This window comes from Methylobacterium sp. 285MFTsu5.1 (assembly GCF_000383455.1).
Classification (GTDB): Bacteria; Pseudomonadota; Alphaproteobacteria; order Rhizobiales; family Beijerinckiaceae; genus Methylobacterium.
The window spans coordinates 1-56378 of sequence record NZ_KB911271.1 but is presented as its reverse complement, the minus strand read 5'-3'; the positions used below and the strand labels follow the sequence as shown (position 1 = coordinate 56378).

Sequence of the window (56378 nt, the reverse complement as noted above, 5' to 3'; positions counted from 1 at the left end):
CGCGAGAAGGCCCGGCCCTGGATCGACAGCGGGCTGGAGCGGGCGGCCGACGATCCCTACACGATCCAGGCGGTCGGCGACCTGACCATCCGGCAGCACGCCGCCGAGGCGCTGCTCGACCGGGCCGGTCTCGCCCTCGACGCGGCGGTCGCGCGGCCGGACGCCGAGACGGTCGCGGCGGCCCAGATCGCGGTCGCCGAGGCGAAGGTGCTGACCACCGAGGTCGCCCTGGCGGCGTCGAACAAGCTGTTCGAGCTGTCGGGGACCCGCTCGACTCTGGCCGCCGAGAATCTCGACCGTCACTGGCGGAACGCGCGCACGCACACGCTGCACGATCCCGTCCGCTGGAAATACGCGATCGTCGGCAACCACGCCCTCAACGGCGTGAACCCGCCGCTCCACGCCTGGAGCTGATCGGCGGCCTACAGCACCGGCAATCCCCGCGCCTTGGCCTCCTCGCCGGGCTCGACGTGGATGGTCACCACCGCCCCGGGGATCGTCGTCTCCAGGGCGGATTCCAGCCGGTCGCAGATCGCGTGCGAATCCTCGACGGTCATCGCGCCGGGGACGACGAGGTGGAAGTCGATGAAGGTTGCCTGACCAGCGGAGCGCGTGCGCACGTCGTGCGCCTCCAGCGCGCCCTCGCCGTGCTGGGAGATGAGCGACCGGATCTGGCTCACCATCTCGGCCGGGGCGGCCCTGTCCATGAGGCCGTCCACCGATTCCCGGACCATGCGGAAGCCGGACCACAGGATGTTCATGGCGACCAGCCCGGCCACCACGGGGTCGAGGACCGGGTAGCCCGTCACCACCACGGCGCCGACGCCGGCCAGGACGCCGCAGGACGTGACCACGTCGGCGAAGACGTGGCGCGCGTCGGCGATCAGGGCCGGCGACCGCCACCGCCTTCCCCAGCGCATCAGTGCCGCCGCCCAGACCGCGTTGACGATCCCGGCCGCGAAGTTGATCGCGAGGCCGACCGCGGGCGCGTCGAGGGCCTTCGGGGCGAGCAGCCCGAAATAGGATTCGCGCAGGATCAGCAGCGCCGCCACCACGATCAGCGCGCCCTCGATCACCGCCGAGAAGAACTCGGCCTTGTGGTGACCGTAGGGATGGTCCTCGTCCGCCGGGCGCGCGGCGACCCGCAGGGCCACGAAGGCGCCGATTGCGGCGACCACGTTGATGATGCTCTCCAGCGCGTCGGAGTACAGGGCGAGGCTGCCGGTGAGCCACGCCGCGTAGAACTTCATCGCCGTGACGGCGAGGCCGATGCCCGCGCTGAAGAGGGCGGCTTTCTGGGTGCGGTCCATGGTTCGCGCCGTTGGGGTGACGCCGCGCCCATACGGCACCGGCCGCGGCCAAGGCCACGGCAAAGGTTCGACGCCGCCGAAAACGTGTTAGCCGCGGCTAAGTCTCCGACGCGCCGCCGTTGTCGCGGGCGGCCTCGCGCCGCCGGCTCGGCTCCGCCTTGGCACGCGCTGCCTCCGCCTTGCGCAGGAAGCGACGGCGCTGCCAGGCGAAGCGCGCTCCGGCGGCGAGGGTCTCCAGCCGGGCGGCCTCGCGCTCCCAGTACCCGAGGAGCTGCCCGTCGAGGGTGACCCGCCGGGGGCGACCGCGGGGCGTCACGCGTCGCTCCCCCGCGGCGCCGGCGGCTCGCCCGTCTCGGCCACGACCAGGGCGTCCGGATCGCCGCGGAAGCTGCCGGCGCCGGTATTCGGCACCGGGATTCCGGGGCTGCCGAAGGGCTGGCTCGGGTAGGCCGATTCGAACTTCGCGCGGGCGGTGTCGGGATCCTCGGCCTTCAGCACGATCTCGGACGTGCCGGGGAGCGGCCAGCGGGGATCGGCGGCGTCACGGGGGCGAACGGCGTACCAGGGCATGGATCGGGAGCCTCGCGTCTCGGTGACGCTGGAAACGGACGCGCTCCCCGGCGGTTCCGCGGTTGAAACCGCGTGCCGTTCGGTGCAGGCAGCCGGCGATGCGCGTGGACCTCTTCGATTTCGATCTGCCGGAGACCAGCATCGCCCTGCGCCCGGCCGAGCCGCGCGACGCCGGGCGGATGCTCGTGGTCCGACCTGGCGCGCCGCTGGCCGACCGGACCGTGCGCGACCTGCCCCAGGCCCTCCGGGCCGGCGACGCCCTGGTCTTCAACGACACGCGGGTGATCCCGGCCCGGCTGAACGGCGTGCGCACACGGCCCGGCGCCCCCGGCCAGCGCACCGAGGTGATGCTCCACCTGCGGGAAGCCCCCGACCGCTGGCGCGCCTTCGCGCGTCCGGCCAAGCGGCTCGCGGCGGGCGACGCGCTGCGCTTCGGCGATCTGGCGGCGACCGTTCTCGAGAAGGCCGAGGCCGGGGAGATCGTCCTCGCCTTCGACCGGGCCGGGCCAGACCTCGACGCGGCCATCGCCGCGGAGGGTGCCCTGCCGCTGCCCCCCTACATCGCGGGCAAGCGCGCCACGGATGACCGCGACGCCACCGATTACCAGACGGTCTACGCCCGCAATCCGGGGGCGGTCGCGGCTCCCACGGCCGGCTTGCACTTCTCCGACGCGCTGCTGGCCGATCTCGACGCCGCCGGTCTGCGGCGCCACCACGTCACGCTGCATGTCGGCGCCGGGACCTTCCTGCCGGTCAAGGCCGAAGATACCGAGGCCCACCGCATGCACGCGGAGATCGGCATCCTCGACGCCGCCACGGCCGAGGCCCTGAACGCCGCGCGGGCCGCGGGCGGCCGGATCGTCGCGGTCGGGACCACGGCGCTGCGGCTGCTGGAGAGCGCGGCCCGACCGGACGGCACGCTCGCGCCCTTCTCGGGACCCACCGAGATCTTCATCACGCCGGGCTACCGGTTCCGCGCGGTCGACGCCCTCGTGACCAATTTCCACCTGCCGCGCTCGACGCTGTTCATGCTGGTCTCGGCGTTCTCAGGTCTCGCGACGATGCGCGCGGCCTACGCGCACGCGATCGCCGCCGGGTACCGGTTCTACTCCTACGGCGACGCCAGCCTGCTCTTCCCGGGCCCGGGCGCGGACACCCCATGACCGACAGCGCACACTTCCGCTTCGACCTGCTGGCCCGGGACGGCACCGCCCGCACCGGCGTGATCGGGACGCCGCGCGGCGAGATCCGGACCCCGGCCTTCATGCCGGTGGGCACGGCCGCGACCGTCAAGGCCATGTATCCTGGCCAAGTCCGCGATCTCGGCGCCGACGTGGTCCTGGGCAACACCTACCACCTGATGCTGCGGCCCGGCCCCGAGCGTATGGCCCGGCTCGGCGGCCTTCACCGCTTCATGAACTGGGACCGGCCGATCCTGACCGATTCCGGCGGCTTCCAGGTGATGTCGCTCTCCGCATTGCGGAAGATCGACGAGCAGGGCGTGACCTTCCGCTCGCACATCGACGGCACCGCGCATCACATGAGCCCGGAGCGCTCCATCGAGATCCAGGGTCTGCTCGGCTCCGACATCCAGATGCAGCTCGACGAGTGCGTCCGCCTGCCGGCGGACCACGGGGCCATCGAGAAGGCCATGCACCTGTCGCTGCGCTGGGCCGAGCGCTGCCGCGTCGCGTTCGGCGAGCAGGCGGGACGGGCCCTGTTCGGCATCGTCCAGGGCGGCGACGTGCCGGCCCTGCGCGTCGAGAGCGCCCGCGCGCTGACGGATCTCGATCTCAAGGGCTACGCGGTGGGCGGCCTCGCCGTCGGCGAGCCGCAGGCGGTCATGTTCGCCATGATCGAGACGGTCGAGCCGCACCTGCCCGCCGGCAAGCCCCGCTACCTGATGGGCGTCGGCACGCCGGACGACATCCTCGGCGCGGTCGCCCGCGGCATCGACATGTTCGACTGCGTGATGCCGACCCGCGCCGGCCGGCACGGCCTCGCCTACACGCGCCACGGACGGGTCAACCTGCGCAACGCCCGCCACGCCGAGGACACCGCGCCGCTCGACGAGACCTCGACCTGTCCGGCCGCGCGGGACTATTCCCGTGCCTACCTGCATCACCTCGTGCGCTCGAACGAGATCCTCGGGATGATGCTGCTGACCTGGAACAACCTCGCCTACTACCAGGACCTGATGGCCGGCGCGCGCGCGGCGATCCGGGACGGCCGCTACGCGGAGTACTGCGCAGAGACCCGCGCCGGCTGGGCGAGCGCCGAGCGCGCCGCCGCCTGACCGGGCGTCACGGGTGCGCGAGCACCCGGTAGATTCCATCCGGATCGTCGCGGCCGGTGGCGACGGCGCGCGCGAGATCGGAGACGACGCGCCCCGCCACGGGCAGGCGGTAATGCAGCGCGTCCCAATAATTCGCGTCCCGGGTCGTCAGCGGCGAGATCCGGCGAAAATCCACCACGACCGCGCCCCGGCGCTTCCCGATCGCCGCGGCGCGCGCCTTGCAGGCTTCCTCGCGACGGCCCGCCGCCGATCCCGGTGAACCCTGCGCCCCCGCATGCACCGGCATGAAGGCCACGATCTTCAGGGCCTCGGCGGGCACGCGACCGAGGAGATCGTCCAGGCGGTCGAGGGCCGGCATCGGCAGCTCGGGGGCGTCCGCCGCCGCCGAGTCCACGCGGCCTGCGCGGATATGGGCCTGGGCGCGTGCGAGGTCGTAGCGCGCCTCGGGCGGCGTGAAGACCGCGTAGCCGTCTCCGCGAATCCGCGCCCGCGTCAGCCCGAGATCGGCGAGTCCGGCCCGGACGGCCGTCGTGACCGAGCGCAGGCTGACCTGACGCAGGACATCGCCGGGCACGCGGTCCGCGTAGAGCCAGTCGGGAAAGGCATGGGCGGTCCGGGCCGGCGGATCGGCGGCGCACCATGGGGCATCGAGGCCGAACAGGACCGCGCGGATCGGCCGGCGGGCCAGGAACAGCGCGGCGAGTCGACCCTGCTCGTCGGGCGTCGCGGCATTCACCGCCAGATTGGCGAACCGGACACCGAAGGCCGCGTCGAGAGCCTGCGGGTCGAGCAGTCGCGCCGTCGAGGTGCCGAAGACCGCCGCGTCGAACGGCCCCCCGCGGGCGATCTGCGGATAGGAGAGCCGCTGATTGGCATCCATGATCGGTCCCGGCGGATGCCCGGGCGCGGCCCGCAGTCCGTAGGGATCGACCGCGGCCACGAAGCCGATCAGCGCCAAGCCCATGAGGGTGGCGCAGACGAGGAAGCTGCGCGCGAAGCCGACCCATCCAGCGGGTCGCCGGCCGGCTCGATGGTGAGAGGACGGATCCATCGGGCGGCTACATACGCCGTTCGACGGGCCCCGTCGCGGGCATCGCGTGCCCGGCCGCACCGTGGAGGCGGCGGTCGCGCCGACCTGACCCATCCCGCCGGTCGACCGTTCGATACGGGCGGATCGACAAAGCGCGTGAACCGATCGGCCGCCGCCCGTATAGACGGACGAAGGCGTTGCCCGGCACGAGTGGGCGGCGTGGGGAGGCGGCATGACGTTCACGGCACACAACATCCGCCTCGCGGACGGGTCCGAGACCTTGCCCGAGGCGGGCTGGCTGATCGGCGACAGCCCCTGGACCCAGGCGGCCCTGCGCTCGCTCCGGCTGTTCTACGGGCACAGGCTGGCCGGCCGGTCGATCGTCGATCTGGGCTGCCTCGAGGGCGGCTACACGCTCGAATTCGCCCGCGCCGGGATGCGCGCCACCGGTGTCGAGGTGCGCCGCTCCAACTTCGAGAACTGCCTGCGGGTCAAGGAGGGGACGGGCGTCCCCGACCTCGCCTTCGTCAACGACGACGTGTGGAATCTGGCGGCCCACGGCCCCTTCGATGCCGCCTTCTGCTGCGGACTGCTCTACCACCTCGACAGGCCGGCCGCCTTCATCCGCCTCATGGCCGAATGCGTCCGCGACGTGGTCATCCTGCACACGCATTTCGCGACCGAGACCAACGAGGCCCTGTTCCAGCTCTCTCCGCCCGCCGAGAACGAAGGTCTGCCGGGTCGCTGGATGCACGAGCACGATCTCGACGACACGAGCCAGCTCGAGGCGCACAAATGGACCTCGTGGAGCAACAAGCGCTCCTTCTGGCCCACCAAGCCGGCCCTGATCCAGCTTCTCAAGGAGTGCGGCTTCGACATGGTCTACGAGCAGTACGACATGCTGGGACACGACATCCGCGGCTCGATGGAGAGCGGCTACTACCACCAGCAGGGCCGGAGCATGTTCGTGGCCATGCGGACCTGAGCGGCTGCGGGGCGGACATAAATTTAGAATTCACCATCTCCAAAGACTTGCACTGGTCGGCTCAGTACGCATGTGACCGGCAATGTCCGCTTAATTCCTGCGGCGGATAAATGGCGACATAGGCCTTATTTCGCAAAGTCCCGCCGCCATGTTCGCGACGAGCCTCGCCCTGTGGGTGATAGCCATCCTGCTTCTGCTCTCTTGGTTGCATCTGCAGGAGCGGCTCACCGAGCGGTGTCGCCGCGCGATCCGACCGCAGATCGAGCGCCTGATCATCGAGAACCGGTGGATGGAGCACCACGCGCGCGGAGCGGCAGCGTTCGAGGCGCTCTGGGACCGGGAACTCGTCAGGCTGCACCGCGCCCATCTCTCGCGCCCGCTCCGCGCCGTCGTCCGGTTCCGCGGCTTCAGGCGCCTGGTCAGCGCGGAATTCGCGTCGATCCTGCCGGCCGAGGTCGCGTCCTGGACCTTCCTCGACCGCGTGAGCGCCTCGCAGGCGCATTACGAGGCGCTGATGCTGCGGTGCCTGAAGGCGGCCGGCTGGCGCCTGGATTACCAGGATCAGGACCACTTCGTGCTCCTCCGGGCCCGAACGCGCGTCGTCGTTTGCCTGCATTGGGCGGACCGCGACGTCGCGTGTCTCCCGATCTCCGACGTCGCGGCGGCGGCGGAGCGCGCCGGGTCGACCACGGCGTGCGTGATGACGAATGGTCGGTTCAGCGGCGCGGCGCGCGCCATGGCGGAGGAGCAGAACGTCCTGGCGCTGCACTGCTCGCAGATCGACCTGCTGCTGCCCCGGGACAAGTCGACGGTCGCGCCCCGCACGGCCCGCGGAATCGGTTTCCGGCTCGCCGCCTGACCGCGCCCGGACCCCGCGTCGTGCGATGAGGGCCCATGAGAACGACGACATCCCGCACGGCCGCGCGCCGGGTCCATTCCTCGACGCACCTCCCTCTGTCCCGCCGATGAACTGACCGGCGCGCACGCTTTCGTCAGGGACAGGCGCGATGCTCCTCTACGCATCGAGCGCCCCGGGCCTCGCCCGCCGGTCCGCCGATGCGGGCATCGTCTTCCGCGATCGGACTAACGCTCGCTTCACCATCACGGGCGGAGGCTGAGGCCGAATCGTGGTTCGAGCCGTTGAGGCGCATGGATCAGTCCGCAGCCCTCAGAACGGACCACCCCGCGACCGAACAGGACGCTCTCGCCGAGTTGCCGGCGGGCGATTTCGTCAGGCGATGGCGGCAGATCACCGGCGAGCCGCCGGCCATTCTCCTGAGCTCACGGTCCGAGATGATCGCGCTGCTCGTGGAGAGCGTGCCCATGGCGCCCCTGATCCCGCAGGGCGAGAGCCCCGGCACGGCGGGGTCCGGGGAGACTCCGTCCCAGGATCACGGCTCGGACGGGCCAGACGGGGCGGCCTCAGGATCCTCCGCGCGCAGTGATCAGCGGGGTGCGAGACAGGGACCGGCCTGATGCGGAGCCGGGATGGCGCGACGGCTTCGGTCCGGTCGAGGTGGCCGCATTCGCGAGAGTCTGGGAATACGCGGACGCTGACCAGCGAAGTCACGCGTCATGCGTCAACGAGGTCCCTTGCGAAGGGTGACCGTCCGTTCTCGCTGAACTTAAGATCGCGGGAATTTTGGTCGGAGTGGCAGGATTTGAACCTGCGACCCCCACGTCCCGAACGTGGTGCGCTACCAGACTGCGCTACACTCCGAAGGCCGTCCCGCGTGTCCGCCAGGGCCGGCGAGCGGGTGTATAGCCGCGCCTTTCCCGCACCGCAAGCGCGCTGTTGCGCCTTTTCAGCCCAGATGATCGGGCCAGTCGTCCGGGAGACGGTGGCAGGTGATCTCCGCCTCCGCGGATCGGGACGCCACCGTGGCGACGTGATCGCGCCCGCAATCGACCTCGGCGAAGCTCCAAGGACCGTCCAGGTTCCAGGACGCGTCGCCGTCGGCCCGGAGAAGGCGCGGCGCTTCGGGCGGAACGCTGACGCTGAACCGGTCGAGGGGCAGCGACAGGCCGCTGCCCAAAGCCTTCACCACCGCCTCCTTGCGGGTCCACAGTCCGAAGAAGCGCCGCTCGACCGCGCTTCGCGGGGCTCCGGCCAGGGCCGTCACCTCGTCGGCGGCGAAATGGGCCGCCGCGATCCGCAGCGCGTCCGCGATCGGCCGCACGGCCTCGACATCGACGCCGATCGCCGCGCCGCGGGTGAGCCCGATCAGCGCGCGCGCCCCGGAATGGGAGAGGTTTAATTCGGCGGCGCCCCGTGCCGGGCCCGCGAGCTCCGGCTTGCCGCCGGCTCCGGCGGCGAACTCGACGTCGGCCGGCGCGAGACCGAGCGCGTCGCCGAGGACCAGCCGCAGCGCGGCGTGGCTGGCGCGGAACCGCGCCCGATCCGCCGGGCGCAGGAAACGGTCAGCCCGCGCGCGCTCCGCGGCGTCGAGGACGGCATCGCACCGGTCGACCTGGCTCGAAGTCAGGGCGAGGTCGACGATCCAGACCTGCACCGCGCTCACGCGACACCTCGCGAGGCGGGAGCTGGGGCGCTAGCGTCGGGAGAGCGAAACGGCACGGGCGACGATCCGATGGGGCAGGAATGAGCAGCATCGGATCGCGGCCCGTCTCCTGCAAGAAGCGCCGCGCGCGGTGACGCGGTCCAGCGCGGATCTCCGCGTCGGCCTCCTGGGTAGACCGAGCCTCGGCCAGCGGTCCGTCCGCTACGGCGTCTTCTTCGCCACCTACCTCTACCAGGGCCTCGTCGCGGGTTTCTCGCTGACGGCGCTCGCCAACCACCTCGCGGCTAGGGGCGTCCCGGCAACCGAGGTCGGGCTGCACTTCGCCCTGGCCGGCCTGCCCTGGACGCTGCAGCCGCTGCTGTGGGGGCCCTGGGTGGACCGGGCCGGGGACACGCGGATGGGACGGCGCCGGCCCTTCGCGGTCGCCGCGCTGGTCGGATGCCACGCGACGCTGGCGCTGCTCCTCGTCGCCGGGGGCGACGCCGTCGGCGCGCTCGGTCCGGTCTTCCTCGTCCACAGCCTGTTCGCCTCGCTCCTCGATACCGCCTGCGACCGGATGATCATGGACCACGTCCCCACCCGGGAACTCGGCCGGGTCAGCGCCTGCACCCGCGCGGGCTTCGTGGCCGGAACGAGCCTCAGCGCCGCCGTCTTCGGATGGACGCTCGCGAATTGGGGTTTCGCCGCGAGCGCCCTCTGGCTGCTCGTCGCCGCGATCGTCGCGAGCCTGCCGATGCTGCTGGTCCGCGAGGCGCCCGCCGATCCGCTCTGGTCGCTCGAGCGCCGGGGACCGGCGCCGCGGCGCCTGCCGTTCCGCCGCTTCCTGCGCCGCACCGTGATCGCCCTGCGCCGCCCGCGCGCCCTGCGGCTGCTCGCTCTGTGCTTCGGCCTCGACGCGGCGCTCGGCCTGTTCGAGCTGCCCTTCTCGATCGACCTCCTCCAGCGTCAGGGCTGGGAGGCCGCGAGCCTGTCGCGTCTCCAGGCTTTCCTGACCCTGGTGAGCGGCACGGCCGGTGCGGTCGCGGTGGGACTCTGGTCGGACCGCGCGGGCGCGGCGTCGCCGCTTCGCGCCCTGCTGCTGGGCAGTGCCCTCACCTTCGTGCTGGCCGGGATCCTGATCGGCGCCGGCCTCGTCGGGGCCGCGGCGCCGGCGATCCTGGCGCTCACCAGCGTGCTGCCCGGCCTGCTGATCGTCGCCCTGATGCCGGCCCTGCTCGCGGCGAGCCGGGGCCGCCCGGGCGCGGCCACGCAGTTCGAGGTCTACATGGCGGCCATGAACCTCGGCTCGGTCGCCGGGACGGCGGTCGCGGGCTGGCTGGCCCCGGTCCTGCCTCTGCAAGCAATCGCCGCCCTCGTCGCCGCGACGTTCTTCGCGGCCTTCCGGATGGCGGGGCGCGGCGATCTGCTCGGTGCCCGCCGGTGAGGGAATCGGGGATCGCGCGCCGTGGCCGGCTCCCCGCCGGCCGCCGATGCGTTAGAACCCCGGCATGGCCGCCACGAAATCCGAACCGCTCGATCTCGACCTCAGCGCCGAGGAAGCGCGCGCCGAGTACGCGCGGCTGTCGGACGCGCTCCTGGAGGCCGACCGCCTCTACTACCAGGAGGACGCGCCCGAGATATCGGACGCCGAGTACGACCGGCTGCGCCGCCGCCTGGAGGACATCGAGGCCCGCTTCCCCGATCTCGCCGGCACGGGCGCCGCCAGCACGTCGGTCGGCGCCAAGCCCTCGGAGAAGTTCGCCAAGGTGCGGCACGCCGTGCCGATGCTCTCGCTGGGCAACGCCTTCGACGACGCGGAGGTGGCCGAGTTCGTCGCGCGCGTGCGCCGCTTCCTCGGCTGGCCGGACGACGCCCCCCTCGCCTTCACGGCAGAGCCGAAGATCGACGGCCTGTCCCTGTCCCTGCGCTACGTGAACGGCCGGCTCGACACCGCCGCCACCCGCGGCGACGGCGAGGTGGGCGAGAACGTCACGGCCAACGCCCGCACGGTGCAGGACATCCCGGCGGTGCTCGCGGGGACCGGCTGGCCGGAGATCTGCGAGGTGCGCGGGGAGGTCTACCTGTCCCACGCCGACTTCGCCGCCATCAACGCCCGGCAGGAGGCGGCCGGCAAGCCGCTCTTCGCCAACCCGCGCAACGCCGCCGCCGGCAGCCTGCGCCAGCTCGATCCCGCGATCACCGCGTCCCGGCCGCTGCGATTCTTCGCCTATGCCTGGGGCGAGCTGTCGGCGCCGATCGCCGACACGCAGACCGGCGTGCTGGAGCACTTCGCGGCCTGGGGCCTGCCGGTGAACCCGCGGACCCAGACCTTCACCGACACGGAAGCGATGCTCGCCCATTACCGCGGCATCGAGGCCGACCGCGCCGGGCTCGGCTACGACATCGACGGCGTCGTCTACAAGGTCGACGACCTCGGGCTCCAGAAGCGGCTGGGCTTCGTCTCGCGCTCGCCCCGCTGGGCGCTCGCCCACAAATTCGCCGCCCAGGAAGCCACGACGGTGGTCGAGGACATCGTCATCAATGTCGGCCGCACCGGCTCGCTGAACCCGCTCGCCAAGCTCCGTCCCGTGACCGTCGGCGGCGTCGTCGTGTCGAACGCCACCCTGCACAACGAGGGCTACGTGAAGGGCGTCGGCGCCGACGGCGAGCCGATCCGCGACGGCCGCGACATCCGCGTCGGCGACACGGTCACGGTGGTCCGGGCGGGCGACGTCATCCCGAAGGTCATGGATGTCGACCTGACGAAGCGCCCGGCCGACTCGCGGCCCTACGCCTTCCCGGAGACCTGCCCGGCCTGCGGCAGCCGCGCCGTCCGCGCCATCAACCCCCGCACCGGCCGGCCCGACGCGGTGCGCCGCTGCACCGGCGGGCTGATCTGCCCGGCGCAGGGCGTTGAGCGGATGAAGCACTTCGTGTCGCGCAACGGCTTCGACATCGAGGGCTTCGGCGAGACCTATATCGAGGTCCTGTTCGAGGCCGGGCTCGTGCGCCAGCCCGCCGACCTGTTCCGCCTCGACTTCGAGGAACTCAAGGCCGCAATCGTGGCGCGGCGCGAAGCGCTGTCGGCCGAGCGGCGCGCGGACTCGGGGACGAGCGAGCCGCCGAAGAAGGCCGCCAAGAAGAAGGGCGACGAGGACGACAAGGCGATCCGGAACCTGCTCGCTGCTGTCGAGGCGCGGCGCGCCGTGCCGATGAACCGCCTGCTCTTCGCCCTCGGCATCCCGCAGATCGGCGAGGCGACCGCCAAGGCGCTGGCGAAGCGCTTCGCCGACATGCCGACGCTGATCGCGGCGATCCGCGAGGCCGCGGCGGCGCAGCCCGGTCCCGACTGGGTCGAGCTCACCGCAGTGCCGCGCGTCGGGGGCACGACCCGGGACCGGCTCCTCGATCTCGGCTTCCCGGAGGACGACGCGGCTCCGGCCAAGGAGCGGGCGCGCCTGAGCGCCGTGCAGCGCGAGAACCTCCTCGCCCATTACGGCGACGTCGACGCGGTGCGCGCGGCGATCGCGCGGGCTGCGGCGCAGCGTCCCGGCGACGCCTACCGGGTCTTCGCCGACGACGGCGAGATCGGCCCGGTGGCGACCGACGCGCTGCTCCTGTTCTTCGCCGAGCCGCACAATGCCGACGCCGTCGCGGCCCTGCTCGACGCGGTGGCGGTGCAGCCGATGGAGCGGGCCGCCGCGGCCTCAGCGTTCGCGGGAAAGACCGTGGTCTTCACCGGCACCCTGGAGAAGATGACCCGCAACGAGGCCAAGGCGGTGGCCGAGCGCCTGGGCGCGAAGGTCTCGGGCTCGGTCTCGGCCAAGACCGACCTGGTGGTGGCCGGCCCCGGTGCGGGCTCGAAACTGAAGGACGCGCAGAAGCACGGCGTCCGGGTCGTCTCGGAGGACGACTGGCTGGCGATGGTGGCGCAGGGTTGATGCCCGAGTCCGGGCGGCCTAGACCTCTCGGGGAACACCCCGAGAACTTCCACCCGGCATGGTTGAACCGCGATGACGGTCCTGGCCCTCGACTTCGAGACGGCCAACGAGCGGCGTGACAGCGCCTGCGCGGTGGGTCTGGCCTGGATCGCCGACGGCCGCGTCGTGCGCCGCGCGAGCCACCTGATCCGGCCGCCCGAGATGCGCTTCGCACCGGGCAACATCCGCGTCCACGGAATCCTGCCGGCCGACGTCGCCGACAAGCCCGACTTCGCCGCCGTCATGGCGCCCTATCTCGGCGATCTCGGGCGGGGGCTGATCCTGGCGCACAACGCGAGCTTCGATATCGGAGTCCTGCGCGCCGGGCTGACGCGGGCCGGCCTGCCGGTCCCCGATCTCGCCTATCTCTGCACGGTCCAGGTGGCACGCCGGGTCTTCCCGGCGCCGGAGGGCTGCGGGCTCGGCAAGGTCGCGCGGCGCCTCGGCATCCGCTTCGAGCACCACGACGCCGGCGAGGACGCCTTCGCCTGCGCGGAGATCGCGCTCGCCGCGATGCGCGAGCGGGCGGTCGCGGACGTGCACGCCCTCGCGGCCGCGCTCGGCCTCCCGGTCACGCGGGCGGTCGGCGGCCCAGCCGTGCCGCGCCGCATGCCGGGTGCGATCAGCGCCCGGGCCGTGGCAAGCTTCCCCGACACGCCGGCGGCCCTGCGGTTCGCCATGCGCGGCTCAACCGGCAACCGCTACCACGTCAGCCTGGAGGAACGGCCGGGGGGCCCGGAGCTGCGCTGCACCTGCACGGCCGGCCGCTACGGCATGCGCTGCCGCCACGTGAAGGCGCTGGAGGTCGGCGACATCACCGACCTGCTCTCGGACAATGCCGGCGACGTCGTGCTCCTCGCCCGCATGCTCGGCGCGAAGACCCGGGTCGCGGGCGCGGCCTGACCGGGCTCAGGCCGCGTCGAGGCAGGCGCGGAAGGCCGCGACGGCGCGGTCGATGTCGGCCGCCGCGATGTGCCGGTGCGTGACGAGCCGCAGCCGCCGCGGGCCGAGCGGGCGCGTGCGGATGCCGGCCGCGTCGAGATCCGCGACCCAGCGCGCGCTGTCCCGCCCGGTCCGAGAGAGGTCGACCTGCACGATGTTGGTCTGCGGCAGGTTCGCCGCGAGGCGCGGCACGGCGTTCAGCCCGGCGCTCAGCTGCCGGGCCCGGTCGTGGTCCTCGACGAGGCGCGCGCCCATGACGGTGATCGCCTCCAGGCCGGCGGCGGCCACGATCCCGACCTGCCGCTGCGTTCCGCCGATCATCTTCCGCAGGCGCCGTGCCGCCGCGATCACCGGTCCGTCGCCGGCGAGCACGGCGCCGACCGGGGCGCTGAGGCCCTTCGAGAGGCACAGAGACACAGTATCGACATGGGCCGCGAGGTCCGCCGACGCGACCCCGAGATGGGTGGCGGCATTGAACAGGCGGGCCCCGTCGAGATGGACCTTTATGCCGCGCGCGCGGGCGATTTCCGCCACCGCGGCCATATGGTCCGGCGGCAGCACGGTGCCGCCGGCGGCGTTGTGCGAGGTCTCCAGCGCGATCATGGCCGTCGACAGCGGGCTCGCGCCCGGCCGGAGGGCGTCCTCGAGCCGGTCGAGATCCATGGCACCGTCGGTCCCGGCGATCCCGTCCAGGAACGCCCCGGTCAGGGTGGCGGCGCCGCGCTCGGTGTGGAGCATGTGGGCCTGGGCCTCGAGCAGGACCTGCTCGCTGCGCTGAACCTGGGCCAGGATCGCCAGCAGATTGCCCATCGTGCAACTCGGCACGAACAGGGCCGCCGCCTTGCCGAGCATCGCGGCGGCGGTCTCCTCCAGCGCGCGGGCGGTCGGGTCAGCGTCGAGCCCGTCGTCGCCCAGCGGCGCCGACCGCATCCGGGCGTACATCGCCTCGGTCGGCCGCGTGACGGTGTCGCTCCGCAGGTCGACCGCGGACGGCGCGTCCGTGGCTTCGCCGTGATCGTCTCGCATGTCGGTCTCGCCGCCCTACCGGTAGGCCGCCTCGTCACCGGAATCGGTGGGGTTGGCCAGGGCCCGCTTGAGCACGTCGCTCATCGGCAACTCCAAGTTGATACCTTTCGGCGGGATCGGCTGCTCGAAATACTTGCCGTAGAGGCGCGCCACGGTCCCGTCCTGGATCAGCTCGACCACCGCCTTGTCGACCGCAGCCTTGAAGGCCGCGTCGTCCTTCGGCTCCAGGATCCCGTAGGGCGCGAATTCCAGGCCCTTGGTGCCGATCTTGTAATCCGCCGGCCGCTTGGCCCCCGCAACCGTGGCGTGGGCCAGGGCGTCGTCGTTGATGGCGCCCGCCGCGCGGCCGGTCTCCACGAGCAGGAACACCTCGGCGGTGTCCTTGGCCGGCATCACCTGGATGTCGAGCTTGTCGCGGACGTTGATCCGGGTGGCGACGCGCTGGGTCTCGCCGCCGGCCTGCGCCGAGATGGCCTTGCCGCGGAACGAGGCGATGTCGTCGACATCCACCGGCGTGTCCTTCTTGGCCACCAGCACCACCTGCGCCACGAAGGTGGTCGGCGCGAACGAGACCAGCTTGTGCCGCTCGGGCAGGTTGCTGGCGGTGCCGCATTCCAGGTCGATCGTGCCGTTGTTGATCAGCGGGATCCGGGTCGCCGACATCACCGGCACGTGGCGCACCTCGAGCCTGGGCAGGCCGAGCGCGGCCTTGAGCTTCTGCGCGACGTGTTCGCATATCTCCAGCGAATAGCCGACCGGCTTGGCGTTCTGGTCGAGGAAGCCGAAGGGCGGCGACGCGTCCGGGAAGCCGAGGCTGATCTGTCCGGTCGCGCGGATCTTGTCGAGGCGCCCCTCGGCGACCGACGGCGCGGCGAGGCCGGCCCAGCACAGAGTGGCCAACAGAAGCGGCAGCGTCCTCGACACGATCCGAACCCCCTCGCTATGTCTGAACTGGCGCAGCGCCCGGCCGCCCCGACGGGGAGTCGGCCCGAAGCTTTGCCGACTGATCCTAGGAGCGGCCGCGCGCGTGCGTCCAATGCCGATTCACCTGCCGAGCATACGGATCTGATATGGCCGAGCGGCGCATGACCTTCCGGCACATCGAGGCCTTCCGGGCCGTGGTGGCCACCGGGTCCATGACCGAGGCGAGCCGCCGGCTCCACACCTCGCAGCCACAGGTCAGCCGCCTGATCGCGCAGCTGGAGGCGATCACCGGCCTGCCCCTGTTCGACCGGAGCGGGAGCCGGGTCGTGCCCTCCCTCGACGGGACGCGGTTCCACGCGGAGGTCGAGCGCGCCTTCGTGGGCCTCACGAGCCTGGAATCGGCGGCCGCGCGCATCCGCGCCTTCGGGGCGGAGCGGCTGCGGGTGGCCGCGATGCCCCGACTGGCGGGCGGGCTCCTCGCGCGCGCGGTCGTGCGCTTCCGCGCCGCGCATCCGGACGTGATCGTGGCGATCCATTCCGGCGACGACGAGACCGTGAACCACTGGCTCGCCACCGGCTCCTGCGACGCCGCGCTGACGATGCTGTACGGCGACGCCCCGGAGGCGCGCGCCGAGCATGTCGAGACGCGCGCCTGCGTCGCCGTCCTGCCGCGGGACCACGCCCTCGCCGCGCGGGAATCGCTCGCGCCCGCGGATTTTCAGGGCGTGCCCTTCGTCGCCGCGTCGCTCGGGAGCGCCCTGCGCGACCGGACCGAGGCCGTCTTCGAGGCCGCCGGCATCGGCCTGACCATCACCGCCGAGGCCGGCCTCGGCGCCTCGATCTGCACCCTCGTCTCGGCCGGGCTCGGGGTCAGCGTCATGAACCCGCTGGCCGCCCACGAGGAGGCGAAGGTCTCGCCGATCGCGATCCGTCCCTTCGCCCCCGCGCTCCCGGTGCACTTCGCGCTGCTGTTCCCCCCGGACCACGCCCGGGGGCGGCTGATGCGGGCCTTCGGCGCCTGCGCGCGGACGGTCCTGCTGGAGGAGCTCGCCCAGCTGCCGGACGCCGCGGGCGGGCGTCCGGCCGACGTCGCTCAGGCGGCGCGCTTCTCGGCGCCGGCGTAGAAGGTGCCCCCGCGCTCGGCCATCGCGGCCAGGTTGTCGGGCACGTGGAAACGGGGCCCGTGCTTGGCCTCGAGCGCCCGCGCGAGGTCGACGAAGGCCGCCGCGCCCATGAAGTCGATGTACGACAGGGTCCCGCCGGTGAACGGCGCGAAGCCGAAACCGAGGATCGAGCCGACATCGGCCTCGCGCGGATCGGTGACCACGCCCTCGCCGACCGTGCGGGCGGCCTCCAGCGCCTGGACCACCAGGAGCCGCTGCTTCAGCTCGGTGAAGTCGACGGCGTCGGGGTCGAGGCGGTTCGGCTGCAGGTCCTTCAGGCCGGGCCAGAGGCGCTTCGGCGCGCCCTCGGGATAGTCGTAGAAGCCCTTGCGGTTCTTGCGGCCGAGCCGGCCCTGGTTCTCGACCATCTCGGCGAGGACCGCCTTCTGCGCCGGGTCGACGGCGCCCTGCCCGACCTGCGCCTCGGTGGCCTTGGCGATCTTGAGCACGAGGTCGAGGGCGACCTCGTCGTTGAGCGACAGCGGCCCGACCGGCATGCCCGCCTGGCGGCCGGCGCTCTCGATCATCGCCGGCGGCACGCCCTCGAAGAGCATCTTGTGGCCTTCGAGGATGTAGGCGCCGACGCAGCGGTTGGCGAAGAAGCCGCGGGCGTCGTTGACGACGATCGGGGTCTTCTTGATCAGCCGCACGTAGTCGAGAGCGGTGGCGAGCGCCGCGTCCCCGGTCGCCTCGCCCTTGATGATCTCGACGAGCATCATCTTCTCCACGGGCGAGAAGAAGTGGATGCCGACGAACTGCGCGGGCCGCTGCGACGCCTTGGCCAGGCCGGTGATCGGCAGGGTCGAGGTGTTGGACGCGAAGATCGCGTCGGGGCGGATCACCGCCTCGACCTTCTGGATCACCTCGGCCTTCACCCGCGGATCCTCGAAGACGGCCTCGATCACGAGGTCGCACTCCGCGAGGGCGCCGTAATCCGCCGTGGCCTGGATCCGGCCGAGCAGCGCCTCCCGGTCGGCGGTCTTGGCGCGGCCCTTGTTGATCTGGCCGGTGATGAGCGTGTGGGCGTAGGCCTTGCCCTTCTCGGCCGCCTCGACCGACTGGTCGACCAGCACCACCTCGATCCCGGCCTGGGCGGTGACGTAGGCGACGCCCGCGCCCATGAAGCCGGCGCCGATCACGCCGACCTTGCGCAGGTTCGTGGCCGGCACGTCCTTCGGGCGGCGCGCACCCTTGTTCAGCTCGCCCATGGAGATGAACAGCGTGCGGATCATCGCCGCCGCCTCGGTCGAGCGCAGGATATGCGCGAAGTACCGGCTCTCGACCCGCAGGGCGAGGTCCATCGGCAGCTGAAGGCCCTCGTAGACGGAGGCCAGGATCGCCTTGGCAGCCGGGTAGTTGTCGTGGGTCTCGCGCCGGTAGATGGCGTTGGCCGGCGGCCAGATCATCATGCCGGCGGGCGAGTAAACCTTGCCGGACGGCGCTTTGAACTTCGGCACATCCCAGGGCGCCACAGCCGAGCCGCCCTCGCGGATCCAGGCCTTGGCGCGCTCCACGATCTCGGCCTGCGGCGCCACCGCGTGGATCAGCCCCATGCCCTTGGCCATGGGCGCGCGGATCTGCTCGCCCTTGAACAGCATCTGCAGGGCGTCGCCGGTCTGCATCAGGCGGGCGACCCGCTGCGTGCCGCCGCCGCCCGGGAACAGGCCGACCTTGATCTCCGGCAGGCCGACCCGGGTCTTCCCGTCGTCGGAGGCGACGCGGTGATGGCACGACAGCGCCAGCTCGAAGGCGCCGCCCAGGCACAGGCCCTGAATCGCCGCCGCGAAGGGCTTGCCGCAGGTCTCCAGCCGCCGGAACAGCAGCGACAGGCGTCGGGAGGCCTCGAAGAAGTGGCGCATCGCCACTTCCTCGCCCTGCTCGGCCTTCAGCTGCTCGTAGGCCCGGCCCAGGCCCTGGAGCATGGTGAGATCGGCGCCGCCGGAGAAATTGTCCTTGCCGGTGGCGATGACGCAGCCCTTGATCGCCGGGTCGGACGCGACCTGCTCGATAATCTGCTCGAGCTGGTCCATCACACCTTCGGTGATCACGTTCATCGAGCGGCCGGGCATGTCCCAGGTCGCCAGAGCGACGCCGTCGGGATCGGTCTCGAAGCGGAAATCGGTCAGCGTCACGGTGCCGTCCTCCCTGGGTTCCGCCGACGATCCGCCGGCGCACTTGCATTAAGGTTGTGTTGAGCGCGTCCGGCCATTGTCTGCCGGCCGGGGTCACTCACCGAAAGCCGCACATGACGAAGGATTCCGGCTGCCGCGCCTGTCGCGCCGGCACCAAGCTTGACTTCGACTTCACGATGGCGTTCCAGCCGATCCTCGACCTCGCGGACGGCAGCGTCTGGGCCTACGAGGCGCTGGTGCGCGGCCCGAAGGGTGAGCCGGCCTACACGATCCTCGACCGGGTGACCGACGAGACCCGCTACCAGTTCGACCAGGCCGCCCGCGTCAAGGCGATCGAGCTCGCCGGCACGCTGTTTCCCCGCGACAGCGCCACGCGGCTGTCGATCAACTTCATGCCCAACGCGGTCTACGAGCCGAATGCCTGCATCCGCGCCTCGCTCGAGGCGGCGCGGCGCATCGACTTCGCACACCGGCGGATCATGTTCGAGTTCACCGAGCAGGAGCGCTTCCGAGACATCGATCACGTCAAGGGCATCGTCGCCGCCTACCGGAAGCAGGGGTTCCTGACGGCGCTCGACGATTTCGGCGCCGGCTTCGCGGGCCTGAGCCTGCTCGCCAATTTCCGCCCCGACCTGATCAAGATCGACATGGACGTGCTGCGCGGCCTCGACAGCGACGCCGGGCGCTACGCCATCGTCTCGGGCGTGGTCGCAATCGCCCGAGCCCTCGACGTGGCGGTGCTCGCCGAGGGCGTGGAGACCGCGGCGGAGCTCGACGCCCTGCGCAGCATCGGGATCACGCTCGTCCAGGGCTACCACTTCGCCAAGCCCCTCCTGGAGGGGCTGCCCCCGGTCGCGGGCTTCACCCCCATGGTGGCCGCGCGCGCGGCCTGACGCCGGACCGACGCGCGCGGCGCTCATCGCCTACTTCGGCGCCGGGGCCGGAGCCGCGGCCGGCGGAACCGTCGGCACCGGCGGGGCGCCGGGCTTCGGTCCGTTGTCGGTCGCCGCGGCCACCGCCAGCATGTTGAGCAGCTTGGTGACGGAGTTCTGCGAGATCGCCGTGACCGACGAGTTGGGGTCGGCGTTCATCGTCTGGAACTTGAGGTAGGTCGGGTCCGAGTAGATCTCGTCGAGGTGCTTGAGCTCGGCGAGGCTGAATTTCTCGGCGTAGTCCTTCGAGAGCCCCTGGACCATGAGGGTCCGCTGCTTCTCGAACTCGTCCAGCAGCTCCTTGCGCACGGCCTCGGCGCGGGCCTCCGGCATCGGCGCGACGGTCTTCTCCAGGGCGACGTTGAACCCGGTCTGGAGGTTCTTGATCAGGGTCTTGTTGACGAGGTTGGTGGCCGCGGCCACGCGGTCCGCCGCGTCATCGGCGCGGGCGGCCACCGGCAGGCTCAGGGTGACGCCCAGACAGAGCGTCGCAATCAGGCGGTTCAAGGGCTTGTCTCCCGTTGTTTTATCGTCCGGACCGCGAAAGGGCCGAGCGTCGCCCGCGCCTCTAGCAGCGTTCCCGGACTTTGGGGAGCGGCGCGGCGCCGCTCCCGGGCGCGCGGGGATTCACACCCGCTCGATGATGGTCGCGGTGCCCATGCCGGCGCCGATACACAGAGTGACCAGCGCGCGCTCCTTCCCGGTCCGCTCCAGCTCGTCGAGCGCGGTTCCGAGGATCATCGCGCCGGTGGCGCCGAGCGGGTGGCCGAGGGCGATGGCCCCGCCATTCACGTTGACCGCCTCCGGGTCTAGGTCAAAGGCCTGGCAGAAGCGCAGGACCACGGCCGCGAAGGCCTCGTTGACCTCGAACAGGTCGATGTCCGACAGGCTCAGGCCCGACTTCGCCAGGACCTTGCGGGTGACGTCCACCGGCCCGGTGAGCATCAGGGCCGGGTCGGACCCGATATTGGCGAAGGCGCGGATCCGGCCGCGCGGGCGCAGGCCCGCAGCCTCGCCGGCAGCGCGGGAACCGATCAGCACGGCGGCGGCGCCGTCGACGATGCCGGAGGAGTTGCCGGCGTGATGGACGTGCTCCACGCTCTCCACGTCCGGATGCGCGTCCGTCGCGACGGCGTCGAAGCCGCCCATCTGGCCCATCTGCACGAACGACGCCTTCAGCGCGGCGAGCGACTGCATGTCGGTGCCTGGACGCATGTGCTCGTCGCGGTCGAGCAGCGTGATGCCGTTCACGTCGCGGACCGGAACCACCGAGCGGTCGAACAGCCCCTCACCCCAGGATTTCGCCGCGCGCTCCTGAGAGCGGACCGCGTAGGCGTCGCAATCGTCCCGCGTGAAGCCGTACTTGGTGGCGATCAGGTCGGCCGAGACGCCCTGCGGCATGAAGTAGGACTTGATGGCGATCGCCGGGTCGACCGGCCAGGCGCCGCCCGAGGCGCCGATGCCGATGCGACTCATCGATTCGACGCCGCCGCCCACCGCCATCTCGTGCTGGCCGCTCATGACCTGCGCGGCGGCGAAGTTCACCGCGTCGAGGCCGGAGGCGCAGAAGCGGTTGATCTGCACGCCCGGCACGTGCGCGCCGTAATCCGCCACGAGGGCGGCGGCGCGGGCGATGTCGCCCCCCGCCTCGCCCACCGGATCGACGCAGCCCAGCACCACGTCGTCGACGAGGCCGGTATCGAGTCCGTTGCGGTCCTTGAGGGCGCGGAGCGCCGTCTCGGCAAGCCGCAGGGCGGTGACTTCGTGGAGGGAGCCGTCCGCCTTGCCGCGCCCGCGCGGCGTGCGAACGTGGTCGTAGATGAAGGCGTCCGTCATCAGCACTCCCCCGGGGCGTCGATCTTCGCCGGTCGGCGACGCGGCCTTACAGGGCCGTCTCGGTTCGCGCCAGTCTGCCACGGCGCGCGCGCCCTCGGCCAGCCCCGATAGCGGGGAGCCGGCGAAGGGCGCGTGACAGCGGGGGTGGTTTGGTCGTGCTCGTCCGGGCTCGGCCAGATCAGCCGGGTGCCCGGCCGTCCCCGCGCCCGCCCGGATCGAACCTGCTCCTGAAAGAGCAAACTCAGCCCGGATGCGATGCGGGAAATCTCGCGCGTTCGACTAGTCCTGAAGCATCCGCTTCAGCAGCTCGACCTCGTCGCCGAGCACCGAATCTTCGCCGATCTGCTTCTCGATCTTGCGTACGGCGTGCAGCACCGTGGTGTGGTCGCGGCCTCCGAAGCGGCGGCCGATCTCCGGCAGCGAGCGCAGCGTCAGGACCTTCGACAGGTACATGGCGATCTGGCGCGGCTTCACCACCGCGGCGGTGCGCCGTTCCGACAGGATGTCGGACCGCGAGACGTTGTAGCGCGAGGCGACCAGCTTCTGGATGTCCTCGATCTTGATCCGCTTCGGCTCGCGGTTCTTCACGAGGTCGCGGATCGCGCTCTCGGCCGTCTCCATCGTCACGGCGGTGCCGGTGAGCGTGGCGTGGGCCAGCAGGCGGTTGACCGCGCCCTCGAGGTCGCGGCCGTTGGCGGTGATCGCGCGGGCCACGTAGGCCGCCACCTGCGGCGAGACGTCGAAGCCCGGATGCGCGGCCCGCACGGCGGCGAGGCGTGCCGACAGGATCGAGACGCGCAAAGCCTCGTCGAGGGCCGTGATCTCGACCACGAGGCCACCGCCGAGCCGCGAGCGCACCCGCTCGTCCAGGGCCTCGAGCTCGGTCGGGGGCCGGTCGGAGGCGACGACGACCTGACGGCCGGCATCGATGAGCGCGTTGATCGTGTGGCCGAACTCGGCCTGGATCGACTTGCCCTGGATGAACTGGACGTCGTCGAGGATCAGAAGGTCGATTCCGCGAAGCCGCTCCTTGTAGGCGAGCGCCGACTGCGTCTTCAGGGCGTTGACGAAACCGTACATGAAGCGGTCGGCGGTCAGGTAGATCACCCGGCGGCCGGCCTCGCGGGCGGCGTGGCCGATCCCGTGCAGCAGGTGTGTCTTGCCCAGCCCGACGCCCGCGTGGAGGTAGAGCGGGTTGTAGAGCGCGCCCTCCCCCTGATGGTTGGCGACCCGCTCGGCGGCGGCGTGCGCCAGCGCGTTCGAGCGCCCGATCACGAAGCTCGCGAAGGTCAGCCGCGCGTCGAGCGGCGTGCCGCTCAGGTCACCGCCGGCCTCGGCGCCGCGCGCCTCGGGCGTCGGCGCGACCGCGGCGACCGGCATCGGCGCGCTGGTCGCGTGGAGGCGGGCGAGCGGGCCGCTGACCGGGCCTGCCTTCGCGGCTCCGACGGCGACCGGACGGACCGGCGCCCCGGTCCCGCGCACGCCGACCTCGATCCGCGCGATCTCCTCGACCTCGGCCTTGAAGGTGTTGAGGACGCGGTCGAGGTAGTGCGACTCGATCCAGCTCTTGAGGAAGCGGGTCGGGACCGTCAGGCGGGCCGTTCCGCCGGCCACGGCCTCCAGCTCCAGCCGGGCGAACCAGCTGGCGAACACGTCCTCGCCGAGTTCGGCCCGCAGCCGGCGCTTCACCCGGGCCCAGGCAGACCCGTAATCCGTGTTGCCGCCGCCGTTGCGGCCCCCGTCGTCGTCGCTCGCCACCGTTCCGTCGACACGCATCACTGGCTCTCCCGACGCTGCCCACGGAATCCCGCAGGCGGCGCGTACGCACGAATTACGCCCTCAGCGTCCCGCAAGAACGGGCGGGACAGAGTCCTCTGGACGGAGTCAACCCCACCGCGAGGAACTTTTGCCGATTGGGAGAGCCTATCAACAATTACCTACGGTTCCTTTAACAGTGGGACTTGTGGGGACGGCGCCGATTCCCATTCGCAAGTGTTCCGGCGGGAGCTGAACACGGCGGCTAGAGTCTTGGCGAATCAGATCGATTCGCTGGAGTCCCGAAATCGTCGTGTTTTGCTTGTCCGCTGTCAGTTTCTGTTAAGTTACACGCCGTTTCCGGGAACCGCAATCGTGCCGATTCTTGGATAGGGTTAACGCTTTCGACTCATGGCGCCGCCGGCAGCGCGCGGCCCGATCCGGACAGCGCGCACGAAAAAGCCCGGCGCGAAGGCCGGGCTCGAGACCGTCTCGGTGGTGCGTGGCGTCTTAGGCGGCGAGCGCCTTCACGCGGGCGGCAAGGCGCGAGACCTTCCGCGAGGCGTTGTTCTTGTGAACGATGCCGTGCTGGGCGGCGCGCATCATCTCGGGCTCGGCGGCGCGGAGGGCGGCCAGCGCGTCCTGCTGGTTACCGGTGGCGATGGCCTCCTCGACCTTGCGGACGAAGGTCCGCATGCGCGAGCGGCGTGAGCGGTTAATCGCCGTGCGCTTGGCGATCTTGCGGGTCATCTTCTTGGCCGAAGCGGTGTTGGCCATGTACGTCCTCGTGTTTCTCGTCGGGCGATGCCGACGGGCCGGCTGTGCCGGAAATCGGTCGTCGCGTCAGGTTGTCTGGCGATGGCCGAGACGCAACGCGCGCGAAAGCGCGGCCCCTCGGCGAAGCGGCTTCTATAGTCAGGGGGGCGCCGCGCGTCAACGCGCTCGGAGGCGAAACCGGATCGCGGGCCTCGGCCTCAGTCCGGGCGCCGAGACGCATCCGGCAGACCTCCCCGAAGACGTCGGATCGCGGGAGGCCGCATCGCCGCGACGATGACGGGCGCCGGCCGGCTCTCGCAGGAGCGCTCCGGCTATTCGGGCCAGCGCAGGGCCGCCGCCGCCGCCAGCGTCCCGACCACGGCGGCGATCAGCGTCAGCGCCGCCAGCACCGCCAGCGGCACGAGGAACGGCACCGTGCCGCCGCTCGCCGCCTGCGCGGCCGAGACGCCGAAGATCAGCGTCGGGATCATCAGCGGCAGGACCAGCACGGCCAGGATCAGGCCGCCCCGGCGAATCGAGGCGGTGAGCGCCGCGCCCACCGCGCCGATGAAGCTCAGGGCCGGGGTGCCGGCGAGCAGCGTCAGGGACGTCGCGCCCATGGCGGTGCCGTCGAGGGCCACCAGCAGCCCGAAGAGCGGCGCGGCCAGGGCGAGCGGCAGGCCCGTGGTCAGCCAGTGCGCCGCGACCTTGCCGAGCACCACAAGCTCGAGGGGCACCGGCGCGGCGGTCATCAGGTCGAGGGAGCCGTCCTCCTCGTCGGCCTGGAACAGGCGGTCGAGGCCGATCAGCGTCGCCAGAACGGCGGCGAGCCACAGGATCGCCGGGCCGATCCGCGACAGCAGGTTGAGATCGGGCCCGAGGGCGAAGGGCACCAGCGCGACGATCATCAGGAAGAAGACCAGCGACAGGGCGCCGGAACCGCCGACCCGGCCGGCGAGGCGCAGGTCGCGGGCGACGAGGGCGATGACCGCGCGAATCACGCCCACTCCTCCAGCACGTCCGCGACCGGCGCCGCGGCAGCGGTCTCGATGCGCAGCTCCGCCGCGCGGGCGAGGCCGAGCGACTGGTGGGTGGCGGCGATCACGAGCCCGCCGCCGGCCCGATGGCCCTCCATCAGCTCGGCGAGCACCGCCTGCGAGGCCGTGTCGAGGGCGGCGGTCGGCTCGTCCAGGAGCCAGAGCGGACGGGCGCAGACGAGGAGCCGCGCCAGGGCCACGCGCCGCCGCTGGCCCGCCGACAGATAGGCCACCGGCAGGTCGTGCGCGTGGCCGAGGCCGAGCCGCACCAGCGCGGCGCGCGGGTCCAGGCGCGGCGCGCCCAGGAGCCGCTGGGCGAACAGGAGGTTCTCGCCCGCCGTGAGCGAGCTCTTCAGCCCGTCGCGGTGGCCGACCGCGTGGAGGCACTCGGGCAGGCTCGCCTCGCCGACGTCGGAGACGTCGACCCGCCCGGCATCGGCCCGCAGCCGGCCCGACAGGATGGCGAGGAGGCTCGACTTGCCCGCGCCGTTCCGCCCGGTGATCGCCAGGGCGTCGCCGGGTCCGAGGGCGAAGGACAGATTGGCGAAGATGCGGCGGCCGGAGCGGCGGCAGGCCAGATTGTCCACGCTGAGCCGCACCCGATACCCCGCCCTCGTCCCGCCACCGCGCGGCCGCTCGGCCAATCGCCGACTCCATGCCCGATTGCGCCGCGGAACGGAACCGCACGGCCCAGCTGCGCTTTCGTTCTGCAACGGAGGATTGCCCATGGCCGAGGCGAGAAACCCGAGCGAGACCGAGGTCGCCGCGACGCCCGACGCGGTGGCCGGACGCGCCAAGGTCGAGGCGCGCATGGCGCAGTGCACCCCCGAGGAGCAGACGGCGTTCTGGGAGGCGGTCGGCCGCTGCTTCGGCGGCGGCAAGCCGCCGGAGATGAAGCCGGCCTCCGGCTGATCAGCCGCCCTTCCGCGCCAGGGCCCGCAGCGCCCCGCGAAACGTCCGCACATCCTGCTCGGTCAGGCACATGCGGTGAAGCATGTCGCGCATGTTGCGGGCGATGATCTCCTTCTTCTCCGGCGGGTAGAAGCCGGCCCCGTCGAGCGCCGCCTCCAGGCTTCCGAACAGCGCGATCAGCGCCTCGCGGGTCGCCGGCGGCGACAGGAGTTCGCCCGTGAAGGGCAGGCGCGCCCGGCCGTTCGCCTGCCGCCACGCGTAGCCGACCAGCAGCACCGCCTGGGCGAGGTTGAGCGAGGGAAAGTCCGGGGAGACCGGGAAGGTGACGATCGCATCGGCGAGCGACACCTCGTCGTTGGTGAGGCCGACCCGCTCGCGGCCGAACATCACCGCGGTGCGCTGGCCCTCACGGGCCGCGAGCTCGCCCATGGCCTCCTCGGGCGCGAAGACCCGCTTCATCTGCCCGCGCTCCCGCGCCGTGGTCGCCAGCACGTACCGGCAGTCGGCGATGGCGTCGGCGACGCTGCCGTAGATCGTGGCCGCGTCCAGGACGTGCGTCGCGCCCGAGGCCGCCTCGCGCACGCCCTTCTTGGGCCAGCCGTTCTTCGGGTTGACGAGGCGCAGCTCCGAGAGGCCGAAATTCGCCATGGCACGGGCGGTCATGCCGATGTTCTCGGCGAGCTGCGGCTCCACCAGGATCACCGCGGGGGCGATCCCGGGCGGCAGTTCGGTGACCTTCCTCGGGAAAACCTCGGGGGCGTCGCCCTGTGCGTCTCGGCTCGTCATGGCGGCCGTCTGGCACGGCGGGCCCGCACCCGTCGAGGGCCGAGTGACGATGCCGCCCGGATGACAGCGAGCGCCTTCCGTCGCCGGAAGGGCCGCGCTATGTCGCGGGGCGATTCCGGCCCGGGGCGCCCGTCAGGCCACTCGGGACAACGACCGCACGGCCCTTGCATGCCGTGCGCGGGGACAACGCGGGAAGGCATCGGTCCATGGCGAAGATCAAGGTAGCGAACCCCGTCGTCGAGCTCGACGGCGACGAGATGACCCGGATCATCTGGGCCGAGATCAAGAACAAGCTCATCCACCCCTATCTCGACGTCGATCTCGAGTATTACGACCTCGGCGTCGAGCACCGCGACGCCACCAACGACAAGGTCACGGTCGACGCCGCCGAGGCGATCAAGCGCCACGGCGTCGGCGTGAAGTGCGCCACCATCACCCCCGACGAGCAGCGGGTGCAGGAGTTCGGCCTCAAGGAGATGTGGCGCTCGCCCAACGGCACGATCCGCAACATCCTGGGCGGCGTGATCTTCCGCGAGCCGATCATCTGCAAGAACGTGCCCCGCCTGGTGCCCGGCTGGACCCAGCCCTTCGTGATCGGCCGCCACGCCTACGGCGACCAGTACCGCGCCACGGACTTCAAGGTGCCCGGCAAGGGCCGCCTGACCATCAAGTTCGAGGGCGATGACGGCACGGTCATCGAGAAGGAGGTGTTCAAGTTCCCCGAGGCCGGCGTCGCGATGTCGATGTACAACCTCGACCAGTCGATCATCGACTTCGCCCGCGCCTCGATGAACTACGGCCTCGCGCGCAAGTACCCGGTCTACCTGTCGACCAAGAACACGATCCTCAAGGCCTATGACGGCCGGTTCAAGGACCTGTTCCAGAAGGTCTACGAGGAGGAGTTCGAGTCGAAGTTCAAGCCGCTCGGCATCACCTACGAGCACCGCCTGATCGACGACATGGTGGCCTCCTGCTTGAAGTGGTCGGGCGGATACGTCTGGGCCTGCAAGAACTACGACGGCGACGTGCAGTCCGACACGGCCGCGCAGGGCTTCGGATCCCTCGGCCTGATGACCTCCGTGCTGATGACGCCGGACGGCCGGACCGTCGAGGCCGAGGCCGCGCACGGCACCGTCACCCGCCACTACCGCGAGCACCAGAAGGGCCGCGAGACCTCGACCAACTCGATCGCGTCGATCTTCGCCTGGACCCGGGGCCTGTCGCACCGCGCCAAGCTCGACGGCAACGACGATCTGGCGAAGTTCTCCGCGACCCTGGAGAAGGTCTGCGTCGACACGGTCGAGGCCGGCCACATGACCAAGGACCTCGCCCTCCTCGTCGGACCGGACCAGAAGTGGCTCTCGACCACCGGCTTCCTCGACAAGGTTGACCAGAACCTGAAGACCGCGATGGGCGCCTGAGGCTCCAGCCTCGACGCGAAAAGCGGCGGGCGCCCTCCGGGACGGCCGCCGCTTTCACATCCGCGTGCCGCCGGCGCCTCAGGCGCCGCTCGCCTGGTCCTGCGGACCCGTCTGGGCGAGGGCCCGGGCGACCTCGAGAAGCAGGAGGTCGATGGCGGCCCGCATCAGCGGATCGCCGACCGAGTCGATGAGTTCGCGAACCCGCAGGCACTGCGCGGCGAGCGCGTCCAGCGCGGTATCCTTGCTGTCGAAGATCATGTTCAGGCCACCAGGTAAGCGGGTTCGGAGACGAGGACCGAGCGACTGTCGCCGCGGACGGCGCGGAGCTTGGCCAGGGTGCGGGCGTCGAACCGGGCGGTCGCGGCCATGATCTCCTCGCCGGCGATCTGGACGGGCAGGCCGAGCGGCTGCGGGCGGAAATGCAGCTGGATGACGTGGATCATGTAGAGGGTCGGCATCTGCAGCAGCAGGCTGTTGACCCCGTGGGCGAGGCCCCACTCCACGATCCCGGTGAGCAGCGCGATCGAGACCGGATTGACGACGCGGCCCTTGGCCCGGTGCGAGCGAGCGACGCCCTGGCGGGTCCACTCCCAGATCTGGGGGCCGACTGGCCGCTCGCCCTCGCAGAGCTGCGGCAGGACGTCCGACAGGAGATGCGGGCGCGTGGTCGGCAGGAGCCGGCTGTAGCCGACGACGGTGTCGTCCTCCATGGCGAGGAAGTGGATCGCGTGCGGCGTGTCGAACTGGTCGATCTCGCGGCCGTCCGGCCTAGCCAGCTCGCTCCAACCCTTCTCGGCGACGAAGATGTCGTGGCGCAGGCGCCAGGCCTGCTCCATCGCGTCGGCGTAGCGATCCGCGTTGGCGGGGGTGACGATGTGGATCACGAGCAAACCTCACGTTGGTCTGGCGTGAGTTTTCGTCGTTTCACCGGGGGCTGTGTACTACGAGAAACCGTAGGGTCCGCGAGCGCAGCCGGCAGCGGCGCCAAGGACTTGCCGCGGTGCGAACCGCGTTCACCGATGCCGGGCCGCGGAATGTGCGGACTGCGTGGCGCGTTCTCTAGGTTATCAGACCCGCTCGGAGCGCCTGCGCCACGGTGTGGGCGCGGTTGACGGTGTCGAGCTTCGCCCGGGCCGAGCGCAGATGGTAGTCGACGCCGGCGGCAGTGATGCCCATGACGATGCCGATCTCGACGTCGGTCTTGCCCTCCGCCGCCCATTGCAGGGTCTCGCGCTCCCGCGGCGAGAGGCGCACCGGCGCGCGCCCAGCCGGCCGGCTGTTCATCAGCAGCAGCTGACCGACCGCGTAGGTCGCGACGAGGTTGAGGGCGACGCGCTCGGCCGGATCGATCTCGATCCGCTCCCCCGAGACGCTGATCCCGCCCGGCTCGCCGTCGAGGGTCACGAACGGGATCGTGATGCCCGCGCGTATGCCGAAATCGCCGGCCTCGTTCATGACGCGCCCGGCCGTCGGGGTATCCGGCAGCACGGCGCTCCAGTCGAACGGCGTCGCCGTGGTGCACAGCCGCCGGACCGTGGGGTCGTGGAGCGCGTAGCCCTGCGTCACGTACCGGCGGGCCCAGCCCTCCGGCATGGTGCTCGCGAGCACGAACCCGGCGTGCCGCCGCTTCGGCAGGCCGGGTTCCGGGACGATCCCGGCCATGATGTACGAGACCCCGTAGCGGGTGAAGGCGTCGACCAGGAGCCGCGCGATCTCGTCGGGCGATGCGGCCCGTTCCAGATCGCGCAACACGCTGAAGGTCCTGTCGAGGTGCTTCGAATGCGGCATGCCCTAGCTCGAAATTGATGCACGCACTGCGACAAATGATGAGTCGAACGCAACCTGAGGATGGCATCGCCGCCGCTGAAAGGCTAGGGTAGCCGCGGAAAGCTCTGCCGTTTGAATCGGTCCAGCGGGCGGAGTGCGAGTTTCAACGGTATGACTGACGACGCGACCCCGCCGACGACGCGCTGGCTACTGGAACGGATCGCAGCCACGCTGAATGTTTGTCCGACCTATTTCCTCCAGACGGAGCGGCCCGACGAGACCGCGGCGGACCAGGACGCGCGCGACTGCGCGGAGGTCGCCGCGCTGTTCCAGGCGATCAAGTCGCCGGCGCGGCGCACCGCCGTCCTGAACCTGCTGCGCGAGATGAGCCGCGAGACCTGACGGCGCGTGCCGCACGCCCGCCGCTCCGCGGTCAGGCCGCCACGAGGAGCGCGGCCCCGGCGACGCCTGAGAGGACCAAGCGCAGGCGGCCGAGCCAGAGGGGCGTGAGCCCGCGGCGGGGCAGATCCTGATCGATGAGGCCCCAGGCGAGCACGAGGCCGCCGAGGATGCGCAGGTCCCACGGTGCGGGGGCGGCCATCGCGGCCCAGGCGACCAGGGATGGCACGATGGCCACGAGATAATCGCCGTTGCCGCCATTGCGCGCCGCGGCGGCGCCCCAGCGGATCCCGCCGAGGAACGAGGCGATCACGGCGCCGTAGGCCGACAGGATGGTGCGCGGCGACAGGCCGATGCTGCTCAGGCCGCCGTCCGTGCCCGACACCGCAAGGGCAGCGAAGCCCAGGAACGGGATGAGTCCGGCCACGCCGAGAACGATTGCGCCGATCGGGACAGAGTTCCGGTGCGCCATCCATCCTCCGGGCATCGGCAAGGGTTGGCGACCCGCGCGATCCGACCCCGGTCCGACGCCGCCCTGCCGCAGCGTTCCCGCATCGCGGCGTGGCGGTCAAGGTCGGACCCGCGGCCGGGCCGCGGGCCCGCAGCGGCGTCAGCTCCGGCGCGGCGGCGCCGTGAACGGGACAGCGCCGGGCATCGGCGCGCCGAGGAGGGACATCGGCGCGCTCGCCGGCATCTTCGGCGCGGGCGGCTCGTTGACCGCCGCGTCGATCTTTCGCGGCTTGAAGTTCGCCGCGAGGCTCTTGGCGCTGGCGAGATCGGCGGGGCTGAGCTTGTTGGCCACGTCGTCGCGCTTCTTGCCGGCATCGTCGTCGCCTTGGCTCGCGGCGGCGGAGAACCACGCGTAGGACTGGATCAGGTCCTGCGTCAGGCCGAGGCCGCGCGCGTAGAGGACGCCGAGATTGTACTGGCTGTCGCGGACGCCGAACTCGGCGCCCTGCCGGAACCACGAGGCCGCGGAGGCGAAATCCGGCTTGCCGTTGGCGGCCGGGTTCTCGGCGTAGAGCACCGCCAGATTGTGCATGGAACGGGCGTGGCCCTGCTCGGCGGCGCGGCCGTACCAGAGCTTCGCCTTGTCGAGGTCGCGGACGACGCCCGAACCCTTCTCGTAATGGCCCGCGACCTTGTACTGGGCGGGCGCGTAGCCGGCCGCGGCCAGCTTCTCGAAGAGCTTGGCGGCGATCGACAGATCGCGCGGCATGCCGCGGCCATCGGCCTCCCGCGTGGCGAGGTCCCAGATCGACGCGCCGTCACCATCGAGGGCGGCGAGCTTCACCTTCGCCAGCGCCGGCGGCAGGTTGCCGAACTCGGCCTGCAGGCTGTTCATCCCCGAGACCTGCGGCACCGCCGCCTTGGCATTGGGCCGGGCGTCCGGGGGAACGGAGTTGGGCAGAGACTGGGTCGTCGTCGGATCAGCCGGCGCCGGCTTCGACTCCGCGCTCTCTTTGGCGGCGTCCTTCGAAGCGTCCTTCGAAGCGTCCTTGGAGACGTCCGCATTGTCCTTCTGGACCTCCGCGGCATCGCCGCGGGACGGCGCGACCTGGCTCGTCGGAGCCGCCGGCCGCGGCTCGTCCGCGCCGCGCATGGTGATCGCCTGGAGCGCGCCGAGAGCCAGCACGATGGCCGCGAGGCCGAGCAGCAGCGGCCGGCGCCGGCGATCGATCTCGGCGCGCAACCGTCCGAGGCGGCCGGTCGCTGCCCCCTGGAGAGCGGCGACCCGGTCACTCCGGGCTTCCCGGCGCTCGGCGGGCGCCTCGGTGGCCAGCTCCGCCTGGGCAGCCTGGGCCGCCCGGCGCGCGGCCGCGATGAAGCTGGTCTTGATGTCGGTCTCGGACTTGGAGTCGGCCGCGGATCGCGCGGCGACGACGTCGCCGAGGCGCTCCTGCGCGGCCCGGCGGGCGGAGGGCTCGCGGGCCGCGCGCGGCTCGCGCGGCGGCCGGCCGCTGCCGGGCTCCAGAAGGTCGTCGGCGAGGCGGGATGCCTCGGCATTGTCGCGCCGCGACCTTGCGCGCGCCTCGACGGGCGCGAGGGCCACATCCGGGCTCGTAGACGACATCAGGCGCTCGTCGAGGGACGGCCCCCGCGCCGGGACGGTCTCGGCGGGCCCGAGCCGGACGAGGAGCCGCTCCAGGGCCGACTGAACCCCGTCGAGGGTCGCGCCGAGGCGCTGATCGGAGGCCACCTGCCGGGCCTGCATGTCCGCGAGGCTGGCGCGCAGGAGGCCGATCTCGCCCGACTCGGCGGCACCGAGGCCGGATGTCTGCAGGCTCTGCGCGACGGCGTTGCGGGCGGCGCGCTCCATCGCGGCCTCGCTCGGCGCCGATTCCCGGAGCGCCGTGACCTGCCGCAGCAGGTCGCTCATCGTGCGCTCCAGCCCGGCCAGCGCCGGATCGGCGCTGTGCGGCGCGTCGAGGCGGCCGGCCAGCGAGACCACCTGCCGCTCCAGGGCGTCGAGGCCCTCGTGCTCGGACCTGGTGCCGACCTGATCGACCTTGTCGGCGAGGCTGCGGAGCATGGCGTGGATGGAGGCCATGTCGCCCGAGCGGGCCACGTTCACGTCGCCGGTGCGCTCGGACCAGTCGTCCCGCGCGCAGAGCACGTCGACCTTCTCGGCGAGTGCCTGGATCTGCTCCGCCAGCGCCGCCGGCGCGGCGATCTTCACGTCGCTGCGGATCTCCTCCAGGATCGGCCGGAGGTCCGGGCCTGCGGCCGTCCGCTGCAGCTGGGCGATCTGCGCGCTCACCGCCTGCAGGCTCTGCGCGAGACCCTGGATGCGCTCCGGGCCGGCGAGCGCGGCGATCTGACGGCGGATCTCCTCGAGTTCGGCGAACAGGCCTGCGAGGGTCCGGTCGTCCGGACCGGCGGCGCCGGTCGCGGCGGCGGTGTCGAGGCGCTCGGCGAGGCGCCGGACGTCCTCCGCGACGCGGCTGTGGACGTTCTCGGCCACCTCCTCGGCGAGGCGCTCGACCTGGGCCCGGACCTGCTCGATCGGCACCGCGATGGCGGTGAGATCGGTCCCCGCCTGGGCGCGCTCGATGCCGCTCGCTAGGGTGACGACGGCCTGCTCGAGGGCGCCGATGTCCCGGCTCGTCGCGAGCTGGTTGATCGCCTCCCGCAGGCGCGTGGTCTCCTCCTGAAGCTCGATCAGGGCGGTCGACGGGGCGACGCCCTCCTCGATCCGCGCCTCCAGACGGCGGGCGAGGTCCAGGCGCATGCTGGCGACGACGCCGCCATCGGCCGCGGACGCGGCGAGCGCCGGCTCGGCGCCCTGTGCCAGCTCGCGCTGGCGCTGGCGGATGTCCTGGACGGCGCTGCGGATGTCGGCGGCGGCGGGACGCGGGCGACGGCCGGGCGGCCGGGTCGCGGCGACCTGCTCGCCGAGCTGCGACATGCGGCGCTCGATGTCGCCGAGCCGCTCGGTGACCTGCTGGACGGGGGCCGACTTCAGGGCGCGCTCGATGCGGGCCTCGATCTCCGCGAGGCGGCGCGCCTCGGCGTCCTGGGCGGCGCGCCGCTCGTGGTCGAGGGCGCGGTCGAGACCGTCGAGGCGGTCCATCAGAGCGGCGATACCGTCGCCATAGCCCTCGGCGCGCGGCGCTGTCCCGTGGGCCCGCTGGTCGGGCGAGGCCGGCGGGAGGGCGCGCTCGGCCGAGGCCTCCGGCCGGTTGCCGCCGAGGGCGAGCTGCTCGGCGCGGTGGCGCCGCCGGTGCCGGCGATTTCCCTGACCGGCCGATTGCTGCTGCGGCACCACCGACGCGATCCAGGTCTCGAGCGGGACCCCGGCCCGCGCCGCCACGTCGCGGGCCGCGTCGAGCACCTCGGGATCGAAACTGTCGAGCTGCGGCATCGCGTTGCGGGTCATCGGTGGCCTGTCGTCGGCAGCGTTCGGCGTCCGTTTCCTCGGCGCAGAGCGGGACCGGAATTCGGTATCCACGGACGCACGCGTCGGATCGTTCGAGCGTGACCATTAACTTTCTTGGTAAACACGAAGTTAAGGTTTGATGGGCCCGGTAATGGCCGCGACCACGCGGCTGCTGAGGAACGGCCGCGCCTGTCGCGCTCCGGGCGGGCGAAGCCGTTGCTCCGGGAGCGGCGCGGCGTTTACATGCGGCCAACGCGGCGGGCCGTTCCGAGAGGCCCGCACCAGACGGGGGAAGCCAGAGATGCCGCAGTATCGCGCTCCGGTCGAGGATACGCTGTTCTTGCTCACCGACGTCCTCGGCTTCCATGCCCGGGACAACCTAGCGGGCTTCGCCGACGCCTCGCCCGACGTGGTCGAGGCCGTCCTGCGCGAGGGGGCGAAGCTCGCCGAGGAGGTGCTCGCCCCGCTCAACCGCACGGGCGACGTCGAGGGCTGCCGCCGCGAGGCCGACGGGACGGTGCGCACGCCGACCGGCTTCAAGGCCGCCTACGACACCTACGCCAGCGGCGGCTGGATGGGCCTGTCGGTGCCGGAGGCCTATGGCGGCCAGAGCCTGCCGCACACCCTGAACACGGCGATCCAGGAATTCGCCTCGGGCGCGAACCTCGCCTTCGGCATGTATCCCGGCCTGACGCAGGGCGCGATGGCCGCATTGCTGGTCCACGGCTCGGAGGAGCAGAAGGCGCTGTACCTGCCCAAGATGGTCGAGGGCGCCTGGACCGGGACCATGAACCTGACCGAGCCGCATTGCGGCACGGATCTCGGGCTTCTCAAGACCAAGGCCGTGCCGAACGGCGACGGCTCGTACAGCATCACCGGCACCAAGATCTTCATCTCGGCCGGCGAGCACGACCTCGCCGAGAACATCGTGCACCTCGTCATCGCGCGGATCGAGGGCGCGCCCGCCGGCACAAAGGGCATCTCGCTGTTCGTGGTGCCGAAATTCCTGGTGAACGCCGACGGGTCCCTCGGGGCGCGCAACGGCGTGTCCTGCGGCTCCCTCGAGCACAAGATGGGCATCCACGGCAACGCCACCTGCGTGATGAACTACGACGGGGCTACGGGCTGGCTCGTGGGCCAGGAGAATCGCGGCCTCAACGCCATGTTCGTGATGATGAACGAGGCGCGGCTCGCCGTCGGCGTCCAGGGCCTCGGCCAGTCCGAGGTCGCCTACCAGAACGCCGCCGCCTACGCGAAGGACCGGCTCCAGGGCCGCGCCCTGACCGGCGCCAAGGCGCCCGAGAAGGCCGCCGACCCGATCATCGTCCATCCGGACGTGCGCCGCACGCTGATGCAGATCCGCGCCTTCAACGAGGCGGCCCGGGCCCTCATGCTCTGGACCGCGCTCCAGGCCGACATCCTGCACCGCTCCGAGGATGCCAAGGAGCGGCAGGCCGCCGACGACCATCTCGGCCTGATGACCCCGGTGGTGAAGGGCGTATTCACCGACCGCGGCTTCGCCAACGCGGTCGAGGCCCAGCAGCTCCTCGGCGGCCACGGCTACATCGAGGAATGGGGCATGTCGCAGTTCGTGCGCGATGCCCGCATCGCCATGATCTACGAGGGCGCCAACGGCATCCAGGCCATGGACCTGATCGGCCGCAAGCTGCCGAAGGACGGCGGCCGGGCGATGATGACGTTCCTGGGCGAGGTCCAGACCTTCCTTAAGGACCACGGCGAGGATCCCGCCATGGCGCCGTTCACCAAGCCACTCCAGGCCGGGCTGAACGACCTCCAGGGTGCCGTGATGTGGCTGATGCAGAACGCGTTCAGCAAGCCCGACAATGCCGGCGCCGGCGCGACCGACTTCATGCACCTCTTCGGCCTCGTGGCCCTCGGCTACATGTGGGCGAAGATCGCAAAGGCCGCCCAGGCCAAGCACGCCGAGGCCCCCTCCCCCCGCTGGGAGTCGAAGCTGACGAGCGGCCGGTTCTTCATGGAGCGGATGCTGCCGGAGACCGCCCTGCGCCTCAACCGGATCAAGGCCGGGGCCGAGAGCACCATGGCGCTGGAGGCGGAGGCGTTCTGAGCAGCCCGCCGGCTGTGCGCCTCGCGCCAGCCGGCGGCTTCTGGTCAGATCGCTGGAAGCACCGCCGTCCTTGCGAGCGGAGCGAAGCAATCCAGGATCGCTTCACCGCGCTCGCGATGACGCCGGGCTCACGCACCGAGTGCCGCGTCCAGATCCTCGATCAGGTCGGCCGGATCCTCCAGGCCGATCGACAACCGCACCACGTCGGGTCCCGCGCCCGCGGCAGTCTTCTGCGCGTCGGTGAGCTGGCGGTGGGTCGTCGAGGCCGGGTGAATGATCAGGGAGCGCGTGTCGCCGATATTGGCGAGGTGCGAGAACAGCTGCAGGCTCGACACCAGCTTGACGCCCGCGTCGTAGCCGCCCTTGAGCCCGAAGGTGAAGACGGCCCCCGCGCCGTTCGGCGTGTAGCGCCGGGCGAGCTGATGGTACCGGTCGGTCTCCAGGCCGGGATAGCTGACCCACGACACCGCCGGATGCGTCGACAGGTGCTTGGCCACCGTCAGCGCGTTGTCGGAGTGGCGCTGCATGCGCAGCGGCAGCGTCTCGATCCCGTTCAGGATCAGGAACGCGTTGAACGGCGACAGCGCCGGCCCGAGATCGCGCAGGCCCAGCACCCGGCAGGCGATGGCGAAGCCGAAATTGCCGAAGGTCTCGGCCAGAACCATGCCGGAATATTCCGGCCGCGGCTGGCTCATCATCGGGTAGCGCGCGTCGCCGGCCCACTGGAACGAGCCGCCGTCGACGATCAGGCCGCCGATCGAATTGCCGTGGCCGCCGAGGAACTTGGTCGCCGAGTGCACCACGATGTCGGCGCCGTGCTCGAACGGCCGGATCAGGTACGGCGTCGCCATGGTGTTGTCGACGACGAGCGGGATGTTGTGCTTCTTGGCGATCTGCGACAGCGCTGCCAAGTCGGTGATGACGCCGCCGGGATTGGCGATCGATTCGCAGAAGATCGCCTTGGTGCGCGGCGTGATGGCCGCCTCGAAGGAGGCGGGGTCGTCGTTGTCGGCCCAGGCCACCGACCAGCCGAAGTTCTTGTACGAGTGGTTGAACTGGTTGATCGAGCCGCCGTAGAGCTTGTTGGAGGCCACGAACTCGTCGCCCGGCTGCATCAGGGCGTGCATGGTCAGGAACTCGGCCGCGTGGCCGGAGGCCACCGCCAGGGCCGCGGTCCCACCTTCGAGCGCCGCGATGCGCTCCTCGAGGACAGCGTTCGTCGGATTGGTGATCCGCGTGTAGATGTTGCCGAAGGCCTGGAGCCCGAACAGCGACGCGGCGTGGTCGACGTCGTCGAACACGAAGCTGGTGGTCTGGTAGATCGGCGTCGCCCGCGCGCCGGTGGCCGCGTCGGGGGCGGCGCCCGCGTGGATCGCCAGCGTGTTGAAGCCGGGCATGCGGTCGGACATCGTCGGGTCTCCTCAGAGCATCCGAGCCTGTACGCACGCCAGGGAGTGCGGCGCAAGACTCGGACGCGAAGACTCATCCGCGACCGGGCGCGCCGCAATCCCTAGGCGTCCGGCCGATGGCCGATGTCGATATGCGGCTGGCCCGCATCGACAAGCGCACGGTCCACGGCCTCGATGGCGAGCAGGGTCCGGGTCAGGTCCTCGGCCATGGAGATCGGCGCCAGGTCGAGGCCGCCCAGGCGCCGCGCGATGGCGTTCCGCTGGCGGGCCAGGGCGGCCCGCGCCCGGTTCAGATCCTCGATCTCGTCGCGGCGGTCATCCGCGCTCCTTCTCGTCGGGGTGCCTCGCCGCGCTCAGGCGCCCGGCGTCCAGTCGATGTTCGGGCGCTGGGCCAGCATGCGCTCGAAGTAGTTGGCGACGGCCTGCGCCCCGTCCGTGTGCATCATCGCGACCGGATGCGCGAGGTAGGCGCGGGCAAGATCGACGGGGATCCGACCGCCCTGGAGCGCGCTCAGCACCTCGTCGATGAAGGCGTCGTTGGCCTCGTTGAAGTCGTTCGACAGCTTCTTGCGGTCGTTGAGGGCCTTGATCGGCATTCAGCATCCTTGTCGCTCGGAGCCGGGTCGCGCCCGGCCGGAGGGCTGGGGCCCGAACCGGGCCTCGGCGGGGAAGGTTCCGGCCATGGAACCTGACGGACAGGTCCAAATCGCGTGCGCGCCCACACAGCTCGGTAACCTTCCACACACGATCCGTGGAGCGGAGTCCCGCGCTCGAGCGTTTAACGGTCATGACGACCGAAATCACGCGCTCGCATACCGTCGAGATCGTCCCGTGCGTGGACGATCCGCGGTGTTTCCGCTGGATCATCCGCAGCCGCGGCGGCGCGGTGGTGGAGCACTCACCCTACGCGTTCGTAACGCAGAACGGAGCGCGGATCTCCGGAGAGTGCTGGATGCGCGAGCATTTCGCCGACGGTCAGGTGGCATAGGCTGCGGCCGGAACCGGCAGGAGCGGGCACGACCTTCCATGTGGATTGTGCGCGGGTGCTCCCGCGCCGCGCCGGTCCGCCGATGTCAGACGCTCCTGCTGCATTTCGCGCGGACCGGTCCGCCGCCTCGCGCGCGGCCGTCGAGGCCGTCCTCAAATACAACCTTGACGATGCTCACGAACCGTAAGGCATCGGTTAAGCATTGTTCCGCTGGGCTTATTTCTTTGTCAGAACTTTAATCACGCCCGACCAGTATCGCGCCGATTCTGTTTCTGACCAGGGTGCGAACGATGCTGAGCGGCGACGGAACGGTCCGGCACGACGATGCCGCGTCGCCCATGGGCGCGGTGACGTCGATCGAGGGATCCAAGGTCCATCTCGAACTCATCGTGCAGGGCGGCCGGCCCAGGGTGCGCGTCACCGTCGGCAATCTGGTCCGGATCCGTGCCGGAGAGGCGATCCTCGTCGGCATCGTCACCACGCTGTCCTCGGGCAGCGAGCGCGGGCACCGTCCGGGCGCCTACGCGATCCTCGACCTGCTCGGCGAGATAGTCGCGGCGCACGGGGCGCACCGCTTCAGCCGCGGCGTGAGTTGCTATCCGGCAATCGGCGACGATGTGGAACTCCTGTCCGCCACCGACCTCCGGATCGTCCATCAGGTCTCGGCGACCGGTACGGCGGCCGTGGGCGCGCTCTACCAGGATCCCGAGACCCCGGCCTGCATCAAGATCGACGACCTGCTCTCCAAGCACTTCGCGGTGCTCGGTGCGACCGGTGTCGGGAAGTCCAGCGGCGTCACCGTCATCCTGGACGAGGTGATGCGGGCGCGACCGTCCGTGCGCGTCTTCCTGCTGGACGTGCACAACGAGTACGCCGCCAGCTTCGGCGACCGCGCGAGCGTCATCAGCCCGCGGACCCTCAAACTGCCGTTCTGGCTGTTCAACCTCGAGGAGATCGCCGACGTCATCTACGGCGGCCGGCCGGCCGTGGACGAGGAGATCGAGATCCTGGCCGAGGTGATCCCCCTCGCGAAGAGCAAGTACGGCCAGTACAAGGAGGCGAGCGACCGCCAGATCGTCAAGCGGCCCTTCGGCAAGGGCGCCGGCTACACGGTGGACACGCCGGTCCCCTACATGCTGCAGGACCTGCTCGCGCTCATCGACGAGCGGATGGGTCGGCTCGAGAACCGCGTGTCCCGGATGCACTATCACCGGCTGATCACCCGGATCGAGGCGATCCGGAACGATCCCCGGCACGGCTTCATGTTCGACAACGCCAATGTCGGCGGCGACATGATGGGCGAGATCCTGGCGCACCTGTTCCGGCTCGATCCCGACGGGCGGCCGATGACGATCATGCAGCTCGCCGGCCTGCCGATGGAGGTCGTCGACGCCGTCGTGTGCGTGCTCTGCCGCCTCGCCTTCGAGTTCGGCATCTGGAGCGAGGGTGCCGTCCCGCTGCTGTTCGTCTGCGAGGAGGCCCACCGCTTCGCCTCGGCCGACCGGTCGGTGGGATTCACGCCGACGCGCCGAGCCCTGGCGCGGATCGCCCGCGAGGGCCGCAAGCACGGCGTCCATCTCGGGCTGGTCACCCAGCGCCCGGCCGAGCTCGACGCGACGATCATGTCGCAATGCAGCACCCTTTTCGCCATGCGCATGACCAACGCGCGCGACCAGGCCTTCCTGGCCGCGGCCGTTTCGGACGCCACCAACCTCCTCACCTTCGTGCCGTCCCTGGGCACCGGCGAGGTCATCGCCTTCGGCGAGGGCGTCCCGATCCCGGCGCGGATGACCTTCCGGCCGCTGCCGTCGGCCCGTCACCCGCGCAACGACGCGAGCGGCAGGGCCGTCGAGGACGACGCCACCGTCGCCGGCGCGGCCTTCGTCGGCGCCGTCGTCGAGCGCTGGCGCGGCGCCACCATGAACAAGGTCGCCGGGTACGACAGCGATCCGGCCGCGGCGGCGCGCCTCGGGCGCGAGGCGGGCTCGGACAGCCCGCACGGCGCCGCCCTCGAGCAGGTGCATCGCCGTCTTCTCCGCCGCCCCCTCGAGGGCGGCGACCAAGCCCAGACCGGTGCCCAGACCGGAGCCCAGCCTGCCAAGCCCCTCTGGCAGCAGGGCGGGGCATGAGCGAGCCCGCTTTCCCGGAGCGTCGAACCCTGCTCGAGGCCGCCCTCCAGGCGCTCCCTGTCGGGGTCGTGGTCCATGACACGCAGGGTCACTGCGTCCTCGCCAACGCCGCCGCGCGCGCCCTCGGCGACAGGGCCGTCCAGGCGCTTCCCGCCGCGGCGGGAAGCGCCCGGGACGCCGCGACCGTCGAGGCGCTCGACGACCGGATGTTCGAGGTGCGGACGCGGCCGGTCGCCGAGGGCCGGGACGGTTTTACGCTGACGACCCTGACCGACATCACGCACCATCACCGGATCCAGCGGGAGCTGATCACCAAGGCCTTCATCGACGCGCTGACCGGCCTGCCCAACCGGACGATGTTCGAGCAGAGCATCGCGGATGTCCTGGCGGGATCCGCGCCGGGGGACCGGTTCGCCCTGGCCTTCATCGATCTCGACAACTTCAAGCACATCAACGACTACTACAGCCACGCCGCGGGCGACGCCCTGCTGCGCAAGGTGTCCGACCGGATCGGCGGCGCGCTGCGCCCGAGCGACCTCCTGGCGCGGATCGGCGGCGACGAGTTCGTGCTGCTCCTCGCCCCCGTCACCGACGGGGATGCAGCGCTGGAAGCCGTGCGCGCCATCTCGGAGCGCCTGAAGCAGCCGTTCTTCATCGACGGGCACGAGATCTTCGCCTCCGCCTCCATCGGCGTCAGCCTCTTCCCGGAGCACGGCGACAGCTACGAGACCCTCGCCCGGCAGGCCGACAACGCGATGTACCGGGTGAAGGGCGAGCTGAAGGGCGGCGTCAGCGTCTTCGACGACGCGATGAGCCAGGCCGCCACGGCCCGCATGGCCGTGGAGCAGCGCCTCCGGCTGGCGATCCGCGACCGCTGCTTCTGCTGCGCCTTCCAGCCCAAGGTCGACATGCGCTCCCACGCGGTCACGGGCGTCGAGGTGCTCCTGCGCTGGCGCGACGAGGTCGGCATGATCCAGGCGCCCGGCGACTTCATCGCCCTCGCCATCGAGCTCGGGCTGATCAACGAGATCACCCTGCAGCTCCTGGCAGAGACGGTGCAGGCGATGCCCGACATCGACGAGGTGTTCGGACCCGACGTCACTGTGAGCCTCAACATCGCCGCCAAACAGGCCTGCGACGTGCCGTTCATGACCGCCTTCTGCGCGGCTCTCGGCGAGACCGGCCTCGCGGAGCGCTTCGTGCTCGAACTGACCGAGGAGGCCTTCTTCACGACGGGCCGCTTCCAGCGCGAGGTCCTGCCGAAGATCCGGGCGATCGGCGCGCGCGTCTCGATCGACGATTTCGGCGTCGGCTACTCGTCCCTCGCGGCCCTGGCAGACATCACCGCGGACGAGCTGAAGATCGATCGCTCGTTCATCACCGACATCGACAAGCGGCCGCGCAGCCAGATCGTCCTGAAAGCGATCGAGTCGCTCGGTGCGGCGCTGGGCATGACGGTGGTGGCCGAAGGCGTCGAGACCTTCGAGGAGGTCGCCTACCTGCTCGGCGCCACGCAGATCCGCTGCGCCCAGGGCTACTACTTCGCGCGCCCGCTGCTGCTCGACCAGATCCGGCAGGCCGAGCCGCCGCGCATGTCCGGGGCTCGCGGTCCGGCCGCGCGCGGCCGCGCGTCGGACCTGCGCGCGTCGGACCTCCGCGCGTCCAGCCTGATGCGGCGCGCCTGACGTCCGCCGCGCGGCCGCGGTGGCGCGTCAGGCGGCCAGCAGGGGCCGCCACACGCCCGCCGCGTCCGCGGCCATGGCGCAGATGACCGCCTCGTCGATCGAGCGACGCACCTCGACCACGTGCGGCACACCGGGAGCGAGGGGCGCCTCGACGCCGAGGTCGAATCCGTGCCGGCCGTCGCCCACGCCCGCCGCCGCGATGTCGGCGCGGTACTCCGCCGCCACCGTCACCGCCACGATCGTCCCGTCGACCACGATGTCCAAGCATACGGGGGCGTCGGGCTGCGCGGCGTCGTGGGCCCAGCCGGCCACGCGCAGCGCGCCGTCCGCGCGCAGCGCGCAGCGATCCAGCCACGCCCGCACGGCGCCCGGACGCGACGTCGCGCCGGCCCGACGGATCAGCCGCCTGCGCAGGGCGGCGAGCTGGGGACCGAGCGCGGTGCGCGGCGCGTAGGCCTGCGGACCGATCGCGCTGTCGTCCGGATCGCGGCCGTCGAAGAGCCGCCGGAGGCCGGGAGCGGGCAGGAAGCTCTCGGCCGGCGCGCCCTCCGCCAGCAACAGGTCGTGGCTGTCGAGCTCGATATGCCAGTAGGTGAGATCGATCACGCGCTCACCGCGGGTGATGCTGGTTCCGTTGACGAGGTGGCCGGCGGCGACGAACAGCCCGTCCAGCCAGACGGCGTGGTCCGGCGAGACGAGCAGGTCGCGGGCGGGGACACCGTCGTCGAGCGCGCCGGCCCGGATGCGCACGGGCCGCTCGGTCGGCGGGGCCGACGATCCGGGATAGGTGCGGCGACCGATCCACCGGATCGGCCGATGCAGGCCCGCGGCCGTGACGACCCTGTCGCCCACCGCGAGCCGCTCGACAGCGACGTCGCCGCGGTCGGTCCTGATGGACGTGCCGGTGCAGTAGCACGGGGCGTTTCCCGGCGCCGCGGTCCCTTGAGCCGTCCCCGAGGACGATTGAGAAGATCCATTCGACCCGTTGGCGCCCGATGCAGGCGCCGTCGAACCGGAGTTCGACCCGGCCGCGCCCGGCTGCGCTCCGGCCGCGCCGGCGCCCGACCGGAGACCGGCCGTCGCCCCGTACAGACCCGGATCCCGGCCATCCGGCGACGACACGCGGTCCTGCGGCACCGCGACCGCGTTGGGGTTGTTCGAGTAGACGCGGATATAGTCGATGCTCGAGCTGAAGCGGGTGCCCGTCGTCGCCGTGCTCTGCACGGCCAGGTTGGCCAGCAGATACATGGGGCTGTGCAGGTCGGACGGCGTCGCCTGCGAACCGACGAGCTGACCGTCCACGTAGAAGCTGATGCGATCGGCCTGCCAGTTCATGCCGTAGGTGTGATACCCGTTGGGATTGGGCATCTCGCTGTAGACTTGGCGGGTCTGCTGCCAGGTCGTTCCGGGCGGCTGCGGGTCGGTCGTGTGGATCGTGCTGTAGACGCCGCGGTCGTTGTTTCCGTAATGCTCGACGACGTCGAGCTCCTGGTGCCCGTTGGCGCTGCTCGACTGCGGGCTCTGCTGATTCGGCAGCAGCCAGAAGGCGTCCCAGGCATCGGGATTGTTGGAGAAATCCGCGCGGATCTCGAAGTAGCCGTAAGTCTGCGAGAAGTTGCCCTGCGTGCTGATGAGCCCGGACTGCCAGCTCCCCGGATAGCCGGACGCGCTCGTCCCGGGCGGCGCCGCCGTGATCGTCAGGACACCGTTCTGGACGCTGAAGGGATCGTAACCGGACCCGGAATCGAGGAACGAGGACCGGCCGAAGCCGATGTCGGAGTTGGCGTCGTACCGCCACTCGGCGCGAATATCGCGGTAGGTCGTCCCGACCCCGTTCTGCGAGATGCTGCGCGCGTTGAACTCGTCGTCGTAGGTCAGGCGATAGCCCGTCAGATCAAGCATCGACGCCGTCTCATCACCATTCTGGTTCGCCGGACGTGGCGCGCTGTCAAATCAAGATTGCCAACAAGCAATCCGCGAATAGTTAATAATGTCCTGCGTGTCGCGCGGACGAAGTGAGCATCGGCTGCGACAGGCCATCGCCTGAACGCCCGCCGGTCGCGTCGCGCCATCGAGCAGGCAAAGACGACACGGTTAAGGCTGACTAACCGTATCGGCCACGTGGCGCAAATCAGTCACGGCGCCGCGCGGCTGCGGCCGTACTGGCTGACGGTCAATCGAGGCGCCGCACGGAACGGCCGTGACGGGCTGGGGGGCCGGTGACGGCGGGGGCCTCTACCGCGTCATCGCGGCCAGCGGATCGGAACGCTGGGTGATGCTCGACCGGATGCTCGGACGTCGCCGCGCGATGAGCCTCGGGTCCGCCCCTGCTGTCGCCGTAGAGGCTGTTCAGGCAGGCGATCGATGCCGGCCCGCAAGCCATTTCGGCTCCGATCTTCCGGGCCAGAACGCGCGTGCATTGGAAGGAGCCGGCGCAGTCGCTCGCGATCGCGGGGGCAAGCGGCGATCCGATCCAGCACGTGGCCTTGTCCAGGGCGACCGATGAGCGACAGGCCGCGCTCACTGCCCTCTTCGGTCGGGCCGTGCGGCCTCGCGGGTCGGCGGCACCTCACAGGATGCGCTGATCGGACAGTCCCCCGACGAGGAAGCGGCTGCATCCCAGTGGATGCAGTCGCGCCCCGGATCGCGTTGCATCGCCTCAGAGGAAGCCGATCGAGAACCAGGGGACGAGGATGATGGCGAGCAGCCCGACCAGCAGGGCCACGATGTAGCCGACGATCGGGCGCATCCCGGCGTCTGGGTTGATCCGGCTGATGGCGCAGGCGGCGTAATAGCCGACGCCGAAGGGCGGGGCGAACAGGCCGATGCCCATCGCGAGGATGACCACCATGGCGTAGTGGACCTCGTGGACGGCGGCTGCCCGCGCGATCGGGAACAGCAGCGGCCCGAACAGCACGATCGCCGGTATGCCTTCCAGCACCGAGCCCAGGATGATGAAGGCGAAGGCCGAGACGAACAGGAACCCGGGCGCGCCGCCCGGGAGGCTCTTCATCACGTCGGCGAGCGTCTGCGAGAAGCCCGACTGGGTGAGCGCCCAGGCCATCCCGGTGGCCGCGCCGATGATCAGCAGGATCGCGCCGGACAGGGTGGCGGTGGTCACCAGCATCGGGTAGAGCCGCCGCCACTCGAACTGGCGGTAGATCAGCAGGCCGGCCAGCGCCGCGTAGACGATGCCGATGGTCGAGACCTCGGTGGCGGTGGCGATGCCCTCGACCACGGCGAAGCGGATCACGAAGGGCAGCGCGAGTGCCGGGATCGCCACCAGGAAGGCGCGGCCGATGACCCGGCCGGACGGCCGGGCGACGTGGCTCAGGTCCTCGCGGCGGTAGCGCCACCAGACCAGCGCGCAGAGCGTCGCGGCGAGGACGAGGCCCGGCATCAGGCCGCCGGTGAACAGCGCGGTGATCGACACGCCGGTGACCGAGCCGATGGTGATCAGCACGATCGAGGGCGGGATCGTCTCGGTCTGCGCGCCGGTGGTGGCGAGCAGGGCGACGAGGTCGCCCTCCTTGGCGCCGCGGGCCTTCATCTCGGGGAACAGCACGGGGGCGACGGCGGCCATGTCGGCGGCCTTGGAGCCGGAGATGCCCGAGACGAGGTACATGGCCCCGACCAGCACGTAGTGCAGGCCGCCGCGGACGTGACCGAGCAGCGAGGCCAGGAAGCCGACCATGGCTTTCGCCATGCCGGTCATCTCGATCAGCAGGCCGAGGAACACGAACAGCGGCACGGCGAGCAGGATGAGGTGGCTCATGCCCTCGTCCATGCGGCCGACCACCACCATGGAGGGCGCGTCGGTGGTCAGCGTGATGTAGGCGAAGGTCGACAGGCCGAACGCGAAAGCGATCGGCACGCCGGAGAAGACCAGCGCGCCGACGCCGACGACGAAGAACAGCAGCAGGTTGAGGTTGCCCAGCCCCGCCAGCCAAGGCTGGAGGGCGGCGAGCCCACCCGCGACCGCAACGCCGAGCACCAGCGCGCCGGCCGTCATCCGCCAATCGGCCGTTTCGAAGAGGCGGATGACGGCGACCAGCAGCATCAGGCCGAGGCCGATCGGCAAGGCAGCGGCGCGCCACGCATTGTTGAGATCGAGGGCCGGCGTCTGGACGTAGATTTCCTCGGCCGCGAACTCGTAGGCCGGGTGCAGGACGAGGCTCACGAAGATCAGGCCGGCCACCAGCGCGACTGTTTCCAGAAAGGCGCGGGTGCGGGGTCCGGTCATCGCGACGATCGCCGTCATGCGCATGTGCTCGGCGCGGCGGAAGGCGACCACGGCGCCCAGCATGGCGAGCCACAGGAACAGGATGCCGGCGAGTTCGTCCGACCAGACGAGCGGCTCATGGAAGATGTAGCGGCTCACGACGCCGGCGAGCAGCACCCCGATCTCGGCCAGCACCAGCAGGGCGGCCGGGATCTCGACGAGATGACCGAGGAACCGATCGGCGGTCCCGAGCCATGGGTGACCGCTCAGCGGGGGCCCGTGCAGGCCGTGACTGGGCGTTGCCTCGACAGAGGCGGCGGCGGCGATATCGACGTGCATGACACCCCACCCTCAACCGAGCTTGCCGGATACGGCTTCGAGGTGGCTCCAGCCGACTTCACCGAACTTCGCCTTCCAGTCCTTGTAGAAACTCGTCTTGGCGAGAGCGGCACGGAAAGGCTCGCGGTCGACATCGATGAACCTGATCCCTTTCTCTGACAGGGTCGTGCGCAGAGAGTCGCTGAGCCTGGCCACGTCCGCACGCTGATCCTGACCCGAGCGGTCGAACTCCCTGGTCACGATCGCGCGCAGGTCCTCGGGCAGCTTCTGCCAAGCGCGCTTGTTTCCGAGGATCCAGTAGCCGTCCCAGACGTGGCCGGTCAGGCTGCAGGACTTCTGCACCTCGTAGAGGCGCGTCGTGGCGATGATCGGCAGCGGGTTCTCTTCGCCCTCCACGACCTTGGTTTGGAGCGCCGAGTACAGCTCGTTGAAATTGATGGGCGCGGCCCCGGCGTCGAGAGCCTTGAAGAGCGAGGTCAACATCGGTGCTTGGGGCACGCGAATCTTGAAGCCCTTCAGATCCTCGGGCGTCCTGATCTCACGAGTCGAGGAGGTGATCTGACGGAAGCCGTTGTCCCAGCTCTTGCAGATGGTCGTGATCGGCGTCTTGGCGATCTCGGCGCGGACATAGTCGCCGAGCGCCCCGTCCATGGCCTTCCAGACGGCATCGTAATCCTTGAAGGCGAAGCCGGTGTTGGGCAGGCTGGACGCCGGCACGAAGGTCGACAGGATCGAGTGTGAGAGGTTGAAGAACTCGACCGAGCCGTTCCGCACCTGCGACAGCAGGTCGGTGTCCGAGCCGAGTTGATTGGCCGGGAACAACTTGATGTCGACGCGCCCGCTCGTCGCCTCGCGGATCCGGTCGCACGCTTCCTGCGCCCGGACATTGACCGGATGGGTCGGGTCCTGCCCGGTGGCGAGCTTGTAGCCGAATTCGGCGGCCTCGCCCCGGCGCGTGATGATGCCGAAGATCGGGACAGCCGCGGCGCCGGCAAGAAGTGTCCGACGGCTTATGTTGAATGTGCTCACGATGTCACTCCCTGATGATGCTCGGTGGCGCGATCCGGCCTGCTACGGTCTTTGAGATCGCCGGCCTCTGCCCATGCGTGCAGGTCGCCCTTTTGCTGAGCGTTTTTATTTTTTTGATCGAATATTGAATTCGTTAATTGTTTTCAGGCGCTCATCATCGCTCGGAGCGCGCGATGCGACCGAATGAATAGAGAAATCTTTCTACGGCACAGCATGATCGCGGACGCGGAGATCCGCGATCATCTCAATTCAGCTCAGCTATGGGTGCGAGTAGTCGCTTGTTGTCGCGAGCGACGGCTGCGCCTACAGCCAACCGCGGATGCTTCGGGCCATCGCCTCGGTCGAGATGCCGTAGCGGTCGTGAAGGGTCGGCAGCGCTCCGGCGTCGAGGAACTCGTCCGGCAGGCCGACTTGACGGAAGCCGCGCTCCGGCAGGGTACCGTCGCGCATCAACAATCCCGCCACCGCCTCGCCGAGGCCGCCGACCACCGAGTGGTTCTCGGCGACGACCAAGAGGCGCCCACCGCGACGGGCCTCGGCCAGGATCGTCGCCGCGTCGAGCGGCTTGATCGTCGGCACGTGCAGCACCGCTACGTCGACCCGATCCTCGCGCAGGGCCTCGGCAACCTCCAGGGCGCGCATCGTCATCAGGCCCGACGAGATCACCAGCACGTCGCGGCCATCGCGGATCGTCTTGGCCTTGCCCCACTCGAACCGGTAGCCGTACTCGTCGAGCACCAGCGGGACGTTGCCGCGCAGGAGCCGCAGGTAGACCGGGCCTTGATGAGCGACCATGGCCGTGACCATCTGCTCGATCTCGTGCGCGTCGCACGGGTCGAGGATCGTGATGTTCGGCATGCCGCGGAAGATCGCGACATCCTCGGTCGCCTGATGGCTGGGCCCGTAGCCGGTGGTCAGGCCGGGCAGCGCGCAGGCGATCTTGACGTTAAGGTTCTCCTCCGCGATCGCTAGGCAGATGAAGTCGTAGGCGCGCCGCGCCGCGAACACCGCGTAGGTGGTGGCAACCGAGACGAACCCCTCGCGGGCGAGGCCGGCGGCCGCGCTCATCAGGAGCTGCTCGGCCATCCCCATCTGGTAGAACCGGTCAGGGTGGGCCTGCGCGAAGATGTGCAGGTCCGTGTACTTGGCCAGATCCGCCGAGAGGCCGACGATGTCGGGCCGGGTCTTGGCGAGTTCCACGAGGGCGTGGCCGAACGGGGCGGGCTTCGTGCGCTGCCCAGGGGCGGCCAGCGAGGCGATCATCGCCGAGGTCTTGGCGCCGCCACCGACGCGCGGCGCGGGCCTCTCATATTTCGAGCGTCTCACTGCACCCTCCCCTCGTCCAGGATCTCCAGCGCCTGCGTCCACTCGGCCGGCTCGACCCGCAGGAAGTGGTTGCGCTCGCGCTCCTCGAGGAACGGCACGCCCTTGGCCATCTTCGTGTCGCAGATGATCACCCGGGGTTCGGGGCCCGGATGGTGCCGGGCGGCATCGAAGGCCTTCACGAGCGCGTCGAGGTCGTTGCCGTCGACCCGCTGAACGAACCAGTTGAACGCCTCGAACTTCGGCGCCAGCGGCTCGAAGTTGAGAACCCCGTGCGAGGGGCCGTCCGCCTGCATGCCGTTCACGTCGACGATGCCGATCAGGTTGTCGAGCTTGAACGACCCGGCCGACATGGCGGCCTCCCAGGTCGAGCCCTCGTCGAGCTCGCCGTCGGAGAACAGGTTGTAGACGAAGCTCTTCGCGTTCTTCCGCTTCAGGCCCAGCGCCATGCCGACCGCGATCCCGAGCCCGTGGCCGAGCGACCCGCCGGTGATCTCCATGCCGGGCGTGTAGGCGGCCATGCCGGACATCGGCAGGCGGCTGTCGTCGCCGCCGTAGCTCGTCAGCTCGTCCTCCGGGATGATCCCGGCCTGGATCAGCGCCGCGTAGAGGGCGATGGCGTAGTGGCCGATGGAGAGGCAGAAGCGGTCGCGGCCCTCCCATTCCGGATCCTCCGGACGGTAGGTCATCGCGTGGAAGTAGCTCACCGCCAGCACATCGGAGATGCCCAGCGCCTGGGCGATGTAGCCCTGGCCCTGGACCTCGCCCATCAGCAGGGCGTGGCGGCGGATATTGTAGGCCCGGTCGGCCAGCGAGATGTTCGAACCCTCGTGGGGCCGTTCGGTTGACATGAGGTCCTCCCTCTCAGTGGATCAGCATGCCGCCGTTCACGTCGATCACCGCGCCGGTGATGTACGCGGACAGGCCGGAGGCCAGGAACAGGCAGGCATTGGCGATGTCGTCGGCGACGCCGAGGCGGCCGAGCGGGATGCCCTTGGCGATCTCGACCTTGAGCTCGGGGGTGAGCTTGTCGCCGGTGATGTCGGTCTGGATCAGACCGGGAGTGACGGAATTGACCCGGATGCTGTCAGCGCCCAGTTCGCGGGCCATGGCCTTCTGCAGGCCGAGGACGCCGGCCTTCGCCGCGGAATAGTGCGGACCGCCGAAGATGCCGCCGCCGCGCTGGGCCGAGACCGACGACATGCAGACGATCGAGCCGGATTTCTGCTTCCGCATCTGCGGGACCACGGCCTGGCTCATGTAGAGCGTGCCGCGCAGGTTGACGTCGGTGACCGCGTCGTAGTTCTCCGGTCCCACATCCATCAGCTTGAGCGGCTGGGTGATGCCGGCGTTGTTGATCAGCACGTCGATCGAGCCGAGGCGGGCGATCGTCTCATCGGCGGCAGCTTGGCATGCGCCCCGGTCGGTGACGTTGCAGGCGAGGCCGAGATGGCCGTCACCGAGGTCGCGGGCGGCCGCCTCGGCCTGGCCGGCGTCGAGGTCGAGGATGACGACGCGGGCGCCCTGCTTCGCGAAGAGCCGGGCGGTGGCCTTGCCGATGCCGCGGGCGGAGGCCGCCCCGGTGATCACGCAGACCTTGTTCTCGAGAAGCATGTAGACCCTCCCTGCAAACCGGCCGAACCCGGCTTCTTCTGCGATGGGAGGCGGAGAAAGCGTGGCATGAAGCCAGCTCACCCTCTTGGGCCGCGCTCTGACGGGCGTCAGCGTCTGAGCCGTTTCCTCGCGTCCTATCGTTGACGCCCTTATGGCTGCCCGAGAGGCAATGAACAAACGCGAAGATTGCATTCAAACATGAATGAAATTCATTAAACGCTATTCCAGCTCCGAGCTAAGCGATACAGACAGTTCTCTAGCGAGCCAGCGCGCGAAGATCCTCAGAGGTTCGCGCCGTCGCGATGATGGCGGAAAGACGAGATGGTGACCGGTGTAGTGGATATCCACTGACCGACCTGCAAGCGGTGCCACGAGGCGTCCGATCGTCATTTCCCGTTCCGCGAGACGCGTCGACTCCAGGGCGACGCCGAGGCCGTCGGCCGCTCCGGTCAATGCCAGGAAGCTGCGGTCGAAGCGCAGGGCTGCGGATGCCGGCGCCGTCAGGCCGTTCTTGTCGAACCAGTGCGGCCAGCGCACCAGTTTCGTGTCGCTCTGGATCAAGGGATGCCGGAACAGATCGGACGGCTTCTTGATCTGCTCTGCTCGCGACGGGTCGCAGAGCGGTGTCACCGTTTCAACGCCGAGAGGCATGCGCAGCAAGCCCTCGCCGCGCGGGGGGCCGTAGACGATATCGGCATCGAACTCGTCGTTGGTGAAGCGCGCGTAGTCCATGCCTGCGGCCAGTCGCACCTCCATCCCAGGATGGTCGCGCAGAAAACCCGACAGCCGGGGCGTCAGCCACTGTGCGGCAAAGCTCGGGGCGCAATGCAGGCGCAGCAATTGCGAGCCGCGCGTCGAGATCATGTCGAGCCCGCGATGCAGCTCGGCGAAAGCCCGGCTGACGTGGTCGAGGAGCGCCTCTCCCGCTGTCGTTGGCGCGATACCCTGCCCGACGCGCTCGAAGAGAGGCACGCCGAGCGACTCCTCGAGCTTGCTCATGGCGTGGCTGACAGCGCTGGCCGAGAGGTTCAGCTCGCCGGCAGCCTCCTTGAAAGAGCGACGTCGCGCCGCTGCCTCGAAGATGCGGAACGCGGACAAAGGAAGATCCGAAGCCATGACGCTATCTTAAAGTCTTCCATTTTACGAGAGTATCGCATCGCCTATTTGCGAGCAGTTTCCTCACGATGCTTGATCTTGTTGCGCTGACTGCATCCGCGACAATGAATAACGCGTCACGATGCCCTACTCGCCTTATGACCGGTCGCCTTCCGGGTTGAGGGTCTAGGCATTCCATAGGGGCACCTGCCGCATGAGATGATGCGCCAGTGTCTGGTCGAAGCAACACCTATCGGACCGCTTCCCCTTCTGTCCGCGCGGGGAACCAGCGCGCATCGGTCCAATCAGCAGGATCGAACCGGAGGCAGCATGTCCGCTTCGAGACGAAAGCGCGACATCCGATTGCGATCCTGAGCGGACAATCAGGACCGGCTCCGGCAGCCCGACACGGTCGTCGCGTTCCTCGCACGCCCACTTTTCTGGACGCGCTTCGGATCCGGGGACCGGTCGCGCGAAAATCCATGAGGCCGTACAAGCTGGACGAGGATAGACCGGGCTGCCCCTCGAACTCGGCTCGACTGGTATCGGTGACGCTGTACTCGACGTTCTCGAGATCAGTCGACCCGGTGGCGACGACCAAGCCGACCACCTACAGGCCACACAGGTAACCGCTCACCTGATAGAAGCGGCGTCGGTCTGAGCGAGCGTGCGGAGCCGGCAGAGGCTTGCAGGCGAGATCCGGCACATCGGCCGCGAGTCTATCGATCGTCAGCTCACCCGTCAGTGGAGATGGCGTGGTAGCCGCCGGCCATCCTGCCGATGAGCGGCCTCGCGTCGCGGCTCACACGCTGGTGACGTCGGGCGCGCTTCCGCGTCGTGAGGGGGCAAGAGCGCCCTCGATCAGTTCATCTTCCGGCGCCGGTCCTGCACCTCTTGCTGCGCAAGCTTCCGGCCCAGCGATATCAAGAGCGCGTCGGCCAGCGCTTTCAGAGCCGGATCTCGCAACTCCACAATCGCCTGCTGTGCGGCGATGGCGCGATCGGCGGCCCGGTCGAGCGCGGTTTCATCGGGGCGGCGCGTGCCCTCCGCGAAAGTGCCCTCGCTCATCCGCAGTGAGGTGATGTCCACGAGGATGCCGCCACCACCGACCGGTCGCCCCTGATGATCAGCGGTGAAGCGGCCTCGCGCCAGAACCCAGCGGGTCTGACGGTCGACCGAGATGACCCTGTACTCGGTCAGGAAGGTGCTACCTTCGCCGGCGCTGCGCCGGATCAGATCGAGAACCCGCACCCGATCCTCGGGGTGTATGGCTTCGACGTATTGGGTCAGTGGAACGCCCGCCTCCGCCTGCTGCGGGTCGACATCGAAGAGCAGCGCCACGAAGGCGTCCGAGCGCGCGCAGTCCGTCGCCGCGTCCCACTCCCACTGGCCGATGACGTCGAGTTCATCGAGCGCCGACTGAAATGCCTTCGGACACGTCTGACCGCCAAGGGATCGGGGCTTCGGCACGCCGTACCTGCTCTCGCTGTTCGCTCACACCCATGTGACCTGTCGCACGACACAACCACAAAGGGCAAGCTTTGCGCTAGCACAACCGTTGCGCTTCACACGCATTCAAATAGAATTTGAAACGGTATAACAGTGTACACGGCGCGTGCGGGACGCCGAGACGGAGGCCTATGAGCAGCAAGACGCCGCCCCCCAGCGCCCTTCATCATGAGGAGGAATGCTGGGTCTCGACGCTTCGGCAACAGAGAACGGAACGGCTCCTGAGTCGTATCGCGGAAGCGGTGCAGGTGCCGCCCTCTGCGTTCTACAGGCCACCGAACGCCGTCGATGCGGGAGCGTCCGCCGCGGCAATTCCGGTGGCCCCGGTCGCCAGCGACGCTGAGTGCGCGGAGTTGCTGGCCGCTTTCAATTTAGTCCGTGATCCTGAGGATCGACGCAGGCTCCTGGAGCTGATGCAGAAGACGGCCGAGCGCGCCTGAGGCTGAACACCGGCCCTCCGCCCGGTGAGCCGATCGGGACGTCGCGACGTGGAATATGCGACCGCCTCAGAATCCGATCCGATCGGCCGCCTTCCTGAGCGCCGGCGATGGGCTGCCTATCCAGCTGGTGCGGCCGTTCTCATACAGCCGGCCCCACGCGCGCCGCCCGCCCGGCGCGAATATCACCTGAAGTTTATGGTCGAGGCAGTCGTGGACCTTGCACACGTCAGCGAGCAGGTAGGTTTCGCCATCCGCTTTTACTTCTCTGGAAGGTTGGGACGGTCCGTTCGACGTGCGGCTATAGGCCGTCACCCACTTCGGCACTGAAGGACCACTTCTCAGCATCGCGTTGTAGGCGCGCTCGTAGTCGGGTCGGCGCAGCAGATCGAACAGGTAGACATCCGCAGCAGCGGCCGGTCCGACAGCGACGAGACTGAGTACAGCGAAGACTGTGTGCATAAGAATGAGAATAGCTCAGCCGCCGGCGCCGGCAACTGCTGGACCCAAGACATCAGCCTTAGCAATATGGTCCGCGGTATGCGACACCCGTCTGGTTCTTCCAGACCATTATCTCCGGCCCCGCCGACACCGCCGCGCGGGGCTATTGTGCATTCTGCTCTTCAGACGCGCTCTCAGGCTGTTAGGGTCCTGATTGGGGCTGATGCTCGGGTGGGTGGGGATGAGCCCTGCCCGCGAGCCGTATCTGCCCGACGTTTCCGATGAGGAACGGGCGCCGGTCGCGCACGAACTGACGCTGCTGCGCGAGGATGCCGGTCAGCGCGAGCATGCGTTGCGGGAGGTGTTCAGCGCGCTGCGCCACATCGTCAGGACCGGCTGCCTGTGGCGGCTGAGGCCGCACGACCTGCCGCCCTGGTTTGCCGTGTATCGGCAGGCGCAGCGCGGACTATCAGGTGGCTGCTTCGAGCAACGGGCCGAGGATCCGCGCGCGGTGCTGCACCTCGCCGCGGGTCGGGCGCCGGAGCCGACCGCAACCATGCTCGACGGCCGGACCTCGCGCTCCTCGCCCGAGAGCGGCGAACGAGCGGGCTACAATGGGGCCAAGCGCGAGAAGGGCTCGATGCTGCGCATGGCGGTGGAAACCCTCGGCCCTCTCCTGACGCGGCACGTCACTTCAGAATCAACCCTTGGGCGACTCGACGTGTCTCAGTTCCATGAAAAGTATAGTCGCCGGCAACGCGCGTCGTTATATTTCTGTTCACTTCGGTAATTTAATTTCTGCATTGTTTCCGAGTCGAGCTTGATCAATTTCGAGCGCCGTTGTCCATGAGCCCGCCGAAAAAGCGGCGCGTTGAGTCAGAAAGATAGCGATCCATGTCTTCGATCACCCTGTCGGCCGCGACGCGTCAGAACCTGCTCTCGCTGCAGGACACCGCCCAGCTGATGTCGACCACCCAGAACCGGCTCGCGACCGGCAAGACCGTCAACTCCGCCCTCGACAACCCGACCAACTTCTTCACCTCCCAGGCCCTCGACGGACGCTCCTCGAGCCTGAACTCCCTCCTCGACGGCATCTCCAACGGCATCCAGTCGATCCAGGCCGCCAACCAGGGCATCACCTCGATCCAGAAGCTGGTGGGCCAGGCCAAGTCGATCGCCAGCCAGGCGCTCTCGACCCAGCTCTCCACCACCGGCACCGCCGCCAACGCCTACAGCGCCAGCACCGCCTCCTCGACCGTGCTCCTGACCATCAACGGCAGCTCGGTCTCGGCCACGGTCGCCGCCTCCTCGAGCGTCAGCGCCACGGTCGCGGCGCTCAACGCCGCGGTCAGCTCGGCCTCGACCTCGTCGAGCGGTGCCTTCGGCGCCGGCGCGATCTTCTCGGCCGACAGCACCGGCACCAAGATCGTCCTGAACGCCCAGGCGGACGTGGAATTCCAGAACTCCGGCAGCCAGACGGCGCTCGGCTTCACCGCCTCGGCCACCACCGCCTCGACCTACGGCACCGCCGCCAGCACCGTGATGTCCAGCGACCTGTCGATCTCGGGCGTGACGCAGCGCGCCTCGCTGGCCAACCAGTACAACAACCTGCTCAACCAGATCACGCAGCTCGCCAGCGACGCCAGCTACAACGGCGTCAACCTCATTGCCGGCAAGGGCAATGACATGAACATCAAGTTCAACGACACCGGCAGCTCGAACCTGAACG

Annotated in this window: 51 protein-coding genes, 1 tRNA gene and 1 pseudogene (1 of these 53 running past the window's edge); 20 read left to right on the top strand and 33 right to left on the bottom strand. The window is 70.2% G+C overall.

The annotated features are described in order from the left end of the window. A protein-coding gene (locus H288_RS0104515) for an SfnB family sulfur acquisition oxidoreductase (RefSeq protein WP_020091403.1) crosses the window boundary here: on the top strand, positions 1 to 414 show its final stretch. It extends 843 nt beyond the left edge of the window; the window shows 414 of its 1257 coding nt (coding positions 844-1257); the start codon falls outside the window, past its left edge; it ends in the stop codon at positions 412 to 414. A gap of 8 nt (positions 415 to 422) precedes the next feature. Here the strand turns inward: H288_RS0104515 and H288_RS0104510 are convergent, their stop codons facing one another. The 3 genes from H288_RS0104510 to H288_RS0104500 form a co-directional block, all read right to left on the bottom strand. Next, positions 423 to 1310 carry a cation diffusion facilitator family transporter gene (locus tag H288_RS0104510; RefSeq protein ID WP_020091402.1) on the bottom strand — a complete coding sequence of 296 codons (888 nt, stop codon included), beginning with the start codon at positions 1308 to 1310 and terminating at the stop codon, positions 423 to 425. 97 nt (positions 1311 to 1407) lie between these two features. Next, positions 1408 to 1626 carry a hypothetical protein gene (locus H288_RS0104505; protein WP_020091401.1) on the bottom strand — a complete coding sequence of 73 codons (219 nt, stop codon included), beginning with the start codon at positions 1624 to 1626 and terminating at the stop codon, positions 1408 to 1410. Next, positions 1623 to 1880, bottom strand: a complete 258-nt coding sequence (locus H288_RS0104500) for a hypothetical protein (RefSeq protein ID WP_020091400.1) — start codon at positions 1878 to 1880, stop codon at positions 1623 to 1625. Before H288_RS0104500 ends, H288_RS0104505 begins: the two co-directional genes overlap by 4 nt. Before the next feature lie 98 nt (positions 1881 to 1978). Here H288_RS0104500 and queA point away from each other — a divergent pair, with 98 nt between their 5' ends. Then, positions 1979 to 3043, top strand: coding sequence for a tRNA preQ1(34) S-adenosylmethionine ribosyltransferase-isomerase QueA (gene queA / locus H288_RS0104495; RefSeq protein WP_020091399.1), 1065 nt, complete (start codon positions 1979 to 1981; stop codon positions 3041 to 3043). Further along, on the top strand, positions 3040 to 4176 hold the full coding sequence (tgt, locus tag H288_RS0104490; protein ID WP_020091398.1) for a tRNA guanosine(34) transglycosylase Tgt: 1137 nt from the start codon (positions 3040 to 3042) through the stop codon (positions 4174 to 4176). Before queA ends, tgt begins: the two co-directional genes overlap by 4 nt. 7 nt (positions 4177 to 4183) lie before the next feature. Here tgt and H288_RS0104485 read toward each other — a convergent pair whose 3' ends face one another. Beyond that, positions 4184 to 5140, bottom strand: a complete 957-nt coding sequence (locus H288_RS0104485) for a hypothetical protein (RefSeq protein ID WP_103984746.1) — start codon at positions 5138 to 5140, stop codon at positions 4184 to 4186. 298 nt (positions 5141 to 5438) lie between these two features. Between H288_RS0104485 and H288_RS0104480 the strand changes: the two genes are divergently transcribed. Both H288_RS0104480 and H288_RS0104475 read left to right on the top strand, forming a co-directional pair. Then, on the top strand, positions 5439 to 6191 hold the full coding sequence (locus H288_RS0104480) for a methyltransferase domain-containing protein (RefSeq protein WP_020091396.1): 753 nt from the start codon (positions 5439 to 5441) through the stop codon (positions 6189 to 6191). A gap of 148 nt (positions 6192 to 6339) precedes the next feature. Continuing rightward, positions 6340 to 7050, top strand: a complete 711-nt coding sequence (locus tag H288_RS0104475; protein ID WP_020091395.1) for a restriction endonuclease — start codon at positions 6340 to 6342, stop codon at positions 7048 to 7050. A 784-nt stretch (positions 7051 to 7834) separates the two neighbouring features. Here H288_RS0104475 and H288_RS0104465 read toward each other — a convergent pair. Further along, positions 7835 to 7911, bottom strand: a tRNA-Pro gene (locus H288_RS0104465). A gap of 85 nt (positions 7912 to 7996) precedes the next feature. Continuing rightward, entirely contained in the window at positions 7997 to 8713 is a 717-nt protein-coding gene (locus tag H288_RS0104460) for a 4'-phosphopantetheinyl transferase superfamily protein (protein WP_020091393.1), read from the bottom strand. A 130-nt stretch (positions 8714 to 8843) separates the two neighbouring features. On the opposite strand from H288_RS0104460, the gene H288_RS0104455 reads away from it, so the two are divergent. From H288_RS0104455 to H288_RS0104445, 3 genes are all read left to right on the top strand, one after another. Next, positions 8844 to 10136: an MFS transporter gene (locus H288_RS0104455; RefSeq protein ID WP_020091392.1), complete on the top strand. Its 1293-nt coding sequence runs from the start codon at positions 8844 to 8846 to the stop codon at positions 10134 to 10136. Positions 10137 to 10200: 64 nt separating this feature from the next. Next, on the top strand, positions 10201 to 12633 hold the full coding sequence (gene ligA, locus H288_RS0104450) for an NAD-dependent DNA ligase LigA (RefSeq protein ID WP_020091391.1): 2433 nt from the start codon (positions 10201 to 10203) through the stop codon (positions 12631 to 12633). Between the two features lie 72 nt (positions 12634 to 12705). Continuing rightward, positions 12706 to 13575, top strand: coding sequence for a 3'-5' exonuclease (locus H288_RS0104445; RefSeq protein WP_020091390.1), 870 nt, complete (start codon positions 12706 to 12708; stop codon positions 13573 to 13575). Positions 13576 to 13581: 6 nt separating this feature from the next. Here H288_RS0104445 and H288_RS0104440 read toward each other — a convergent pair whose 3' ends face one another. Continuing rightward, positions 13582 to 14640 carry a GntG family PLP-dependent aldolase gene (locus H288_RS0104440; protein ID WP_020091389.1) on the bottom strand — a complete coding sequence of 353 codons (1059 nt, stop codon included), beginning with the start codon at positions 14638 to 14640 and terminating at the stop codon, positions 13582 to 13584. Between the two features lie 15 nt (positions 14641 to 14655). Beyond that, a complete protein-coding gene (locus H288_RS0104435) occupies positions 14656 to 15540 on the bottom strand; it encodes an amino acid ABC transporter substrate-binding protein (RefSeq protein ID WP_020091388.1) in 885 nt (294 codons plus the stop codon). A 185-nt stretch (positions 15541 to 15725) separates the two neighbouring features. On the opposite strand from H288_RS0104435, the gene H288_RS0104430 reads away from it, so the two are divergent. Then, positions 15726 to 16688 carry a LysR substrate-binding domain-containing protein gene (locus tag H288_RS0104430; protein ID WP_234081146.1) on the top strand — a complete coding sequence of 321 codons (963 nt, stop codon included), beginning with the start codon at positions 15726 to 15728 and terminating at the stop codon, positions 16686 to 16688. Here H288_RS0104430 and H288_RS0104425 read toward each other — a convergent pair. Continuing rightward, positions 16658 to 18859, bottom strand: a complete 2202-nt coding sequence (locus H288_RS0104425; RefSeq protein ID WP_020091386.1) for a 3-hydroxyacyl-CoA dehydrogenase NAD-binding domain-containing protein — start codon at positions 18857 to 18859, stop codon at positions 16658 to 16660. The two genes, H288_RS0104430 and H288_RS0104425, sit on opposite strands and share 31 nt — an antisense overlap. 113 nt (positions 18860 to 18972) lie before the next feature. Here H288_RS0104425 and H288_RS0104420 point away from each other — a divergent pair, with 113 nt between their 5' ends. Continuing rightward, a complete protein-coding gene (locus tag H288_RS0104420; protein ID WP_020091385.1) occupies positions 18973 to 19752 on the top strand; it encodes an EAL domain-containing protein in 780 nt (259 codons plus the stop codon). A gap of 30 nt (positions 19753 to 19782) precedes the next feature. On the opposite strand, the gene H288_RS0104415 is transcribed toward H288_RS0104420, so the two are convergent. From H288_RS0104415 to ccmA, 6 genes are all read right to left on the bottom strand, one after another. After that, positions 19783 to 20298 (bottom strand): hypothetical protein, encoded by a 516-nt coding sequence (locus H288_RS0104415; protein WP_020091384.1) that lies wholly within the window; start codon positions 20296 to 20298, stop codon positions 19783 to 19785. A gap of 120 nt (positions 20299 to 20418) precedes the next feature. Then, positions 20419 to 21627, bottom strand: a complete 1209-nt coding sequence (locus H288_RS0104410; protein ID WP_026604659.1) for an acetyl-CoA C-acetyltransferase — start codon at positions 21625 to 21627, stop codon at positions 20419 to 20421. Between the two features lie 279 nt (positions 21628 to 21906). Continuing rightward, positions 21907 to 23403: a chromosomal replication initiator protein DnaA gene (gene dnaA / locus H288_RS0104405; RefSeq protein WP_020091382.1), complete on the bottom strand. Its 1497-nt coding sequence runs from the start codon at positions 23401 to 23403 to the stop codon at positions 21907 to 21909. Between the two features lie 489 nt (positions 23404 to 23892). After that, a complete protein-coding gene (gene rpsT / locus H288_RS0104400) occupies positions 23893 to 24159 on the bottom strand; it encodes a 30S ribosomal protein S20 (RefSeq protein ID WP_007561677.1) in 267 nt (88 codons plus the stop codon). Positions 24160 to 24470: 311 nt separating this feature from the next. After that, positions 24471 to 25139: a heme exporter protein CcmB gene (ccmB, locus tag H288_RS0104395; RefSeq protein ID WP_026604658.1), complete on the bottom strand. Its 669-nt coding sequence runs from the start codon at positions 25137 to 25139 to the stop codon at positions 24471 to 24473. Continuing rightward, on the bottom strand, positions 25136 to 25774 hold the full coding sequence (gene ccmA / locus H288_RS0104390; RefSeq protein ID WP_020091380.1) for a heme ABC exporter ATP-binding protein CcmA: 639 nt from the start codon (positions 25772 to 25774) through the stop codon (positions 25136 to 25138). The genes ccmB and ccmA overlap by 4 nt, the downstream gene beginning before the upstream one ends. A 127-nt stretch (positions 25775 to 25901) precedes the next feature. Between ccmA and H288_RS0104385 the strand changes: the two genes are divergently transcribed. Next, positions 25902 to 26087 (top strand): hypothetical protein, encoded by a 186-nt coding sequence (locus tag H288_RS0104385; protein ID WP_020091379.1) that lies wholly within the window; start codon positions 25902 to 25904, stop codon positions 26085 to 26087. Here the strand turns inward: H288_RS0104385 and H288_RS0104380 are convergent, their stop codons facing one another. Next, positions 26088 to 26873, bottom strand: a complete 786-nt coding sequence (locus H288_RS0104380) for an RNA methyltransferase (protein ID WP_020091378.1) — start codon at positions 26871 to 26873, stop codon at positions 26088 to 26090. A 206-nt stretch (positions 26874 to 27079) separates the two neighbouring features. Between H288_RS0104380 and H288_RS0104375 the strand changes: the two genes are divergently transcribed. Then, positions 27080 to 28294, top strand: a complete 1215-nt coding sequence (locus H288_RS0104375; protein WP_020091377.1) for an NADP-dependent isocitrate dehydrogenase — start codon at positions 27080 to 27082, stop codon at positions 28292 to 28294. A 78-nt stretch (positions 28295 to 28372) separates the two neighbouring features. On the opposite strand, the gene H288_RS0104370 is transcribed toward H288_RS0104375, so the two are convergent. The 3 genes from H288_RS0104370 to H288_RS0104360 form a co-directional block, all read right to left on the bottom strand. Further along, complete coding sequence (locus H288_RS0104370) at positions 28373 to 28552, bottom strand: hypothetical protein (RefSeq protein WP_020091376.1); 180 nt, start codon at positions 28550 to 28552, stop codon at positions 28373 to 28375. A gap of 2 nt (positions 28553 to 28554) precedes the next feature. Continuing rightward, on the bottom strand, positions 28555 to 29178 hold the full coding sequence (locus H288_RS0104365; RefSeq protein ID WP_026604656.1) for an acyl-homoserine-lactone synthase: 624 nt from the start codon (positions 29176 to 29178) through the stop codon (positions 28555 to 28557). A gap of 175 nt (positions 29179 to 29353) precedes the next feature. After that, on the bottom strand, positions 29354 to 30082 hold the full coding sequence (locus H288_RS0104360) for an autoinducer binding domain-containing protein (protein WP_020091374.1): 729 nt from the start codon (positions 30080 to 30082) through the stop codon (positions 29354 to 29356). A gap of 150 nt (positions 30083 to 30232) precedes the next feature. On the opposite strand from H288_RS0104360, the gene H288_RS0104355 reads away from it, so the two are divergent. Next, entirely contained in the window at positions 30233 to 30463 is a 231-nt protein-coding gene (locus H288_RS0104355) for a hypothetical protein (protein ID WP_020091373.1), read from the top strand. 31 nt (positions 30464 to 30494) lie between these two features. On the opposite strand, the gene H288_RS0104350 is transcribed toward H288_RS0104355, so the two are convergent. Together H288_RS0104350 and H288_RS0104345 are read right to left on the bottom strand one after the other, a co-directional pair. Continuing rightward, positions 30495 to 30932, bottom strand: coding sequence for a DUF3429 domain-containing protein (locus tag H288_RS0104350; protein WP_020091372.1), 438 nt, complete (start codon positions 30930 to 30932; stop codon positions 30495 to 30497). Between the two features lie 138 nt (positions 30933 to 31070). Then, positions 31071 to 34340, bottom strand: coding sequence for a tetratricopeptide repeat protein (locus H288_RS0104345; RefSeq protein ID WP_020091371.1), 3270 nt, complete (start codon positions 34338 to 34340; stop codon positions 31071 to 31073). A gap of 301 nt (positions 34341 to 34641) precedes the next feature. Between H288_RS0104345 and H288_RS0104340 the strand changes: the two genes are divergently transcribed. Next, positions 34642 to 36429, top strand: a complete 1788-nt coding sequence (locus tag H288_RS0104340; protein ID WP_020091370.1) for an acyl-CoA dehydrogenase C-terminal domain-containing protein — start codon at positions 34642 to 34644, stop codon at positions 36427 to 36429. A gap of 128 nt (positions 36430 to 36557) precedes the next feature. Here the strand turns inward: H288_RS0104340 and H288_RS0104335 are convergent, their stop codons facing one another. The 3 genes from H288_RS0104335 to H288_RS0104325 all read right to left on the bottom strand — a co-directional run bounded on the left by H288_RS0104335 (position 36558) and on the right by H288_RS0104325 (position 38434). Further along, positions 36558 to 37838 carry an O-acetylhomoserine aminocarboxypropyltransferase gene (locus tag H288_RS0104335; protein WP_020091369.1) on the bottom strand — a complete coding sequence of 427 codons (1281 nt, stop codon included), beginning with the start codon at positions 37836 to 37838 and terminating at the stop codon, positions 36558 to 36560. A 101-nt stretch (positions 37839 to 37939) separates the two neighbouring features. After that, on the bottom strand, positions 37940 to 38140 hold the full coding sequence (locus H288_RS0104330) for a hypothetical protein (protein ID WP_026604655.1): 201 nt from the start codon (positions 38138 to 38140) through the stop codon (positions 37940 to 37942). A gap of 51 nt (positions 38141 to 38191) precedes the next feature. Next, entirely contained in the window at positions 38192 to 38434 is a 243-nt protein-coding gene (locus tag H288_RS0104325; RefSeq protein ID WP_020091367.1) for a hypothetical protein, read from the bottom strand. A 191-nt stretch (positions 38435 to 38625) separates the two neighbouring features. Here H288_RS0104325 and H288_RS0104320 point away from each other — a divergent pair, with 191 nt between their 5' ends. The 3 genes from H288_RS0104320 (at position 38626) to H288_RS0104310 (ending at position 42640) form a co-directional block, all read left to right on the top strand. Beyond that, the gene (locus tag H288_RS0104320; RefSeq protein ID WP_026604654.1) at positions 38626 to 38826 is read left to right on the top strand and encodes a hypothetical protein; all 201 of its coding nucleotides are present in this window, start codon (positions 38626 to 38628) and stop codon (positions 38824 to 38826) included. A 290-nt stretch (positions 38827 to 39116) separates the two neighbouring features. Next, entirely contained in the window at positions 39117 to 40955 is a 1839-nt protein-coding gene (locus H288_RS0104315) for an ATP-binding protein (protein WP_020091365.1), read from the top strand. After that, on the top strand, positions 40952 to 42640 hold the full coding sequence (locus tag H288_RS0104310; RefSeq protein WP_020091364.1) for an EAL domain-containing protein: 1689 nt from the start codon (positions 40952 to 40954) through the stop codon (positions 42638 to 42640). Before H288_RS0104315 ends, H288_RS0104310 begins: the two co-directional genes overlap by 4 nt. A gap of 27 nt (positions 42641 to 42667) precedes the next feature. On the opposite strand, the gene H288_RS0104305 is transcribed toward H288_RS0104310, so the two are convergent. From H288_RS0104305 to H288_RS0104265, 8 genes are all read right to left on the bottom strand, one after another. Next, the gene (locus tag H288_RS0104305) at positions 42668 to 44542 is read right to left on the bottom strand and encodes a Hint domain-containing protein (RefSeq protein ID WP_020091363.1); all 1875 of its coding nucleotides are present in this window, start codon (positions 44540 to 44542) and stop codon (positions 42668 to 42670) included. 757 nt (positions 44543 to 45299) lie between these two features. After that, a complete protein-coding gene (locus H288_RS0104300) occupies positions 45300 to 47201 on the bottom strand; it encodes a TRAP transporter large permease subunit (RefSeq protein WP_020091361.1) in 1902 nt (633 codons plus the stop codon). 12 nt (positions 47202 to 47213) lie between these two features. Next, positions 47214 to 48230 carry a TRAP transporter substrate-binding protein gene (locus H288_RS0104295; protein ID WP_020091360.1) on the bottom strand — a complete coding sequence of 339 codons (1017 nt, stop codon included), beginning with the start codon at positions 48228 to 48230 and terminating at the stop codon, positions 47214 to 47216. Between the two features lie 303 nt (positions 48231 to 48533). Further along, positions 48534 to 49556: a transketolase family protein gene (locus H288_RS0104285; RefSeq protein WP_026604653.1), complete on the bottom strand. Its 1023-nt coding sequence runs from the start codon at positions 49554 to 49556 to the stop codon at positions 48534 to 48536. Beyond that, entirely contained in the window at positions 49553 to 50404 is an 852-nt protein-coding gene (locus H288_RS0104280) for a transketolase (RefSeq protein ID WP_020091357.1), read from the bottom strand. The genes H288_RS0104285 and H288_RS0104280 overlap by 4 nt, the downstream gene beginning before the upstream one ends. Positions 50405 to 50417: 13 nt before the next feature. After that, positions 50418 to 51167 carry a glucose 1-dehydrogenase gene (locus H288_RS0104275; protein ID WP_020091356.1) on the bottom strand — a complete coding sequence of 250 codons (750 nt, stop codon included), beginning with the start codon at positions 51165 to 51167 and terminating at the stop codon, positions 50418 to 50420. Positions 51168 to 51386: 219 nt separating this feature from the next. Beyond that, a complete protein-coding gene (locus tag H288_RS0104270) occupies positions 51387 to 52283 on the bottom strand; it encodes a LysR substrate-binding domain-containing protein (protein ID WP_020091355.1) in 897 nt (298 codons plus the stop codon). Positions 52284 to 53123: 840 nt separating this feature from the next. After that, on the bottom strand, positions 53124 to 53732 hold the full coding sequence (locus tag H288_RS0104265) for a PAS domain-containing protein (RefSeq protein ID WP_020091354.1): 609 nt from the start codon (positions 53730 to 53732) through the stop codon (positions 53124 to 53126). A gap of 170 nt (positions 53733 to 53902) precedes the next feature. Between H288_RS0104265 and H288_RS32110 the strand changes: the two genes are divergently transcribed. Continuing rightward, on the top strand, positions 53903 to 54211 hold the full coding sequence (locus tag H288_RS32110; protein WP_020091353.1) for a hypothetical protein: 309 nt from the start codon (positions 53903 to 53905) through the stop codon (positions 54209 to 54211). 66 nt (positions 54212 to 54277) lie between these two features. Here H288_RS32110 and H288_RS33780 read toward each other — a convergent pair whose 3' ends face one another. Beyond that, positions 54278 to 54670, bottom strand: a complete 393-nt coding sequence (locus H288_RS33780; RefSeq protein WP_081636440.1) for an Ivy family c-type lysozyme inhibitor — start codon at positions 54668 to 54670, stop codon at positions 54278 to 54280. Between the two features lie 220 nt (positions 54671 to 54890). On the opposite strand from H288_RS33780, the pseudogene H288_RS32105 reads away from it, so the two are divergent. Both H288_RS32105 and H288_RS0104250 read left to right on the top strand, forming a co-directional pair. Then, positions 54891 to 55343: pseudogene (locus H288_RS32105) on the top strand (IS5/IS1182 family transposase); the annotation flags it as partial. Between the two features lie 200 nt (positions 55344 to 55543). Continuing rightward, positions 55544 to 56378, top strand: an 835-nt coding sequence (locus H288_RS0104250) for a hypothetical protein (protein ID WP_020091351.1), incomplete at its 3' end; no start/stop codon positions are given.

What these genes read in the sequence shown, in the direction of transcription:
- H288_RS0104440 (WP_020091389.1), bottom strand. Translation starts at nt 14,640, where the DNA reads ATGCGAGACGATCACGGCGAAGCCACGGACGCGCCGTCCGCGGTCGAC.
- H288_RS0104370 (WP_020091376.1), bottom strand. Translation starts at nt 28,552, where the DNA reads ATGATCTTCGACAGCAAGGATACCGCGCTGGACGCGCTCGCCGCGCAG.
- rpsT (WP_007561677.1), bottom strand. Translation starts at nt 24,159, where the DNA reads ATGGCCAACACCGCTTCGGCCAAGAAGATGACCCGCAAGATCGCCAAG.
- H288_RS0104475 (WP_020091395.1), top strand. Translation starts at nt 6,340, where the DNA reads ATGTTCGCGACGAGCCTCGCCCTGTGGGTGATAGCCATCCTGCTTCTG.
- H288_RS33780 (WP_081636440.1), bottom strand. Translation starts at nt 54,670, where the DNA reads ATGCACACAGTCTTCGCTGTACTCAGTCTCGTCGCTGTCGGACCGGCC.
- tgt (WP_020091398.1), top strand. Translation starts at nt 3,040, where the DNA reads ATGACCGACAGCGCACACTTCCGCTTCGACCTGCTGGCCCGGGACGGC.
- H288_RS0104300 (WP_020091361.1), bottom strand. Translation starts at nt 47,201, where the DNA reads ATGCACGTCGATATCGCCGCCGCCGCCTCTGTCGAGGCAACGCCCAGT.
- H288_RS0104275 (WP_020091356.1), bottom strand. Translation starts at nt 51,167, where the DNA reads ATGCTTCTCGAGAACAAGGTCTGCGTGATCACCGGGGCGGCCTCCGCC.
- H288_RS0104280 (WP_020091357.1), bottom strand. Translation starts at nt 50,404, where the DNA reads ATGTCAACCGAACGGCCCCACGAGGGTTCGAACATCTCGCTGGCCGAC.
- H288_RS0104380 (WP_020091378.1), bottom strand. Translation starts at nt 26,873, where the DNA reads ATGACGAGCCGAGACGCACAGGGCGACGCCCCCGAGGTTTTCCCGAGG.
- H288_RS0104360 (WP_020091374.1), bottom strand. Translation starts at nt 30,082, where the DNA reads ATGCCGCATTCGAAGCACCTCGACAGGACCTTCAGCGTGTTGCGCGAT.
- H288_RS0104340 (WP_020091370.1), top strand. Translation starts at nt 34,642, where the DNA reads ATGCCGCAGTATCGCGCTCCGGTCGAGGATACGCTGTTCTTGCTCACC.
- H288_RS0104325 (WP_020091367.1), bottom strand. Translation starts at nt 38,434, where the DNA reads ATGCCGATCAAGGCCCTCAACGACCGCAAGAAGCTGTCGAACGACTTC.
- H288_RS0104270 (WP_020091355.1), bottom strand. Translation starts at nt 52,283, where the DNA reads ATGGCTTCGGATCTTCCTTTGTCCGCGTTCCGCATCTTCGAGGCAGCG.
- dnaA (WP_020091382.1), bottom strand. Translation starts at nt 23,403, where the DNA reads ATGCGTGTCGACGGAACGGTGGCGAGCGACGACGACGGGGGCCGCAAC.
- H288_RS0104500 (WP_020091400.1), bottom strand. Translation starts at nt 1,880, where the DNA reads ATGCCCTGGTACGCCGTTCGCCCCCGTGACGCCGCCGATCCCCGCTGG.
- H288_RS0104310 (WP_020091364.1), top strand. Translation starts at nt 40,952, where the DNA reads ATGAGCGAGCCCGCTTTCCCGGAGCGTCGAACCCTGCTCGAGGCCGCC.
- ligA (WP_020091391.1), top strand. Translation starts at nt 10,201, where the DNA reads ATGGCCGCCACGAAATCCGAACCGCTCGATCTCGACCTCAGCGCCGAG.
- H288_RS0104410 (WP_026604659.1), bottom strand. Translation starts at nt 21,627, where the DNA reads ATGACGGACGCCTTCATCTACGACCACGTTCGCACGCCGCGCGGGCGC.
- H288_RS32110 (WP_020091353.1), top strand. Translation starts at nt 53,903, where the DNA reads ATGAGCAGCAAGACGCCGCCCCCCAGCGCCCTTCATCATGAGGAGGAA.
- H288_RS0104315 (WP_020091365.1), top strand. Translation starts at nt 39,117, where the DNA reads ATGCTGAGCGGCGACGGAACGGTCCGGCACGACGATGCCGCGTCGCCC.
- H288_RS0104480 (WP_020091396.1), top strand. Translation starts at nt 5,439, where the DNA reads ATGACGTTCACGGCACACAACATCCGCCTCGCGGACGGGTCCGAGACC.
- H288_RS0104430 (WP_234081146.1), top strand. Translation starts at nt 15,726, where the DNA reads ATGACCTTCCGGCACATCGAGGCCTTCCGGGCCGTGGTGGCCACCGGG.
- H288_RS0104345 (WP_020091371.1), bottom strand. Translation starts at nt 34,340, where the DNA reads ATGACCCGCAACGCGATGCCGCAGCTCGACAGTTTCGATCCCGAGGTG.
- queA (WP_020091399.1), top strand. Translation starts at nt 1,979, where the DNA reads ATGCGCGTGGACCTCTTCGATTTCGATCTGCCGGAGACCAGCATCGCC.
- H288_RS0104355 (WP_020091373.1), top strand. Translation starts at nt 30,233, where the DNA reads ATGACTGACGACGCGACCCCGCCGACGACGCGCTGGCTACTGGAACGG.
- H288_RS0104445 (WP_020091390.1), top strand. Translation starts at nt 12,706, where the DNA reads ATGACGGTCCTGGCCCTCGACTTCGAGACGGCCAACGAGCGGCGTGAC.
- H288_RS0104320 (WP_026604654.1), top strand. Translation starts at nt 38,626, where the DNA reads ATGACGACCGAAATCACGCGCTCGCATACCGTCGAGATCGTCCCGTGC.
- H288_RS0104305 (WP_020091363.1), bottom strand. Translation starts at nt 44,542, where the DNA reads ATGCTTGATCTGACGGGCTATCGCCTGACCTACGACGACGAGTTCAAC.
- H288_RS0104335 (WP_020091369.1), bottom strand. Translation starts at nt 37,838, where the DNA reads ATGTCCGACCGCATGCCCGGCTTCAACACGCTGGCGATCCACGCGGGC.
- H288_RS0104510 (WP_020091402.1), bottom strand. Translation starts at nt 1,310, where the DNA reads ATGGACCGCACCCAGAAAGCCGCCCTCTTCAGCGCGGGCATCGGCCTC.
- H288_RS0104350 (WP_020091372.1), bottom strand. Translation starts at nt 30,932, where the DNA reads ATGGCGCACCGGAACTCTGTCCCGATCGGCGCAATCGTTCTCGGCGTG.
- H288_RS0104485 (WP_103984746.1), bottom strand. Translation starts at nt 5,140, where the DNA reads ATGGGCTTGGCGCTGATCGGCTTCGTGGCCGCGGTCGATCCCTACGGA.
- H288_RS0104375 (WP_020091377.1), top strand. Translation starts at nt 27,080, where the DNA reads ATGGCGAAGATCAAGGTAGCGAACCCCGTCGTCGAGCTCGACGGCGAC.
- H288_RS0104385 (WP_020091379.1), top strand. Translation starts at nt 25,902, where the DNA reads ATGGCCGAGGCGAGAAACCCGAGCGAGACCGAGGTCGCCGCGACGCCC.
- H288_RS0104420 (WP_020091385.1), top strand. Translation starts at nt 18,973, where the DNA reads ATGACGAAGGATTCCGGCTGCCGCGCCTGTCGCGCCGGCACCAAGCTT.